Origin of the sequence: Alcanivorax sp. DG881, assembly GCF_000155615.1 — a bacterium.
GTDB lineage: Bacteria > Pseudomonadota > Gammaproteobacteria > Pseudomonadales > Alcanivoracaceae > Alcanivorax.
The window spans coordinates 838688-885494 of the sequence record NZ_DS989915.1 but is presented as its reverse complement, the minus strand read 5'-3'; the positions used below and the strand labels follow the sequence as shown (position 1 = coordinate 885494).

Here is a 46807-nt window from a genome sequence, read left to right as displayed (position 1 = left end):
CGCGCCACCAGGTCACCGAGCACTGTCATGCCCATGGACAAACCCAGCTTGCCCAAGATCACCCGCCGGCCGCAGCACACGCCGGACTGGCCCGATGTGCCGCCCATGCTGGCGCGGATTCTGGCCGGGCGGGGGGTGACCGATCCGGCACTGCTGGACCTGGGCCTGAAACGTCTGCCGCATCCTGAGCAGTTCATTGGTTTGCGTGGGGCTGTGGCGTTGCTTTTACAAGGGCGAACTGACCATTGGCGCATCTGCATTGTGGGTGACTACGACGCGGACGGTGCCACGGCCACCACGCTGATGGTGCGGGGCCTGGAGCGGCTGGGCTACCCGCGCCCGGATTTCCTGGTGCCGGACCGGTTTGAATACGGCTATGGCCTGTCGCCGGCCATCGTCGATCTGGCCAAAGAACTGTATGACCCAGACCTGATCATCACCGTGGATAATGGTATCGCCAGTGTGGATGGGGTGGCCGCTGCGCGAGCGCAAGGCATGCGAGTGCTGATTACCGACCATCACCTGCCCGGCGATACCCTGCCGGAAGCGGATGCGCTGGTGAACCCGCGCCTGCCCGGTTGTGAGGATTTCCCCGCCACCAACCTGGCCGGGGTCGGGGTGGCGTTTTATTTGTTGATGGACCTGCAGCGGGCGTTGCGCGAGCAGGGCGTTGCTGCCAGCGCGCCGATTACCGATCTGCTGGACCTGGTGGCGCTGGGCACGGTGGCCGATGTGGTGGTGCTGGACGATGCCAACCGGGTGCTGGTGGAGCAGGGCCTGCGGCGGATTCGTGCCGGCAAGGGCTGCCCGGGGATTCGTGCGCTGCTGCAAGTGGCAGGCCGGGACCCGAACCGGGTATTGGCAGCGGACATGGGCTTTGCTGTGGGCCCAAGGCTGAATGCGGCGGGGCGGCTCACTGACATGACCCAGGGCATCGCTTGTTTGTTGGCGGAAACCGATGCCGAAGCCACCGAGATGGCCCAGGACCTGGACACCATCAACCGGGAGCGTCGCTCCATCGAGCACGGCATGCGCGATGCGGCCATGGAGGAGGTGGCCCGGCTGGATGCGGACAACCTGCCCGCAGGCCTGTGTCTGTATGGGAAGGAATGGCACGAAGGGGTGGTAGGGATTCTTGCCTCGCGAGTAAAGGAAGCGATTCACCGGCCGGTGATTGCCTTTGCCCCGGCCCAGCAGCGTGGCCAATTGAAAGGCTCGGGCCGTTCGATACCCGGTTTGCACCTGCGTGATGCGCTGGATGCGGTGGCCACGGCCAACCCCGGGCTGCTGAGTAAATTCGGTGGCCACGCCATGGCGGCGGGGCTGTCGCTGGAGCTGGAAAAGCTGGACGCCTTCAAGGCGGCCTTTGAAAAAGCGGTGGGTGAGCTGCTGTCTCCGAAAGCGCTGGAGCGCATTGTGGAAACGGACGGCGAGTTGGAAGACCACGAGCTGTCGCTGACGAATGCCGAATTACTCAGCCACCGTTTTCCCTGGGGGCAGGGGTTCCCGGCGCCCAGTTTCGATGGCGAATTCGAGGTGCTCAAGCATCGTATCGTCGGCGAACGCCACCTGAAGCTGACGCTGGGCCTGCCGGGCGTCAGCGGGGTGATTGATGCCATTCATTTCAATGTGGCGGTGGACGCGCTGCCCAGCCGTATCAACAAGGTGCGCGGGGTGTATCGCCTGGAGGTCAACGAATTCCGTGGCCAGCGCAATCCCCAGCTGCTGTTCGAGCATTTGATTCCGCTTTAGTGGGTTGGATCCGGTGGGGTGTCGGATTACGGCTACGCCTAATTCGACCTACATAACCCGCCAGCCCCCGTGACTATGTAGGTTGAATTAGCCTGAAAGGCGTAATCCAACATTGGGCCTCGAATCGAAACCGCTTTATGTTCCCCCCCCATCGACTCCTGCAAAATTGTCGACAATGCTGTCGGCGGCCCCGGTTTTTGCTAGCATTGCGCCTCGCGCTCACCATCGGGCGCCTGTTTTACCAGGGTACGGCCCAAAAGGCCGTGCCGGCATTGACTGCGCGGGGTGGCTATCGTCCACCGCCGTGTTGTGTCCTTAACGGAGGGGACTCAAATGAAGACCATACACAAGCACCGCCTGAAGGTGGTCAACGAAGTGCAGGAGCTACGCCTGCCCGAAGAAGGCAAGGTACTGCGGGTGGATTACATCCCCCAGGAAGCGGTGATTTTCATGTGGGTGGAAGTGGACGCGGATACCGTGATCGACACTCCGAAAGAAGTGCGCACCTTCAAGGTGTTCACCACTGGCTCGGGCATTCCCAACAATGCCAGCTATATCGGCACCACCATTGATAACATGAAGGGCGAGGCTCACCACGTTTACGAGTTGAGAGACTGACGTAGGTGTGTCCGGGGCCTCGACAAAGCCGCTGTAGAAACGAAGCGTAGCGGAGTAACGCAGGTATTTCCGTGCGGCCCGAAGGGTGAGCGAAGCGAATAACTCCTCTTGAGGGACGAATCCGAGCCTTGGCGAGGAAACAGGCGATGCGGGTGTCACCTGATCATTCTGGAGATCCCGGTTGCTCTGCTGCTCCGAACCGAATCCGGGGCAGACTCTGCGGACGATTTCCACGCTGACGCGTGGTTCGTCCCTCAAGAGGAACTCCTACAAGCGGCTTCGTTATAAACGTGCGGGTCGATGCCCCTAGGGCCCGGGGATGGTCTGACCCTCGTCAGCTAACCCGCAAACCGTTAGACTGCGCTGTTTTCCGCGTATCAATTCTGCCAAGCACTTATTCTAGAGAGACGTAATGGAAGTCAATCCGCTGCGAACCCACCTTTCCGACCTGTCTGAGCGTGTCGAAGCGCTTAGGGGGTATCTTTGACTACGATCAGAAGAGTGAACGTCTGACCGAAGTCGAGCGCGAGCTTGAAAACCCGGATGTCTGGAACGATCCGGACTATGCCCGGGCCCTGGGCAAGGAACGCGCCCAGCTGGAAATGGTCGTGAACACCATCAACGATGCCTCCCAGGGAGTGGAAGACACCTCCGCCCTGTTGGATCTGGTGGTGGAAGAGGGGGACGAAGACACCCTCACGGAAGTGGAAAGCGACCTGCGGGATCTGGAAAAAATGGTGGCGGATCTGGAATTCCGGCGCATGTTCTCCGGGCAGATGGATGCCTGCAGTGCCTATCTGGATATCCAGGCCGGTTCCGGTGGCACCGAGGCCCAGGACTGGGGCGAGATGATGCTGCGCATGTACCTGCGCTGGGGCGAGGCCCATGGTTTCAAGACCGAGCTGGTGGAAGCCTCCGCCGGCGATGTGGCCGGCATCAAGTCTGCCACCATCCGTTTCGAAGGCGAGTACGCCTACGGTTGGCTGCGTACCGAAACCGGTGTGCACCGGTTGGTGCGCAAGAGCCCGTTCGATTCCGGCGGCCGCCGCCATACCTCGTTCAGTTCGGTGTTCGTGTCCCCGGAAGTGGATGACGATATCGATGTGGATATCGACGTGGGCAGCATGCGGGTGGATACCTACCGGGCCTCTGGTGCCGGTGGTCAGCACGTTAACCGGACTGATTCGGCGGTGCGCCTGACCTATGAATACACTGATGAGGGTGGCGAAAAGCACACCCTGGTGACCCAGTGTCAGAGCGGGCGTAGCCAGCACCAGAACAAGGATCAGGCCTTGAAGATGATGCAGGCCAAGGTCTACGAAGTGGAAATGCAGCGCCGCAACGCGGAAAAACAGGTCCAGGAAAGCAACAAATCGGATATTGGCTGGGGCAGCCAGATCCGCTCCTATGTACTGGATGATGGCCGCATCAAGGATCTGCGCACCGGCGTAGAGAGCCACAATACCCAGCAGGTATTGGACGGCGCGCTGGATCAGTTTATCGAAGCCTCCCTGAAAGCGGGATTGTGATGATGCTGGATGCCAGATTGCTGGCATCGGGCGCTTTACCGGAAGCCTAACGCTATGAGCCAAGACGAAACCACACCGAATGCCGACGCCTCTCAACAGGCTGCTGCCGAAAACCGTCTGATCGCAGAACGTCGCGCCAAGCTGGCCGAGCTGCGCGAGGGTGGCAATCCGTTCCCCAATCATTTCCGCCGGGATTCCCTGGCCGCCGACTTGCAGGCGCAGTATGGCGAGTTCACCAAGGAAGAGCTGGAAGAGAAGAATATTCAGGTGGCAGTGGCCGGCCGCATGATGCTGGACCGCAAAGCCTTCAAAGTGCTGCAGGACATGTCTGGGCGCATCCAAATTTTTGCGCCCAAGGATGAAACCCGCGATGTGCGCAAAGAGACCAAGAGCTGGGATCTGGGCGATATCATCGGGGTGCGCGGCACGCTGTGTAAATCCGGCAAAGGCGATTTGTATGTGATGATGGATGAGTACCTGCTGCTCACCAAGTCACTGCGTCCGTTGCCCGAGAAGCACAAGGGCCTGACCGACACCGAGGCCAAATACCGCCAGCGTTATGTGGACCTGATCGTCAATGAAGATACGCGCAAGGCGTTCCAGATTCGCGCCAAGATCGTGGCCGGTATCCGTAACTTCCTGGTGCAGAAAGACTTTGTGGAAGCCGAAACCCCGATGCTGCAGGTGATCCCCGGCGGCGCCACCGCGCGCCCCTTCATCACCCATCACAACAGCCTGGACCTGGACATGTACCTGCGCATTGCGCCGGAACTGTACCTGAAGCGGCTGGTGGTAGGCGGCTTCGAGAAGGTGTTCGAGATCAACCGTAACTTCCGTAATGAAGGCCTCTCCACCCGGCATAATCCGGAATTCACCATGCTGGAGTTCTATCAGGCATACGGTGATTACCATGACCTGATGAACCTGACCGAGGACATGCTGCGTACCCTGGCCGAGACGGTACTGGGCACCACGGATGTGGCCTATCAGGGAGATGTGTACGATTTTGGTAAACCGTTTACCCGGATGACGGTATTCGATTCCATTTTGCATTTTAATCCGGATATGGATGCCGCCAAGCTGGCGGACCCGGACGGCGCCCGTGAAATCGCCACCGGGCTGGGTATTCCGCTCAAGGATGGTTACGGGTTGGGCAAGGTGCAGATCGAGATCTTCGAGAAGACGGTGGAACACCGCCTGAAAGATCCCACCTTCATTACCGAATACCCCACCGAGGTGTCGCCGTTGGCGCGCCGCATGGACGATAACCCCTTCGTGACAGAGCGGTTTGAGTTCTTTGTGGGTGGCCGTGAAATCGCCAACGGTTTCTCCGAGCTGAACGACGCTGAAGATCAGGCCGAGCGTTTCCGCCAGCAGGTGGAAGAGAAAGCCGCGGGTGACGACGAAGCCATGTTCTACGACGAAGATTACGTGGTCGCGTTGGAGCACGGGCTGCCGCCGACGGCCGGAGAGGGCATCGGCATCGATCGTCTGGTAATGTTGTTCACGGATGCTCCGTCGATTCGTGACGTGATTCTATTCCCGCATATGCGCCCCCAGGGGCGGTAATGGCGGTTTTTTCGGGCGCGTGTTGCGCCCGCCGTTTGCGGGTTTGAGGTCGGGAGAGCGACACACAAATTCAGGGCTGACAACAAAGGCTGGCTGTGTCCATGACAAGTGCAATTCAGTACCAGGGAAGAAAAGCGCGCCGCACCGGTAGCGAGCAGCGCCGACAGGCAATTCTTGAGGCCTCACTGAGCATTATCGTGCGCGAGGGTATTCGTGCCGTTCGACACCGTGCGGTAGCCCGTGAAGCGGAAGTGCCGCTGTCGGCGACCACCTATTATTTCAAGGATATCTCCGACCTGATCGCAGACACCTTCACGCTGTTCGCTGAGCGGGCCATGAAGGAAGTGATCGAACCGTTCAAGGAACAGGCGTTCGGGCTGATGTCACAGTTTTCCCGCGATAGCCTGGACAACCCGCAAGAGCGGGATCGACTGGTGAAGATGCTGGCGCAAATGATGGCCGCCTTCATCGTGGATGAACTGCAGAATCGTCGTGACCATGTGGTGGCCGAACAGGCGTTTATTCAGGAAGCGATTCTGGATGCCCGGCTGCGTGAACTGGCGGACATGTACCTGCGCCAGCATGTGGAGACGCTGACCATGGCCTGCGAACTCTTCGGCTGCAAGGAGCCAAAGCTGGACGCAGAGCTGATATTTGCGACCTTCCTGACTATCGAGCAGCGCTTGCTGGTGCACCCGGAAAAAATCTCCCAGGAGTTTGTCGAGAAGCGCATGTACAACATGTTGGATAAAGTCGTTCCTCTCCATGGTTGATGTGGATGCCGCGAACACGTCTGGCAGCAAGATCGTGCCGTTAGAGCCGGGCTGGAAACGGCATCTGGCGGGCGAATTCGAGCAGGATTACATGGCGCAACTGCGTGCCTTCCTGGCGGAGCAGAAGCGAGCGGGGAAAACGGTTTTTCCGCCGGGGCCGGATATTTTCAACGCCTTTAACCTGACGCCCTTTGAGCAGGTAAAGGTCGTGATTCTGGGGCAGGACCCTTATCACGGGCCGAACCAGGCCCATGGCCTGTGCTTTTCCGTTCAGCACGGCGTAAAAACACCGCCGTCACTGGTGAATATCTACAAGGAAATTCACCGGGATCTGGGTTTCGAGATCCCTTCCCATGGCAACCTGACCCATTGGGCTGAGCAGGGCGTGCTGTTGCTCAATGCGGTGCTTACTGTCGAGGCTGGGCAAGCCGCTTCGCACCAGAAACAGGGGTGGGAGAGGTTTACCGATGAAGCCATCGAACACTTGAATCGTGAGCGTGAAGGGTTAGTGTTTCTGCTTTGGGGCAGCCATGCTCAGAAGAAGGGACGTCTGATCGACCGCGACAAGCATTGTGTGCTCTCTGCTCCGCATCCTTCGCCGTTATCCGCCTATCGGGGCTTCCTTGGCTGCGGCCATTTCTCCCGTGCCAACCAATATTTGCTGCAGCAGGGCAAAACGGCCATCGATTGGTCGGTGCCTGAAAATTAACGATTAATAATGAATAGTTAATAGCTGCGCGGTTGGTCGCCTCGGTCTCTTCAAGCCCAGGGGCCGCGCCTATAGCATGAACGCGGCTTCAGACGTTGCTGAATAGATGGGGTGGCCCGCGCAAATGATTAACTGTTAATTATTAACTATTCACTGCTTTATGGAGTTGTCGTGTCTGACTGCGTGTTGTTTTCCGAAATCGAAACCCGCTGCGGGCGTGTGATCGCCCGTGCCACCCTGAATGCCCCCAAATCCCTGAACGCGCTAAGCCTGGAGATGATCCAGTTGCTGAGCGAGAAGCTGGATGCCTGGGAGCAACGTTCTGATGTGGTGGCGATCTGGCTGGATGGCGCGGGCGGCAAGGCGCTCTGCGCGGGCGGCGATATCGTGCAGATGCACAAGTCCATGGTGAAACACGCGGGCGAAGGGCGTAATCCGTTTACCGAAGAATATTTCGCAGCGGAATATGTGCTGGATTACCGGCTGCATACCAGCGCTATTCCGGTGATCGTCTTTGGCGACGGTATTGTCATGGGCGGCGGTATGGGCCTGTTGCAGGGTGCCGACTTCCGCCTGGTGACGCCGCGCTCGCGCATGGCCATGCCGGAAATCACCATCGGCCTGTTCCCGGATGTGGGTGGCAGCTGGTTCCTGAATCGTCTGCCCGGCCGGGTGGGGTTGTTCCTCGGCCTCACCGGGGTGCACATCAACGGTCGCGAAGCCGTAGAAATTGGCATGGCGGACCGCATGGTGGACGCCGATGCCGACAGCCTGCTGGATGCACTGGCCGAGCAGGATTTCGCGGATGATGAAGCCGAAAACCGCGCGGTGATCTACCGCTTGTTCAAGCAGCAGGCGGCGGACATGAGTGATCTGCCTCATCCGTTGATCGACCATCTGCCGTTGATCAACCGTTTGTGTGATGGCGAAAGCATCGCGGTGGTTACCGAGCAGCTGCTGAACGTCAAAGAGCGCGACCGCTGGCTGGACAAGGCACTGGGCAACCTGGAGCGCGGTTGCCCGCAAACCGCCCACCTGGTGTGGGAGCAGCTGGACCGCTCTACCTATTACGATTTGGCTGAAGTGTTCCGCATGGAGTGGTGCCTGGCTGTGCAATGTTCCCTGCACGGTGACTTCCGCGAAGGGGTGCGGGCCTTGCTGATCGACAAGGACGGCAAGCCCGGTTTCCGTCACCGTGATGTGGCGTCGGTGCCGAAAGACTACATCGAAGGGTTCTTCCGCTGCCCGGCGCCGAAGCATCCGCTGGCGGCCATTGATAGTTGATAATGGATAATTGAGAACGACGCGAGCCGGATTTCATGGTTCGTAAAGCAAAGAGGCCGCGCCTAAACATTGGCGCGGCCTCTTGCGTTTATTGCCACGACCAACCCGCGCGCTATTCACGATCACCTGAATTCCCGATCCCTCATTGGTATGAATTTCCCTTAAAAGCCTTGTTTATTGTGTGGAGCTGGTGAGAATGGCTCGCCAAAATATGCAATAAATCACATTTATGGGGTAAAGGGGATGACACAGAGTCCATGGACGGTCAGTGGGGTGCTGGCGGGCCTGTTGCTGCTGGGGGGGTGTGGCGGCGAGGGTAATGACAAACCGCGTATGCAACCAACGCTGAATGAAAGGGTGGCAACGTTGGCACAGCAGCAGGGTATTAGCGGTGATCCCAGTACGGGGCGGAGTATTCCGGATATTGCGTCGCCCAAGGCGCAGCTGGGCATGCAGCTTTTCTTCAGCAAGGGGCTGGGCGGTGATCTGGATTCCGCCTGTGTTTCTTGCCACCACCCGATGCTGGGTGGTGGTGATGATCTTTCCCTGTCTATTGGTGTGGAAGCGGTTCAGCCGGATCTTCTGGGGCCGGGTCGTCTGCATCTGAACACTGGCCACCACTACGATGGTGGCCCGACGGTGCCTCGCAATGCTCCTTCTACCTTCAATATCGTGTTCTACGATGATGTGTTGTTTCACGATGGCCGGGTGGAAAGCCTGGACAAGACCCCGGGCCTGAACGGTGCCGGTGGCGGTATCCGTACCCCGGACTCTCCTTTCGGTGTGGCTGACCCGGATGCCGGTGCCAACCTGTCCGTGGCCCAGGCTCGTTTCCCGGTGACCTCTCCGGAGGAAATGCGCGGCTTTGTTTTTGAGGCGGGCAACAGCAATGCGGACCTGCGCAGCCATCTTGAGCAGCGACTGCGCGGTACTGATGCGGCACTGACGCTGGTGACCAACAATTGGTTGGATGAGTTCCGTGAGGGATTCGAGCAACCGACGGCGAATGCGGACACCCTTATCACCTACAGTAATATTGCCGAGGCGCTTGCTGCTTACCAGAATTCCCAAGTGCTGATCAGCACACCCTGGAAAGCCTATCTGGAAGGGGATCGGCTGGCGATTAGTGACCGGGCCAAGCGCGGGGCCCTGCTGTTCTATAAGTCCGTCGAGAAAGGCGGAGCCGGTTGTGCGGGCTGCCACAGTGGCGACTTCCTCACCGATGAGCAGTTTCATGTAGTGGCCATGCCCCAGGTGGGTCGTGGCAAGGGAGATGGTCCGGATGGCAGTGAAGATTTTGGCCGTTTCCGGGAAACCGGTGATGCTGACGACAAATATGCTTTCCGCACGCCGCACCTGATCAACGTGACCGAAACCGGTCCCTGGGGGCATGCTGGTGGTTATACCTCGCTGGAAGCCGTTATACGCCATCACCTGAATCCGCAGCAGGCCATCGACAACTTTGACTTCAGTCAGCTTGATCCGGCCGTGCAGGTGAGCAATATGACAGCCAATACCCAGAAGGCGCTGGACCAGTTGGCCAGCCTGCGACTGGCAGGTAAGTCACAACTGCCGGACACAGTGTTGAGTGATGAGCAGGTGGATCAGTTGCTGGCGTTCCTGGGGACGCTCACCGACCCTTGTCTGAAAGATCGTAACTGCATGGCAAAATGGATCCCGGATAACACCATCGCCGACCCGGACGGATTGCGGCTGCAAGCCCAGTCGTCACTCTAGGGCTGAGTGTCGCGTGTGGTGCGATGTGTTGTGGCGAATGCTGCCATCATCGCGCCGCCAGCGCTCTCCTTATGGATTGCCGGTCTCTGTTTTCGCAGAGTTCACCGCTTTATAACGCAAGAGGCCGCGCTTAATGCCAGAGCGCGGCCTCTTGCGTTGGACGATAATAACGATGCGGGTTAACTATTGCTTATTAATAGTTAACCGAACTTTTAATCTTTCCAGGGCAATGCATAGGGCAGGGTGCCGAGCTGGCTGTCTAGCGGTTGCTCGTCCTTGAACAGTACGCCGTCGGTGTCGCGGCGCAGTACCACCAGTGCGCTGTGCCCGGCATGATTGCGGGCGCTGCTGACTACTTCACCGGCAGCCTTGCCGTCGCTGTTGCGAAGAGTCTCGCCGGGTGCCAGGTCCACCTCGGCGGCGTAGTCAATGCGCTGCATGCGCTGCTTGAGTTTGCCCTTGAAGTGCATGCGCGCGACGACTTCCTGGCCGGTGTAGCAGCCTTTCTTGAAATTCACTCCGGCGGTGACGTCGTAATTAAGCACCTGGGGCAGAAACAGGTCTTCTGCGCCGGGATAGACCATGCCTTCGCCCGCGTCGATGTCGGCTTGACGCCAGCCGTTGGCATTGGTGGCGGCACGATCCAGGGCAAGCACGGTCCAGACGGATTCGGCCTGTTCGGTGTCAGTGATCAGCAGGGCGTGATCCGTATTGGGGTAGCGCAACCAGAGGCCCTGTCCGTTACGTCCGCTCTGGCCGGGTTCGGGTGAGGTGGCAGGCAAGGCGCCGCTCAGTCCCATTAGCACCGCTTGCTCGTCGACCTGAAATTCCACCTTGGCGCGCAGACGGTACTTCATCAGTGACTTGATCACCGCCTCGCTTTGCCCGGCGGGGCAGAGCATCAGGTAGTCATCACCGTCTTGCACGATGCGTACGCTCACCAGCCCACGGCCTTTCAGACTCAGGTGCATGCCGGTGAGGTGGCCTCCGTTGTCCACTTCATGGAGGTCACAGGAAAGCTGCCCTTGCAGGTAATGGCCCGCTTCCTCGCCGTAGGCGCGGATGACGGCCAGGTGATCGCAATGGCTTAATGCCGGTGCGGTGCTTGCCTCGGCATGGTCAGCGAGGGGTTGGGCGGCGATAAACTGGGACCAGCTCATGGTGCTCCTGTCGTTTGGGCATGTGTGTCTTGGCGTGTGACGCCGAAGAGTCGAGAAATCATCAGGCATGATAGATAATGCGCGCACAGCCTGAAAGCCATGGTTGGTAATTGGCGCAAGACGCCGGAGTTTCTGATCAGGATAGTGCAGAAATGAGTAATGAAGACCTGAAACGCAAATATCGCTGGCAGTGTCGCCGGGGCGCCTCCGAAGTGGAGGTAGTGCTGTACGGCTATCTGGATGACCATTTTGACGCGGAGCCGGCCGAGCGCCAGGCCCAGTTCGCCACCTTGCTTGCCTGTGAAGACGCCGACATGTTCGAGTGGTTTACCTATCGCAGTGAGCCTGCGGACCCGTTGTTAAACGAGTATGTGCGTCATGTCCTCGGCCTGGTCTCCACGAAGAAAGGTTAAGCTCGGCGCTTCCCGCTATCCGGCGCGCCTGCGCTGGCTGGCGATGTTGGTGGTGTGGCCGGCCATTATGCTGTCGTCCTTGCCTGGCTGGGCCATGCTGGTGTTGCTTGGTGTATTGCCGGTGATGCTGTTGGGCTGGCGCCTGCCACAGCCGGAGGCGCTGGAATTGCACGCGCAGACGTTGACGGTAATGGGGGAGCATACCCAAGTGATGGAGCAGCCCCTGAGGGTCATTCGCCATGGCCCCTGGCTGGCCATGCAAACGCCAAAGGGCTGGCTGCATGTGTTTGCGGATCAGGCGTCGGTGGCAGAGTTGCAGCCGTTTTATCAGTGGCTGTGGACCAACAGGAAGAGCAATTAATAGTTAATAATGACTAATTAATAGTTGCGCGAGCAGCGTATGTAGATTTCAACGCATAGAGACCGCGCCCAGCTCCTGGGCGCGGTCTCTTGCCTTTCAGAACAGAAAGGGGCAGTTCGCGACGTTTTTAACTATTAACTATTCATTGTGTCCGGTGTCAGGATCGTGTCCCTGGTTTCTTCATTCACACCGGGAAAATCACGCATGAAATGCAGGCCGCGGCTTTCCTTGCGTTGCATGGCGGAGCGGATGATCAGTTCGGCGATGACGACCAGGTTACGTAGCTCTAGCAGGTCGTTGCTGATGTGGTAGTTGCTGTAATACTCGGCGATTTCGCTCTTCAGCAGTTCGGCCCGGTGCAAGGCTCGCTCCAGGCGTTTTTCTGTTCTCACAATGCCCACGTAATCCCACATGAAGCGGCGCAGCTCGTCCCAGTTGTGGCTGATCACCACGTCTTCGTCGGAGTCGGTGACCTGGGAATCGTCCCATTCATTGTCGTCCCGGGGCGTGGGAAGGTTATGCAGGTGTGCGCCGATATGGTCGGCGGCGGCTTTGCCATAGACGAAGCACTCCAGCAGGGAGTTACTGGCCATGCGGTTGGCGCCGTGTAGGCCGGTGAAGCTGGTTTCGCCGATGGCGTAGAGGCCGGGCACATCGGTTTGTCCGTGTTCGTTGATCATTACGCCGCCACAGGTGTAGTGGGCGGCAGGCACCACGGGGATCGGGTCGCGGGTGATATCCAGTCCCAGCTGCAGGCACTTGGCGTACACGGTGGGGAAGTGCTCGATGATGAAATCTGCTGGCTTGTGGCTGATGTCCAGGTACAAACAGTCCGCCCCCAGCCGCTTCATTTCATGGTCAATGGCGCGTGCTACCACATCCCGGGGCGCCAGCTCGCCGCGTTCATCAAAGCGGTTCATGAAGCGTTCGCCATTGGGTAGCAGCAGGTGCCCGCCTTCGCCGCGAATGGCTTCGGTGATCAGGAAGCTTTTCGCCTTGGGGTGGTAGAGGCAGGTGGGGTGGAACTGCATGAATTCCATGTTCGCCACCCGGCAACCGGCTCGCCAGGCCATGGCGATGCCATCGCCGGTGGCCACATCTGGGTTGGAGGTATACAGGTACACCTTGGAGGCGCCGCCGGTGGCCAGTACCACGGAGCGGGCCAGGATAACGTCGGTTTCCCCGGTTTGAATGTTGTGTACGTAGGCGCCGCAACAGCGTTTTTCTTTGCCCTGTTCCCCGTTGGGGGCGTCGTGTTCCTGCACGATCAGGTCCACTGCCACCCGGTGTTCAAAACGGGTCACGTTGTGCTTCTGGCAGACCTGTTCAATCAATGTGCCGGAAATGGCTTTGCCGGTGGCGTCGGCGGCATGAATGATGCGCCGGTGGCTGTGGCCGCCTTCGCGGGTCAGGTGGTAGGGCAGCTTGCTGCCGTCACCGCTGTCGAAGCGGGTGAAGTCCACTCCCAGATCAATCAGCCAGCGGATGGCGTCGGGACCGTTTTCCACGGTGAAGCGCACGGCATCATCGTGACACAGGCCGGCGCCGGCCACATGGGTATCGGCCACGTGGCTTTCCAGTGAATCTTCCTGATCCAGCACCGCTGCCACGCCACCCTGGGCGTAGTAGGTGCTGGCACTGGTGAGCTCTCCTTTGGAGAGCAGGGCAACCTGACACTCATCCGGCAGGCGCAATGCGGCGGTGAGGCCTGCAGCGCCGGAGCCGATAATGAGTACATCGTGTCGGTAGGTAGCCATGGAGAATCCTGTTGTGAAGAGCCCGGTTGGGTGGGATATGCGGTGGCCAGTATAGCGGTGAATTCGGCTCTGGCTAAATGACCAATGCTGATCTATCCCCCAAATGGGGTATGCGGTTTTGTGACAGAGTTGTTATTTTCCTGTGACTTGGGACAGCGCTGCTTTCATTGGGGGGAGTGGCGTACGGAAAATCAGTATCGGGGAACACTATGAGAAGGGTACTAAAAGGGCTGGCAGCCAGCGCGATAGCGGTGAGCTTGTTGAGTGGCTGTATGTCCGCAAATTACTACACCGAGCAGGGCACGCCGATTACGCAGGACACTATTGATCTTTTCAACACCAATCCGAATAACCCGATTATTCCCTACGCCAAGGGAAAAGCGACTTATGATGCCTATCCGTGGGCCAGTGAAAAGTTCCAAAAAAGCCTGAATGAGAAGCCCAGAAGTAGTGCCAATGATGAATTGGCCCTGGCAGCGGATTACTGGTTGCATGAGGGGGATATGCCGCCGCTGGATATCACTGTAACGCGCCAGCGTCCGAAAAATAGCATTGCTACGATTGCTACTGTGGTGGTGACTACGGTGGGCTGTTCATTCAGCCTTTGTCTGGTACCCATGGTGGCACCGCAGCAATTCGATACGACCATTGAAATGCGTTCGGAAGGAGAGCTGGTGTACAGCGCCAACGCTCACTATCGCGGCACGATTTTCATGAGTTGGTTTCCGCTAGGGAAATTGCGAGGTACCCAGAAAGTCACCGATGCGGCCTGGTATGCCTCTTTCTTTTCCCATGAAGAAAAGCTGACGCGAAGTATTGTTGCTGAAGAGCCTCTGTATGACTCGCTCAAGAAATCAAAGGATGTGGACAAGCTGGCCGCCGCGCTGGATAACCCGCAACTGAAATTCTATCGCCCGCTGGTGTCCACCCATTTGGCTGAGGTGTTGGCGGGGCGCAAACGTAACGAACGCCTCAAGGCCTATGCGGCGATCGTCGAAAAACACCCCGAATTTGCGGATGACATCCAAGGCAATGAGCGCCTGCTGTTTGTGGGGCCGGCGGATTTGCGGGTGATGGATGTGCTCAAGGAGACCTACCGCAAGCGCTCGGCCCCGGCCATGGCGGCGAGTATCAAGGCTGCGGGCCAGCCCTATGGCCTGTTTACCCCTGAAGAATCCAGCTGGTTGACCAGGGAGGGGCTGCCTGCTGACGTGGTGGCGGCCATGATCGAGGTCAGTGAACCGAAGGCGGCACCGGGGGCCGGACCTGCTGGCTTGATGGCGGCCGCCGCCCCGGGCGGGCAGGCCGGGGCTCAACCGGTGGCCGGCACCACCCTGGAAGCCACGGCCACGGAATGTTCCAAGGCGTATGCGGCCAAGAAGGTCTGCGAAACCCTGCCCGGCGATCCGTTCGGTTTGCTGATGCGTGGCTGTATGGCCCAAGTGAAAAAGAAATTCGGCGGTAGTGGTTGCTCCATTTTCTAGTCTTGATGTCCCCCCCCCTCGCCAGATTCGTCCTGCCTTGCGAGGGGGGCTCGGTTTACCTGATCTTGAGAATGCGTCTGATTTTCAGCTTTATTGGAACCATCAGCGTTTCTGCCTGTCCGATTCTGTCCTATAAACACGCCACCGCATTGGCAAAGAAATGTTCAAGCAATGTGAAAAGGTGGCGAAATCGCGCTCATGGTGTAGCCGCCACGCCGGCAACTGCTACAATGGCGCGTTTTAGCGGGTCGTCATAATACGGCCATGGTTACTTCACGCGTTTCGCGATAGATCCGGGGGATCGGTGTCAGACGAAGAGTTGGTCAAGAAAGCCAAAACCGGCGATCAACGTGCCTTTGAGGTGCTGGTGCACAAGTACCAGCAGCGTCTTTTTGCGTTGATTAGCCGCTATGTGCGTGACCAGGACGAGGTCCAGGATGTTGCCCAGGAAGCCTTTATCAAAGCCTGGCGCGCGCTGCCCCGATTCCGTGGAGACAGCGCCTTTTATACCTGGCTTTACCGTATCGCGGTCAATACTGCCAAGAATCATCTGGTGTCTGCCAGCCGGCGGCCGCCGGGCTCTGACCTGGATGCAGCCGAAGCCGAGCAGTACGCCGGTGCAGAAATGCTGCACGAAATTGGAACCCCGGAGTCCCTCGTGTTGTCAGAGGAACTGGAGGCGGTGATCCATGCAGCGATCAACGAGCTGCCTCAGGAGTTGAAGACTGCGGTGACCCTGCGTGAATTCGAGGGCCTCAGCTACGAGGACATTGCGGTCGTCATGGAATGCCCGGTGGGCACAGTTCGGTCCCGGATCTTCCGGGCCAGGGAAGCAATTGACACAGCTGTCCGCCCGCTATTGGGCTCACAGCGCGGCGATAAAGGGTGAGAGTATGAACAGGGATTTGGAAACGTTGTCCGCGTTCCTCGACGGTGAAACCAGCGAGCTGGAAACCCGCCGGGTGATGCGTGATATCGATGATAGCGAGCTGGATACGCTGGCGCGCTGGCAGCTGGCCAGCGACGTAATGCATGGTCAGGCTTCCATGGCAGTGCCGGCGGGTTTTAATGCCAGCCTGTCTGCTGCGTTGGCAGACGAAGCGGTGCCGGCGCGTCGTCCGGCATGGCTGGGTGGCATGGCGCGACTGGCTGTGGCGGCTTCTGTGGCGGCGGCCACCGTGGTTGGCTGGCAGACCTGGGAAGGCAGCCAGGCGGTGAATGGTTCTGCAGCACCGGCTCTGGCCGCTGCGGCGCCGGATAACCGCATCAGCCGTCCGTTTGGTGAAACCTCCCTGGTTTCCCAGGCGTTCAAGACCAGCAATGTGACGGCGACCCCCGCTACTGCAGTGCCGGTCTCCCAGCCCCGTGTAAACAACATGCTGCTGCGTCATAGCGATTTCGCAGCGCGCCATAGCGGCCAGGGCATGATGCCCTTTGCGCGCCTGGTCAGCATGGATGCCCGTCACGGGGCCCGCTAACGGATGATGCTTCGAGCTCTTGCCTTCTCTCTGACCCTCTGCTCGCCAATGGTGGCGCTGTCTGAAGTGGCGCTGGCGAACCCCTCGCCGGCGCAGGATCAGCTCCAGTCCATGGCACAGGCCAATCGCTCCCTCGATTACACCGGCCGTTTCCTTTATCAATTTGGTGCCGAAGTCAGCACCATGGAAGTGAGTCATGCGGTGATAGGTGGCCGTGAGTTCCAGCGGCTGACCCATCTGGATGGCCGCCTGGTGGAGGTGCTGCGCCGGGGCGACGAGGTGGTGTGTCTGCACCCGAACGGCACCCTGACTCGCATTAACCGTGAGAAGGGTGGCCCCTTGGCCCTGGGCGACCGGATCGCCAATGATGTGCCGGAGCAGTACAACATTCTGGTGGATGGTGATGGCCGCGTTGCCGGCCGTGCGGCCACGCGTATGCGTGTGGCGCCCCTGGATAACCACCGTTACGGTTACCGCCTGTGGCTGGATAACGACAGTAATCTGCTGCTGAAATCGGAAGTGGTTGATGGCAGTGGCGTGGCGCTGGAGCGAGTGGAGTTTGTCACTCTGACGCTGGCGCCGCCGCTCACCGAGCAGGATTTCGCCATCCCGGAAACCGTGAAAGAAAGCGATCTGAAACAACTGGCGGATTCTCACCCGTCTCACCAGTTGTCGGTGGATGCGAAATGGATGCCGGCGGGGTTTACCTCCGTGGATAAAGACTGGCGCCAGGGCGGCTCCGACCGCGAGCCGGTGGCAGCACAAGGTTACAGTGACGGTCTGGCGGCCTTTACCGTGTTTGTGGAAGCGGTGGGTGACAGCACCGTGGAAGAAGGCGTGAGCCGCGTAGGCCCTACGGTCGCCGTTAGCCGCAGGCTCACGGCCCCCAGTGGAGCCTACCTGGTGACGTTGGTGGGCGAGGTGCCGCAAAACACCGCAGAGCGGGTGATTGAAGGCATCAGCGTGCGAGACAGCCAGCCCTGATGTTGCAGGAGCAGGGAGTCGTCGTGGCGGTAGAGCCCGGGGCTATCTGGGTAGAAACCGTGCGTGCGTCCACCTGTGGTGCCTGCAAGGCGAAAGCCGGTTGCGGGCATCACCTTATCAATGAACAGCAGTCCGGGCAGCGCGCCCGCCTGCGGGTTCCTTCTCAAGATTCTCACCAGGTTGGCGATACCGTTAATGTGGCCTTACCCGAAGGCGCGCTGATGCGTGGTGCCCTGTGGGTATATGGGTTGCCCCTGGTGTTGCTGTTTACCGGTGCCTTGCTTGGCTCGGCGCTTCCCGTCGAAACCGTCGATACGTCTGCCTTGCTGGGTATGGCGGGGCTGTTTCTCGGTTTTGCGGTCAACCGTGTCATGAGCCGCCGTGCGGGGCATACTCTGGCTTATCAACCACGCTTGGTGCCATCCGGGGACGATAGTTGCCAGGCTGTGGTGATTAAGCCTGCATCGCAATAACAGGCCGCGGACAAGGCCTGACAAAAGGAGACTTCAATGCGACGAGAATTTCGTTTCGCAGCAGTGTGGCTTGTAATCCTGAGTGCCGTACTGGCGGCATGCTCCGACCCTGCTTCTGAACCTTCCAGCGAACGCGGTGAACCCCTGGTGACCGGCCTGCCTGATTTTACCCGCCTGGTTGAAAAGGAAGGGCCAGCGGTGGTGAATATCAGCACCGTGACGCACCGGGATGAGTCTTCTGCCGCGGATCAGCTCAAGCAGCTGCCGGAGTTTTTTCAGCACTTTTTTGAACAGTTCGGTGGCGAGGGTGACATGCCGTCGTTGCCGGAGCAGGACGATACCCGTTCGTTAGGGTCCGGGTTCATCATTTCCGCTGATGGTTACGTGCTGACCAACAACCATGTGGTGGCGGAAGCGGATGAAATCATGGTGCGCCTGCAGGACCGCCGTGAGTTGCCCGCCGAGTTGGTGGGAGCGGATGAGCAGAGCGACCTGGCTTTGCTGAAGGTGGATGCCGGTGATCTGCCGGTGGTGGACATCGGCTCCTCTGCGGATTTGAAAGTCGGCGAATGGGTATTGGCCATTGGCGCCCCGTTTGGCTTCGACAGCAGTGTGACGGCCGGTATCGTTAGCGCCAAAGGGCGCAGCCTGCCCAGCGACAGCTATGTACCCTTTATCCAGACCGATGTGGCGATCAATCCAGGTAATAGCGGTGGGCCGTTGTTCAATCTGAGCGGTGAAGTGGTCGGGATCAACTCACAGATTTTCAGTCGTTCCGGCGGCTATATGGGCGTGAGCTTTGCCATTCCCATGGACATGGCCATGGATGTGGTCAGTCAGCTCAAGGATGGCGGTAAAGTCAGCCGAGGATGGCTGGGCGTGCTGATTCAGGAGGTTGATCGGGATCTGGCCGAGTCCTTTGGCCTGGATTCGCCCCGCGGTGCGCTGGTTTCCCAGGTGCTGGTGGGCTCCCCAGCCGAGGCGGCCGGGGTGGAGCCGGGCGACGTGATTACCCGGTTCAACGATGAAACCATCTACCGCTCATCGGAGCTGCCGCGTTGGGTTGGCCTGGTGAAGCCCGAATCGGATGTGGACATGGTGGTGATCCGCGATGGCGAGAAAAAGACCTTGTCGGTGACCATCGGCCTGCTACCGGATAACCCGGAAATGGCTCTCAAGGGCGGTGCTGAATCTGATAAGGCGTCACCCGCGGTGAAGCTGGGTCTGGCCGTGCGGGAAGCATCAGCGTCGGAATTGAGCCGTCTGGACCTCAAAGCCGGTGTGGTGGTGACCCAGGTGAGCGAGGGCCCGGCCCGCCAGGCGGGTATTCAGGCGGGGGATATTCTGGTGACCCTGCACAATACCCCGATCAACAGCGCGGCGGATCTGGCCGATGCGGCGGCGGCCTTGCCGGAAGACGGCACGGTGGCGGCACTGGTTAACCGTGATGGCACTCCCCGTTTTCTGGCACTGAAGCTGCCATAACCCCTTTTTCAGGGCCTGATACAGGGTTTTTCGGCGCACCGGACGGTGCGCCGTGCAACTCCCCCCCGATATCCGCTAGAATCGCGGCCCATTGTTTGTCGTTTTGAGTATCACGGTGTGTTGTCCGGCGCAGGGTTGGGCAGCAGGACGGTTCTTTCTGATCCTTGGGGTGTGACCACGGGGCGGGGAGTGCCGGTGCGGCAACGACTTTTTGTTCAACAGGCCTTATGACTGACATCAAGAATATCCGCAACTTTTCCATCATTGCCCATATCGACCATGGCAAATCCACGTTGGCAGACCGCTTTATCCAGGTTTGCGGCGGCCTTAGTGACCGTGAGCTGAAGTCTCAGGTGCTGGATTCCATGGAGCTGGAGCGGGAAAGAGGCATTACCATCAAGGCCCAGAGTGTGACCTTGTACTACAAGGCCCGTGATGGCGAAACCTACCAGTTGAATTTTATTGATACGCCGGGCCACGTGGATTTTTCCTACGAGGTCTCCCGCTCCCTGTCGGCCTGTGAAGGGGCGCTGCTGGTGGTGGACGCTGCCCAGGGTGTGGAAGCCCAGTCCGTGGCCAACTGCTACACCGCCATTGAACAGGACCTGGAAGTGCTGCCGGTTCTGAACAAGATCGACCTGCCCCAGGCCGAGCCGGAAATGGTGATCAACGAGATCGAGGAAATTATCGGCCTGGATGCCCATGATGCTTGTCGGGTGTCGGCCAAGACCGGCGTGGGTGTGGATGATCTGCTGGAGCAATTGGTCGAGCGTATTCCCTCCCCGGAAGGCAAACGCGAATCGGACCTGCAGGCTCTGATTATCGATTCCTGGTTCGATAATTACATGGGCGTGATCTCGCTGGTGCGGGTGAAAGAAGGCTGCCTGAAAAAAGGTGACAAGATTCTGGTGAAATCCACCGGGCAGACCCATGTGGTCGACAGCTTGGGGATCTTCACTCCCAAACGCACCGAGACCAAATTGCTGGAAGCCGGCGAAGTGGGCTGGGTGAGCGGCAGCATCAAGGATATTCACGGTGCCCCAGTGGGGGACACCCTGACCCTGGCGAAAACCCCCAATGTACCGGCCTTGCCGGGCTTCAAGAACGTCAAGCCGCAGGTCTACGCGGGTATGTTCCCTGTGAGCGCGGATGACTATGAAGATTTCCGTGATGCGCTGGCCAAGCTGACCCTGAATGATGCCTCCCTGTTCTATGAGCCGGAGACGTCCGACGCGTTGGGCTTTGGTTTCCGGGTAGGCTTCCTTGGCATGCTGCACATGGAAATCATCCAGGAACGGCTGGAGCGCGAATACGACCTGGATTTGATTACCACGGCGCCCACCGTGGTGTACGAACTGGCGCTGGTCTCCGGCGACATCCTGCACGTGGATAACCCGTCCAAACTGCCTGAAGGCGGCAAGATCGAGGAGTTCCGCGAGCCTATTGCGCGGGTCAATATCCTGGTGCCACAGGAGTTTGTGGGTAATGTGATCACTCTTTGCGTGGAGCGCCGTGGTTCACAGATCAATATGCAGTATCTGGGTAAACAGGTTGCCCTGACCTACGATATTCCCATGGCGGAAGTGGTGCTGGATTTCTTCGATCGCATCAAGTCCGTGAGCCGGGGCTTTGCCTCCATGGATTATGCCTTCGAGCGATTCGAAGCCACCAAGCTGGTGCGGGTCGATGTGTTGATCAATGGCGATAAAGTGGATGCGCTGGCGATGATCTGTCACCTGGATCAGTCTGCCTACCGGGGCCGTGCCCTGTGTGAAAAAATGAAAGAGCTGGTGCCGCGCCAGATGTTTGATGTGGCCATTCAGGCGGCCATTGGCAGCAAGATTATTGCCCGCCAGACCGTAAAGGCTCTGCGCAAGAACGTGACCGCGAAATGTTATGGCGGTGACGTATCGCGTAAGAAGAAGCTGCTGCAGAAGCAGAAAGAAGGCAAGAAGCGCATGAAGCAGGTGGGGAATGTGGAAATCCCCCAGGAGGCCTTCCTGGCCGTGCTGAAGGTGGATGATTAATTAATAAGCGCAAGATGCCTGATGCCGAACGCTTGATGCAAAACCTCAACGCGTTTGGTGTCCGGCTTCTGGCATTGGGCGTTATGTCGGAGATTTCTGTTGGATATTGATATCGGTTTCTGGTTGACCCTGGCGTTGGCGATTACGGTTGTCGTCTGGCTGATCGACAAGGCTCTGAAATTGAAGAGCAAGGGCGGCCCGGTGGCCAGTGTAGTGGAAACCTCCAACTCGCTGATTTCAGTGTTCTTCGTGGTGCTGGTGATCCGTTCATTTATTGTTGAACCGTTTACCATTCCCTCCGGCTCCATGCTGCCAACCCTGAAGGTGAATGACTTTATTCTGGTTAACAAGTTTGCCTATGGCCTGCGTTTACCCGTAACCAATACTAAAATCATTGCAACCGGTGAGCCTGAACGCGGTGATGTGATGGTGTTCAAGTTCCCGGAAAACCGGAAGCAGAACTTCATCAAACGTGTGGTGGGGTTGCCCGGTGACACGGTTCAGGTGAAGGATAACGTTCTGACGGTGAACGGGGAGATCGTTGATCGGGATCTGGTGAATGAATGGGCTGGCCCGGGTGTGTGGCGCAAGCAATACGTTGAGCAGTTGGGTGACGCGACTCACCTGATTTGGCAGGAAGGCAAAACCAACCCCTATACCGGACGTCAGCTGCCGCAGGCACGTACCCAGGGAGAATGGACGGTGCCGGAAGATGCCTACTTTGTGATGGGCGACAACCGTGATAACAGTAACGACAGCCGATTCTGGGGTATAGTCCCTGAGGGGCTGGTCGTGGGGGAAGCGTTCATGATCTGGATGCACTGGAAACCGGTTTTCTCTCTGCCCAGTTTTTCTCGTAATGGCGCTATTGATAAGGTGGAGGCAAACTAAAATGATGACAACAACGCCCTCACGGCAACGTGGGATGTCGATGATCAGTTGGGCAGTCGTGCTGATTGTTGTGGCTATCCTGGGGACAGCAGCATTCCGTATGGTTCCGGCCTATATGGAGCACAACACGATTTCGACAACCATCCGCTCAGTGCTGCAGGACAGCAAAACAGCACTGATGTCCCCGAGTGAAATACGCGCAGGGATCGACAAGCGGTTTACTATTAACCAGGTCGATGTAATTCGTGTCGATGACCTGGCTATCGCCAAGGAAGGTGGTGTGCTGACCGTGTCCACAGACTATGAAGTGCGCGAACCGATGTTCTACAACGTGAGCATCGTGATGACCTTCAAAGACGAGTTCAAGAAAGACGTTCGCCAGTGAACGGTGACCTTAACCGGCTGATGGCCCGTCTGGGCTATCAGTTCCAGGATATTTCCCTCCTCGAGTTGGCGCTGACACACCGTAGTGTCAGCCGTCACCGTAACTACGAACGGCTGGAGTTTCTCGGTGATGCCCAGCTCGGGCAGATTATCTCCGTTGCCCTGTTTGAACAGTTTCCTGAAGCTGCTGAAGGTCAGCTGACCCGTATGCGTGCGTCTTTGGTGCGTGGCCAAACGCTGGCGTTGGTGGCACGGGAACTGGGCTTGGGGGAATACCTGGTGCTGGGTGGCGGTGAGTTGAAAAGCGGCGGCTTTCGTCGTGATTCCATTCTTGCGGATGCGTTGGAGTCGATTATTGGTGCCATGTTGCTGGATGGTGGCGAGTCCCGTTGCCGTGAGGTTGTGCTTTGCTGGTTTGCGCCACGCCTTGACGCCATTTCCCCGCAAAGTGCCCAGAAAGATGCCAAAACCCGTTTGCAGGAATGGCTGCAGGCGCGCAAATTTGAATTGCCGACCTATGAAGTGACCCAAGTGGAAGGGCTGGCACCGAAACAGACCTTTGATGTGCAGTGCTCACTGGATCAGGTGCAGCAGATATTTATCGCCCAGGGCGCGAGCCGCCGCAAGGCTGAGCAGGAGGCCGCAAGCCTGGCGCTTGAATGGCTGGAGCAGCAGTATGACTGATACCCCAACGTCCCAACCCGATGACTCCCAAGCGACCCGTTGCGGCATGGTGTCCATCGTCGGGCGTCCCAACGTGGGGAAATCCACGTTGATGAACCACTTGATCGGCCAGAAAGTCAGCATTACTTCACGTAAGCCGCAGACCACCCGTCACCGTATCCACGGAATTCTCAGCCGGGACAACTATCAGATTATCTTTGCCGATACGCCGGGTATTCACACGGGACAGGAAAAGGCGCTTAACCGCGCCATGAATGAAGCCGCAGTGTCCACCCTGTTCGGTGTGGACGTGATCTGCATGATGGTGGATGCCATGAAGTGGACGCCGGCGGACGAGCACGTGCTGTCCCTGTTGCCGGAAAAAGATCAGGTGCCGGTGCTGCTGATCATTAACAAGGTCGATAACGTGGATGACAAGGCCGCCTTGTTGCCGCATATCCAGACCTTGAGTGAACGTTACCCCTTCGATGCGGTGATTCCTGTCTCCGCATTGCGCGAACAAAACCTGGTGGAGCTGGAAAAGGCACTGGTTCAGCGCTTGCCGGAAGGGGAGTTCTGGTACGAGGAGGATCAGCTTACCGACCGCAGCCTGCGTTTTATGGTGGCGGAAATTATTCGTGAAAAAGTGGTCCGCCAGCTCGGGCAGGAAGTGCCCCACCAGGTGAGTGTGGAAGTGGAGATGTGGGAAGATGGCCCCCGCGTCACCGAAATTTCCGCCGCCATTCTGGTGGAGCGCCGCGGCCAGAAGAAAATTCTTATTGGTGACAAGGGCGAGCGCATCAAGCAGATTGGCATTCAGGCCCGTGAAGATATTGAACGCCTGATCGAGCGCAAGGTGATGCTCAACCTGTGGGTGAAGATCAAGGCGGGCTGGTCCGATGATGCCCGCGCGCTGCGCTCGCTCGGCTACGATGAGCCGCGCTGAGACGTCACTGCAAGCCGCCTGGTTGATTCACCGGCGGCCTTTTCGTAATACCAGCCTGACGGTAGACCTGTTTCTTCCCGCGCTAGGCCGCATTGGTGCGGTGGTGCGCGGTGGCCGCAAAGACCCGTTGCTGGCGCCGTTTACGCCCCTGTGGGTAGCGCTGAAGCCCTCCGGTGAGATGTATTCCCTGCGGGCGTGCGAGCCACGGGGGAATCGACTTATGCTGACCGGCAAGGCGTTGTACTGCGGGTTTTACCTGAACGAGCTACTGACGCGACTGCTGCACCGGGACGACCCCAATCCATCGGTTTGGCCGTTATACGAGCAGGCTCTGTCCGACTTGCAGACGCAGACTCCGTTCGACATTACGCTGCGGCAATTCGAATTGGCGGTGTTGGAGCAAATCGGTTACGGCATTGCTCTGGATCAGGATGTTCACGGGCACGGGCTGGATCCCGAGGCGTTATACCAGTTAAATCCTGAGCAGGGTTTGGCGAAGACAGAAACCGGGGGCGGTTATGCTGGCGCAGACTTGCTGGCCATTGCCCAAGGTGATTGGCATCCCGCTTCGCGCAGGGCAGCATTGAGTCTGTGTCGACATTTACTGGCGCCGCATCTGGGCAACCGGCCACTGAAAAGCCGGGAGCTGTTTCGGGAGAAATGAAAGCTAGAATCAAAATACGAGTTACGAGCTAGAAGCTAGAAGCTAGAAGCTAGAAGCTAGAATTCTGGCTCGCCCTCTACAGGTCGGCCAGAAAAGAATGCGTTTAAGGTGAGTCTTATGTCCAGAGTACTTCTCGGCGTCAACATCGATCATATCGCCACTCTTCGCCAAGCCCGTGGCACCCGCTACCCTGAGCCGGTACAGGCTGCGCTGGTCGCGGAGCAGGCCGGTGCGGATGGCATTACCGTGCACCTGCGTGAAGACCGCCGGCATATCAATGACCGGGATGTGGAACTGCTGGCGCAGACGCTGCAGACCCGCATGAATCTGGAAATGGCGGCCACTGAAGAAATGGTGGGCATTGCCTGCCGCATTCAACCGCCGCATTGCTGCCTGGTACCGGAAAAACGTGAGGAGCTGACCACCGAAGGTGGGCTGGATGTGGCGGGCAACAAGGCCTGGATTGCCCAGTGTTGTCAGCGGCTGGGGCAAGCGGGTATTGAAGTGTCGTTGTTTATTGATGCGGATAAAGCGCAAATTGCTGCTGCCCGCGAATGCGGCGCCCCGGCAATCGAGATTCATACCGGTGGATACGCCGATGCAGAAACGGTGGACGCACAGCAGCAGGAGCTGGCGCGCATCCGTGAAGGCGTGGCGTTTGCGCTGGAGCAGGGGTTGGTGGTCAACGCTGGCCACGGTCTGCATTACCACAACACCTTGCCGATTGCAGAAATTCCGGGCATCAACGAGCTGAATATTGGCCACAGCATTATTGCCCGGGCGGCAATCACCGGGCTGGATGAAGCCGTGCGCAGCATGCGGGCCTTGCTCGACAAGGTTTAGGCACTGCATCCAGCGAAACATCGGAGTCTAGCCCAGAGTCATGACGTCGCCCTGGTCCTGCCAGAGCTGTTCCAGTGCACAGATTTCGTCGCACAGGGCAGAGACCCGCGGCCCCAGGCTGGCGCGGTCGCTGCCGGTCTTCAGGGCTTCTTCCAGCTGCCGAGCGCTCTGCTCCAGGCGGGGCGTGCCGCAGTAGCGGGTGGCGCCGTGGAGCTTGTGCACGCGTTCCAGCAAGTCATCGTTATCGTTCCGGTCGAAGGCGGCTGAGATAGCGGGCCGATCTGTTTCCAGACTATCGAGCAGCATTTTCAGCATTTCGTCGGCAAGATGATCCCGCCCCCCGGCACGACGACGGGCCAATTCAGGATCGAAGACCTGATCGCTGTTGGCGTTACTGTCAGGGGCTTGCGGCAGATCATCCGCGGTGCTATGCAGACGCTGGCGCGTGGCGGGTTTTCCCTGAACCTGGCAGTGCGGATAATCCTCCAGCCAGTGGGAAACACTTTCCGGGTTATTGCACAGCACCAGAATCGGGGTGCCAAGGGCAGCGAGGTCATCCAGAAGTTGCTGCAGGTCGATGCCCGGTGCCTGGCTGGGCAGGCCGACTACCAGAAAATCACTGTGGGACAGCGCACCCTGATCCAGCGTCGCCATGAGATCGTTGAGGTTGTGCTGTTCATGGATGCGAAGCTGCAAGTGGCTGAGCATGTGGTACAGGCCCAGCCGGCCGTATTCATCACTTTCGATCAAGGTGGCGGTGCAGCCTACCAGTGCATGGGGCGGCTGCTGGGGGGGCTGCTTTGGATCCCGCTCGGTGCGCAGGGTGAACCAGAAGGTGGAGCCACGGCCCTCGCGGCTGTCGATACCAATCTCGCCGCCCATGCCCTCCACCAGGCGCTTGCTGATGGCGAGCCCCAGCCCGGTTCCACCTTCCTGCCGGCGGGCGCTCTGGTCGGCCTGGGTAAAGGCGCTGAACAGGTCTTTCTGGGCTTCCGGATTCAAGCCGGGGCCGGTATCGGTGACGGTAATCTTGATGATTGCTTCTGCCCCCCGGTCTTCCTCCAGCATGGCACGCACTACCACGGAGCCCTGGTCGGTAAACTTGATGGCATTGCTGACCAGATTGGTCAGGACCTGGCGGATGCGCAGCGGATCGCCCAGCAAGGCGACCGGGACGTCTGAGTAGATAATGGCCGCCTGCTCCAGGCCCCGCTCCTGCGCCATGGGGGCGAGCAAGGTCTGCACGTCCTCGATCAGGTCATGGAGGTTGAGAGGGGTGTGATCGAGGGACAGTTTACCGGCCTCGATTTTGGAAAAATCGAGCACGTCGTTGATGATCGCCAACAGGGATTCCGCACTCTTGTGAATGGTAGAGAGGTAATCCTCCTGGCGCGGGGTCATGGGAGAGCGGTCCAACAGTTTGGTGAAGCCGAGAATGCCATTGAGCGGGGTGCGAATCTCGTGGCTCATGTTGGCCAGGAACTCGGATTTGATATGGCTGGCTTTCAGGGCTTCCTTGCGTGCCATGTCCAGTTCGATGTTCTGGATCTCGATGGTTTCCAGGGTTTCGCGCAGATCCTGGGTGGCCTGGTCCACATTCTGCTGCAACTCGGTCTGGGCGTCGGCCAGTGCCGCGACCATCTGTCGCAGGGCGGTTTCCAGTTCCGATAACTCACCTTTGGCCTGGGTGTGAATGGCCATACTGAGATCGCCATCGCGGATACGTTGCACCGCACTGACCATGTCGCTGATGGGCTGAGTCAGCTGGCGGGAAAAGCGCAGGGCGGGAACCATGGCGATCATGATCAGTGCCAGCATCACCAGAAACAGGGTGAGCAGATTTTCCAGCGTGGACAGATATTGCCCCTGCTGGGAAAACTCCACGGTGAGCTGGGCGGGCAGCACCCCGCTGAGATCCCGATCCAGCTGCCAGCTGGTATCGGTGGTGACCCGCCCCTGTGCATCGGGTGCCGCGCCGTCAGGGGCGGGGCGTAGCCGAGGCCCGGCGTGCAGGGTGGGCCGGCCATCGTTGAATACCAGGGTGGCGGCCCGGACGTCCTGTTCCTCAAGCAACTGGCGTAACAGGTTCTGCTGTTTGCGCTGGCTGTTATGGGGCAGGGTTTCCAGCTGGGCGGCGTAGCTATCGGTGACCAGTTGCTGACGTTGCGCATTGGTCTCGCGGACATCCACGATCCGGTTGACCATGGAATAGCCACCAATGACCAGCGCCGCCAGCAGGGCGGGCAGGGCGGCCATGAACATCAGGCGTGAGCGAAGGCTTTGGTTGACCATGAATCCCCGATTGCTGTTGTTTTCCCCATTATGCCTGAAGAGCAGCAACATGCAGCACGCTCCGCGCCACCGTGTTGTTGCGTGAGGCGTGCAGCATAAAGCGGCTTTTTAGGTACAATACGCGCCATGAATCATAAAACCATTGAACAGACCGTGGGTAATACGCCCCTTGTGCGTCTGCAGCGCATGCCCGGCAAGACCAGCAATACCATTCTGGTCAAGCTGGAGGGCAATAACCCGGCCGGCTCGGTAAAAGATCGCCCGGCATTGAACATGATCCTCAAGGCGGAGCAGCGCGGACAGATACAGCCCGGTGATACTCTGATTGAAGCCACCAGTGGCAACACGGGCATTGCCCTGGCCATGGCCGCTGCCATGCGCGGTTACCGCATGAAGTTGATCATGCCCGCCAACCAGAGTCAGGAGCGCCGTGATGCCATGGCCGCTTATGGCGCCGAGCTGATTTCGGTGAGCAAGGAAGAGGGCATGGAAGGTGCCCGCGACCTGGCCCAGGCCATGCAGGCCCGTGGCGAGGGTACGGTGCTGGATCAGTTCGCCAACCCGGATAACCCGCTGGCCCATTATGAAAGTACCGGCCCGGAAATCTGGCGCGATACGGATGGCGGTATTACCCATTTCGTTAGTTCCATGGGCACCACCGGCACGATCATGGGGTGCAGCATGTATCTGAAGGAGCAGAACCCGGCTATCCAGATTGTCGGCCTGCAGCCTACCGATGGTGCGTCCATTCCCGGCATTCGCCGCTGGCCGAAGGAATACCTGCCCTCCATCTATGATGATTCCCGCGTGGACCGTGTTGTGGATATGGATCAGGACCTGGCCGAGCGCACCATGCGCAGGTTGGCCCGCGAAGAAGGCATCAGCTGCGGTGTATCATCCGGCGGCGCCGTGGCCGGTGCGCTACGGTTGAGTGAAGAGCTGGAAAACGCCGTGATCGTGGCCATTATTTGCGACCGGGGCGACCGTTATCTGTCTACCGGGGTTTTTAATGCCGTTGACAGTTGATAGTGGACAATTGACAGCGAAAACAGGGAGAGCATGTGAACGTATTGGTCTTTGATATCGAAACCATCCCCGATCTGGATGGCGGGCGCCGCATCTACGACCTGGATGGGCTTAGCGACAAGGACACTGCCAGCGCCTTGCTCAACCTGCGCCGTCAGGAGAATGGCACCGAGTTTCTGCGCCTGCACCTGCACCGTATTGTCGCCATTTCCGTGGTGCTGCGTTCTGCGCAAGGGGTGAAAGTGTGGTCCCTGGGCGATGAGAACAGCACGGAGAAAGAGCTGATCGAGCGCTTCTATGACGGTATCGATCGCTTCACCCCGAACCTGGTGAGCTGGAATGGCGGTGGTTTCGATCTGCCGGTGTTGCACTATCGCGCGCTCAAGCATGGTGTTGCCGCTCACCGTTACTGGGAAACCGGCAACGAAGACACCAGTTTCAAATGGAACAACTACCTGAGCCGTTACCATCAACGCCACCTGGACCTGATGGACGTGCTGGCCATGTATAACGGGCGCGCCAATGCGCCGCTGGACCAGATCGCCACGTTGCTGGGCTTCCCGGGCAAGATGGGCATGAGTGGTGGCAAAGTCTTCGAGGCCTTCCAGGACGGTGACCTCAAGGGGATTCGTGATTATTGCGAAACCGACGTACTCAACACCTGGCTGGTGTATCTGCGTTTTCAGTTGATGCGCGGTGAGCTGGACGCTACCGGTTACGATCAGGAGCTGGCGTTGCTGCAGGACTACCTGAAGGAAGAAGGGCATCCGCACTTCCTGGCGTTCCTGGAGACCTGGCAGAAGGCATCGGCGAGCTGAGCTGATGCCGCTGGCGTCACAAATCTGACGCCAGCGGCCTGAAACGCTACAATCCGCACCACATTGGCAGCCTGCGTTGCATGGCTGCCCACTCCCGGATTTACCCCCAGAGTATTGAGATCTTCCATGGCACGACGTCGCAAGCAGTTACCGGAAACCCCGGAGCCCGCCAGCATTGAAACCCTGAGTCACGATGGCCGGGGCATCGCCCGCCGCGATGGCAAGACCACCTTCATTGATAATGCGCTGCCCGGTGAAGAGGTGATGTTCAAATTCACCTACATGCGCCGCAAGTTTGATGAAGGCAAAGCCGTGGAAATCGTCACCGCGTCCCCGGACCGGGTAACCCCGCCTTGCGAGCACAGCACCCTGTGCGGTGGCTGCAGCCTGCAGCATATGAGTCCGGCAGTGCAGGTGGCGCGCAAGGAAGCGGTGTTGCGTGAACAGCTGCAGCATTTTGGTGGCCTGGAGCCGGAAGAGTGGCTGCCGCCGCTGACCGGCCCGGTGACGGGGTACCGCAGCAAGGCCCGTCTGGGTGTGAAGTACGTGGAAGCCAAAGGGGAAACGCTGGTGGGCTTCCGGGAAAAGCGCAACAGCTTCATTGCCCAGCTCCGCACCTGTGAAGTGCTGATCCCGGACGTGGGGCACCGCCTCTCTGAACTGCGTACCCTGATGCACAGCCTGGAAAGCCGCAGCCGCATTCCGCAGATTGAGCTGGCCGCCGGGGATGACGATGTGGCCCTCATTATCCGCCATCTGGACCCATTGCCTGAGGCAGATCAACAGGCCCTGGTGGGCTTCTGCCAGAATCTGGGCTGGCACTGTTATCTGCAACCGGGCAACGAAAGTACCGTGCACCGGGTCTGGCCGGAAGACGGTGAGCAGCGTCTGTATTACTCACACCCGTCTGCCGGGGTGGAGTTGGCCTTTCATCCCACCGATTTCACCCAGGTGAATGCAGAGATTAATCGCAAGATGGTGCCTTTGGCACTGGACTTGCTGGACATCTCACCAGAACACACGGTGCTGGACCTGTTCTGCGGCCTGGGGAATTTCACCATTCCCGCCGCCAAGCGGGCCGGCAAGGTGGTGGGTGTAGAGGTCAGCCAGGCCATGGTGGAGCGTGGTTACGAGAATGCTCGCCGCAACGGCCTGGAAAACCTGGAGTTTCACGCCTGGGACCTGAGCCAGGACGTTAGCGGCCAAGCCTGGGCCAGACAGGCGTATGATCGTATTCTGATCGACCCGCCACGCACCGGCGCACTGGAAATGGTGAAGTTGATGCCCCGCCTTGGTGCATCAAGGATTGTTTATGTGTCATGCAACCCCGCCACACTGGCCCGTGATGCCGGGGAACTGATGGCGCTGGGCTACCGTCTTAAAGCGGCAGGTGTGATGGATATGTTCCCTCACACCACCCACGTCGAGTCCATCGCTGTATTCGAAAAAGCGAAGAAGAAGTAGCAGGTTCTGCCATGGTAACGGTAAGGCGACAGCCCTCAGAAGGTTCCATAGTTCACTGGCGCGACTGGATCACGCAGTTGGAAGATCGCGCCCCGGTCCGTGACCGTGCCTTGCTGGAACAGGCCTGTGAGCGCGCCGAACAATGCCAGCTGGCCGGTGAGGCCGCGGGCCGGGTGTGGCCCTATGGCAAAGGCTGTCTGGATATCGGCCTGGAAATGGGCGAAGTGTTGGTGGATCTGGGAGCCGACAGTGACATTCTTCCCGCCGCTATCCTTTACCGGGCCGTGCGCGAAGGGCAGATCACGCTGCTGGAAGTGGAAAAGGAATTCGGGCCGGATGTGGCCAACCTGATCGAAGGCGTGCTGCGCATGGCGGCGATCAGTACTTCGCTCAACCCCACCCGCAAGGCCGTGCTGGGCCAGCAGGATGGGCAGCTGGATAACATGCGCAAGATGCTGGTGGCCATGGTCGACGACGTGCGCGTCGCCCTGGTCAAGCTTGCGGAACGAACGGTGATCATCCGTGCGGTCAAGGAGTCGGAGCCGGAGCGCCAGCGCAAGGTGGCCCAGGAAATCTTCGATATCTACGCGCCGCTGGCCCACCGGCTGGGCGTTGGCCAGTTGAAATGGGAGCTGGAGGATCTGTCCTTCCGTTACCTGCAGCCGGGCGCCTACAAGAAAATTGCCAAGCTGCTGGATGAGAAGCGTCTGGTACGTGAAGAGTACATTGATAACGTGCTGGAGCACTTACGCGGCTATCTGGAAAAGAACGGCATCAGTGGCGCCGAGGTCAACGGGCGCGCCAAGCACATTTACAGCATCTGGCGGAAAATGCAGAAAAAGCACCTGGACTTCGGTGAAGTCTATGACGTGCGTGCGGTGCGTATTCTGGTACCGCAAGTACGCGACTGCTATGCGGCGCTGGGTGTTGTGCATTCCCTGTGGCAACACGTGCCCAAGGAATTCGACGATTACATCGCCAGCCCCAAAGGCAATGGTTACCAGAGCCTGCATACGGCGGTGGTCGGCCCGGAACGCAAGATGCTGGAGGTGCAGATTCGTACCTTCGATATGCATGAAGAGGCGGAGCTGGGTGTCTGTGCCCATTGGCGCTACAAGGAAGGCGCCAAGAAAGGCAAAAGTGGAGTTACCGATTACGAGCAACGGATTACCTGGCTGCGTCAGGTGCTCGAATGGCACGAAGAGCTGGGTGACGACAGCCCTGATGCCATGGTGGACGAGCTGCGCCACGGGCTGGTCAGCGACCGGGTGTATGTTTTCACCCCGGAAGGCCATGTGGTGGACCTGGAAGCGGGGGCCACGCCGGTGGATTTCGCCTATCACATCCATACCGAAGTAGGGCATCGCTGCCGGGGCGCCAAGGTGAACGGTCAAATCGTGCCGTTGAACTACAGCCTGAATACCGGTGAGCAGGTCACTATCCTCACCACCAAAGAAGGCGGCCCCAGCCGTGACTGGCTGACCCCGTCACTGGGCTATGTGGCGACGTCATCTGCCCGGGCGAGAATCCAGCAATGGTTCAAGCGTCAGGACCGTGATGTGCATATCGTTCAGGGTCGCACCATCCTGGAAAAGGAAATGTCGCGGCTGGCGCTGGAAAAAGTGGATCTGGATACCCTGGCGCCGCACCTCAATCTGAAAACCGGTGACGACGTATTGGCGTCGCTGGGTGCGGGCGATCTGCGCCCGGGGCATGTGGTCAATCAGGTGCAGGCCCTGCAGCCGGACCATAACCAGCAGGAAATGGAGTTTGTTCCGGCCAAGCCGAAAGCGTCCACCAGTGGTGATATCACCATTCATGGGGTGGGGAATCTGCTTACCCATATGGCCGGCTGCTGCCAGCCGGTGCCTGGTGATCAGGTCATGGGCTTTATTACCCAGGGGCGGGGCGTTACCGTTCACCGCGCCGACTGTGAGAAGTTGCTGGCCATGCAGGGTGATGACCCTAACCGGGTAATCGAAGTGACCTGGGGCGAAGCCGACCGAATTACCTACCCGGTGGATGTGTTTCTGCGCGCCTGGGATCGTCAGGGCCTGCTCAAGGACGTGATTGCCGTGCTGGCCAATGAAAAGGTCAACGTGACGGCCGTGCATACCCAGTCCCATCAGGATGACAACACCGCCACCATGCTGCTCACCCTGGAAATCGCCACCCTGGGGAACCTGGGCAAGGTGCTTGCCAAGATGGATCAGCTTAAAGGCGTGCTGGAAGTTCGGCGCTACAAGAAATAGCAATTAATAATTGATAATGAATAGTTAATAACGAAAACCGAAGGGCATGCCCGCGCCAAGGGTTTTGCCTTTCGTTATTAATTATTCATTCCGGTTCTGCATGATTCGCAAGCCATGCCACTATCAGCAGGGGAAAGCATGTCTACTACTCCCATCGACTCCCTCCTCTCCATCATGTCCCGCCTGCGCGACCCGGAAACCGGCTGCCCGTGGGATATCAAGCAGGACTTCGATTCCATTGCGCCTTATACCATTGAAGAAGCCTTCGAAGTGGCCGAGGCGATTGCCCAGCGGGACTATCCGGAATTGAAGGAAGAGTTGGGCGACCTGTTGCTGCAAGTGGTTTTCCATTCGCAAATGGCGCGAGAGCAGGGGCTGTTCGATTTCAATGAAGTGGTTCAGGTGCTGTGTGACAAGATGGTACGGCGCCACCCTCATGTCTTTGCGGATACCGAAGCGGGGGATGAGCAGGCGGTAAAGGCTAACTGGGAACAGATCAAGGAACAGGAACGCGCCGGCAAGGGGCGCGAACACGCCAGCGCCATTGATGGTGTGCCGGAAGGCCTGCCTGCACTGCAACGGGCCGGCAAGATTCAGAAGAAAGCCGCCAAGGTTGGCTTTGACTGGCACGCACCGGAACCCGTACGTGAACAGGTTGACCGGGAGCTGGCGGAGCTGGACGAAGCCCTTTCAAACGGTCACAAAGAGGCCATAGAAGATGAGTTCGGCGATGTGCTTTTTACCCTTGTAAACCTGTCACGCCATCTGAAAATCGACCCGGAGCAGGCACTTCGCCGGGCAACCAACAAGTTTGAACGGCGCTTTCGCACCATGGAGTGCGAACAATCTAACCCTTTGAAATCATTAGATGAAAATGCGTTGGAAGCCGCCTGGAAACAGGCGAAAAAATCTGCAGATTGACCCCTCCGATCCCCTTCTTGTTCCTGTGAAATAAAAACTTCACATAAGAGAAACTTTTCAGTCATCCACTCTCCCCATACTGCGCCACCAAGCAGTAAACGTTACCTCGCTTGGTTGGGGTTTCAGTCACGCTGTTACTTTGCATACAAAATATTGCCTGATTGAAGGAGTGTTGGAATGAAGAAGAATTTGCTTGCGATCGCTGTGGGGGCTGCCGTAGCTATGCCTAGCCTGGCCCTGGCCGATGGCCCGACTGTTTACGGTAAAGTTAACGTTTCCCTGGAAAACGCAGAGTTTGATGATGGCGTAAACCCCAGCGAAGATGCTTGGGAGCTGAACAGCAACGCTTCACGCCTGGGTGTTAAAGGTGATTTCGATCTGGACGTGGCTGGCCTGAAAGCTATCTACCAGGCTGAGTTCGAAATCAGCGTTGACGATGGTGATAAAAGCGGCCAGACCTTCACCCAGCGTAACATCTACGGTGGTTTGAAAGGTGGCTTCGGTACCCTGAAGGCGGGTAAATTCGATACCCCCACCAAGAAAGCCCAGGGCAAAATCGACCAGTTCAACGATATCGGCGGTGATATCAAGAACGTCCTGTCCGGCGAAAACCGGGTTTCCAACATCATCCAGTACAGCACGCCTGCTCTGGGTGACCTCGTAACCCTGAACGCTGCATTCATTCCTGCAGAAAACAACGACATCGACGGCGACGGCGATCCGGAAACCGGCCTGGCTGACACCATCTCTGTGTCTCTGGTTGCTGAAAAAGACATGTTCTACGGTGCCATCTCTCACGATGCGGACATGACCGACGAGCTGATCACCGATGAAACCGGTACCAGCCCAGCCATCGACATCACTCGTGTGGCTCTTGGCCTGAAGCCGGGTAACTTTGAAGTTGGCGCGCTGTTCCAGACTGCTGAAGAAACTGAAGCGGACGGTGAAGAAACCTCTTACATCCTGAGCGGTGCTTTCAAGATTGATCGTGTGAAGCTGAAAGCCCAGTACGGTATGACCGAAGGTGATGTGTCCGACGAAGAAGCGACTCAGGTAAGCCTGGGTGCAGACTACAAACTGGCCAAAGCCAGCAAAGTCTACGCTTACGGTACACAGCTTGAGTTCGATCTGGCTGACACTGAAGAAACCATCTTCGGTATCGGTATGGAACACAAGTTCTAAATAAAAAAAGCTCAGGCAGCTCCGACTGCCTGAGCAGACTTTCCTCGACGCAAGTAACAGTTGCCCGCCTTTTGGCGGGCTTTTTTTGGAGTTATTCAGCGGTCCCCTGGCCTTTTAACAGGCTTACTATGAACCTCCCGCACTTTGCATGACGCTCAATGCCGAATGCCAGACGCGAAACCACACAAACAGAAAACGAAACCCTGCTACCGCGGCGCTGTAGGAACGTAGTTCCGTGCTGCCCAAAGGGGGAGCGAAGCGAATAATTCCTCTTGAGGGACGAACCTCGGCAAGCGAGGGAATTCCCGTAGGCTGGCTTGTTCCGCAGATAAAGTCGGACGCCTGCCTGATAACCGCTGCCTGACGATTAAAACAACGGGGAAAGTGTCCTCATTGGTCACGGTTAAAGGGGGTTTCGGTTATTCCAACAGTCATCGGGTTTCAGGCGCCAGCAACTTCACGCTGGAATGATGCTTTCTGGAAAGTTTGCAATTAGATAGTGCACTATTTAATATGGCGCTATGAGTAAAGACGCTGAATCTGACACTACATTGCTCGACCTGGATATGCAGGTCTGCTTTGCCCTGTATTCCGCCCAGCTGGCGATGAACAAGGTCTACCGCAAGCTGCTGAAGACGCTTGGGCTCACGTACCCCCAATACCTGGTGATGATGGTGTTGTGGGAGAAAGATGGTCAGTCCGTGTCGGAAATCGGTGAGCGGCTGTATCTGGATTCCGCCACGTTGACACCCCTGTTGAAGCGTTTGGAGACCGCCGAGCTGGTGCAGCGCGCTCGCTCCCGGGCGGATGAAAGGCAGGTAGAAATTCGGCTGACCGGGCAAGGAAAAAAACTGCGGAAATCTGCAGAAGCGGTTCCCGAAGCCATACTTTGTTCAACCCGGTGTGAGCCGGACCAGTTATTGCAGCTTCGCAATGATCTGCATTCGCTGCGTCGCCGGCTGGCGAGCAACGACCTGGCTAACTGAGACGGCAAAGACCATTGAGCAATGACTTTTGTCCTTTTTTACGGATAAATAAATAGCGCGCTATTAAGTAGCGTGATGAAACTGCAAGGAGAATGATGATGAGCCTGGAAAAAGTACTGTACGAAGCGAAGGCAACGGCCACCGGTGGTCGAGATGGCAAGGCGACCAGCGATGATGGCCAGCTGAATGTAAAGCTGGCCACGCCGAAAGCGTTGGGCGGTTCGGGTGGCGAAGGCACGAACCCGGAGCAGCTGTTTGCGGCAGGGTATTCCGCCTGTTTTCTTGGTGCCTTGAAACTGGTTGCCGGGAAAGCCAAGGTGGCACTGCCAGATGAGACGTCGATTACCGGGCAGGTCGGCATTGGCCCGCTGGGTGGAGGCTTCGGGATTCAGGCCACACTGAATGTCCATATTCCAGGCCTGGAGAAAAGCGAAGCGCAAACGCTGGTGGAAAATGCACATCAGGTTTGCCCGTACTCCAATGCCACTCGTGGCAATATCGACGTGGAACTGGTGGTGACGGTCTAGGAAGCCTCTGAAAACGCCCCCTTGCGGAGGTGTTTTCAATAAAGCGTAAAAGAAGCAGCCTGAGGGCTGCTTTTTTGTGCTCGCTTCGTTTTACTGGTGTGAAAAGCGGTGGAACCGGGCTTCTGCCGTTGAGTCTGATGATAAAGCCCAACTTGAGGATACGCCCATGATGACCAGAACCCATGCCCTCCTTTCTTCACTATTGCTGGGGGCTGCTTTGGCCCTTGCCGGTTGTGATCAGCCAGAACCTGATGCGCAAGGTTTGCCGGATGATCGGGCGAAACAGGAAAACGCCCAGCAACGCGTGCTCGCGGGGAAAGTCATGTATCGCGAGCGCATGGCGATGCCGCCGGAAGCAACCGTAACGGTAACGCTGGCCGATGTATCCCGGATGGATGTCCCGGCCAGAATGATCGCTGAACAACATATTGATAACCCTGGAAATGTGCCGGTGCCTTTCGCGTTACGCTATGACAAGTCTTTCGCCGATAACGACCATCCGATGGCATATGCAGTGCGTGCGGAGATTCGTGATGGTGATGGGCGTTTGCTTTGGACGACGACTCAGCGGCACACGGTGGAACTGGGCGACAAGGAAGCGAACCAGAACATGACAGTCATGCTGGAGCGCGTCGATGCAGAAGCCCAGGCCCAGCCCGCTAGCAGTAAAGCGCAGGCCAAAGCGGATGGGGCCAGTTTCTGGGCGGCCGGTAACGAACCGGGGTGGCACCTGGCTGTTTACCCGGAGAAACGGCTGGTCTTTGTGTGGGACTACGGCAATAGCAGCATGACGACGCCGAATCCGGGGGCCAAAACCGAAGGGACGGAAACCATTTACATGGCGAGTACGGAGACCGGCGCCTTGAAAGTGGAAATCAGCGAGCAGCCGTGTGAAGACGTGATGAGTGGAGAGGCCTTCCCTTATCAGGTGAAAGTCACGCGCAATGGCACGCTGTACAGTGGCTGCGGGCAGGATCTTTAATCCGGTACCGCGCCGGTTTCTGCTAGCATTGATACTGGCGGCCGGAAGGGGTCGCGGTTAATAACGAAAAAGGACGGCCGGAATGTTGAGTTACGTGGCCCTTGGCCTGCTGGTTTTTGTGGGGCTGGTGCTGTTTTACGGCATCATCGCTATTCACGATATCCCATACGATATTGCCAAAAGCCGTAATCATCCGCATCAGGACGCGATTCATGTGGCGGGCTGGGTGAGCTTGTTTACGCTGCATGTGCTGTGGCCGTTCCTGTGGATCTGGGCCACCCTGTATCGGCCTGAGCGTGGCTGGGGCTTTCAACAGGTTCAGGCGCAGCAGCGAACCGACGAGACGCTAATCACTGCGCTCCAGGAAAAACTGGATGCGCAGTCCGAACGGTTGACCTTGCTGGAGCAGGCATTGGCAGAGAAGAAAGAGCATAACGACGGGGGCACTCTCTAATGGAAACCCTGTTACTTCTGACGTATGCCGCTATCTGTATTTTTATCTTCAAAGTATTCAAAGTGCCGCTGAATAAATGGACCGTCCCCACTGCGGTACTGGGTGGCATTGTGCTGGTGGGCGGGCTGGTACTGCTGATGAATTACAACCACCCGTTCACCAACAAGGTCCGCCAGGTGTATGTGGTGACGCCGCTTGTATCGGAAGTGCGGGCACGGGTGCTTGAGGTGCCGGTGAAGGCCAACACCCGGGTGAAGCAGGGTGAGCCACTGGTGGTGCTGGACAGTACGCGCTTTGAGGCAAGAGTGGCGCAGCTGGAAGCGCAACTGGCTGACATGGGCCAGCTGGCCCAGGGTAATGTGGCCGCAGTGGCGCAGGCTCGGGCCAAAGTTAGCCAGGCCACGGCTGAACGGGATCAGGCGCTACATAAATTACGTCGTTACGAAGGCGCGCCCACCGCCTTCAGCAAGCAGCAAATTGATACGCAGTTTGAACGCACCGTGGCGACCAGCGCGGACTTGGACGCGGCGAAAGCTGCTTTAGCAAAAGCAGAGACCGAGTTGAATGGTTCTGTGGATGGTGATGACCCTTCCGTGGCCGCGGTTAAAGCGCAACTCGAAGAAGCCCGGTTCAACCTGGAAAACACCGTCATCAGGGCACCGACCGATGGTTTTGTCACGCAATTGGCGGTGTTGCCGGGGATGATGGCGGTGCCTCTGCCCCTGAAGCCACTGGCCAACTTCGTCAGTGATCAGGAGCGCCGTTTTGTTGCGGCGTTTCGACAGCAATCCCTGTTGCGGCTGCAGCCGGGGTATGAGGCTGAACTAACGTTTACTTCCCTGCCTGGGCAGGTCTTTAGTGCCAAGCTGATCGAAGTGCTGCCTACTATTGCCGAATCTCAACTGGCAGCGGGACAAGCGCTGGTTGGTGGGGAAGCCTTTCAGCGCATGGATAATGAAACACTGACGGTGATTGAAATCGAGAAAAGCGATGCGGTGGATTCACTTCCATTGGGTGTCAGTGCCCAGGCTGCGGTTTATTCAGATCATGTTCATCATGTGGCGGTTATGCGTCAGATTCTGCTGAGAATGATGAGCTGGCAGCATTATCTCTATCTGGATCACTGACGCTGGTCGTCACAGTCCCCTGATGTTTCAGCGCGGGCGGCCTTTGGGTCGCCCGTTTTTGTTGCGGGGGCGAGTAAATGGTAGATAAACCGGCCCACGCCTAACCAGAGCAGCAAACTGAGTGACAGAAAGAACACGCTGCCATCGTTGTAGAGCGCGCCGGCGAGTGGCCCGAACACAACGCCGCTGACTAGCAGGGCCATGAAAATGGCCAATTGTCGACGGCGGCGCAGGCTGTCAGGTCGGCTGTCTGATTGATTGTGTGGGGGAGTGGACATGGTAATGAACGGTTCGGTCACAGAAGGAATTACCTTACCATAACGGCCTGTGTTCTATCTGTCCCGGAGGCCACCCATCGACGGTTACCCTGTCCCCGCATCGCCGATTGACCGCGAAATCATCATCAATAAAAGCCGTTTCATTACCTGGCTGAGACCGGTTTCTCAGCGCGAAGAGGCCATGGCGTTTGTCGATGAGGCCCGGCAACGCTACCCGGATGCGTCCCACCATTGTTATGCCTATTTGCTGGGAAATCCTGCCTCTGCTCAAGCCGCCATGAACGATGATGGCGAACCATCCGGCACCGCAGGCAAGCCCATCTTCAATGTTATCCAGCACAAGGGCATGAGTGATGTGCTGGTGGTGGTGATCCGTTATTTCGGTGGGGTAAAGCTGGGGGCAGGGGGATTGGTTCGTGCTTATGCTGCCGCGGCGGAATCGGTGCTGTCGGCAGTGGAACGTGTAGAACACACACCGCAGACGTCCTTGCGGCTTGATGTACCCTTTGCGCTGGAGCAGCGCGTTCGGCTCTGGGCGGAGCAACATGCTGCGCAAATAGGGGAGGTGTCCTATGGGCAACACGTCAGCATGGAGGTGCTGTGTCAGACCGCAGATTGTGACGACCTGCTAGAACTGTGTGCGGCAGAGCAGATAACGGTGGTCCGCCCCGGATTATGACCGCTTTGTACGCGGCCATGTCGTAATCCGCCCTTTTCCCGGGCAGGCTGAGTCGGCAGGGTAACAAGAAAAGGAGCGTTATTATGAGTGATAAGCCTGTGATTGATCCTAACCCCAAAAAACTACCGGACATTCTGGCCTCTCTCCCAGCCGGGACGCCCATTGTGATGCTTAATTTGCTGCGTTTTAAGGAAAAGGCCATCTACAAGGATGGCGAGGCGGACTACAGTGGCCGCGAGGCGTACCAGAAATATTCCGACGTGGCGTTCGGCAAGGTCCGTGGTGTGGGCGGTGAAATGGTGTGGAAGGGCAAGTCCCTGGCCGGGGTGATTGCACCGGAGAATGAACAGTGGGATGAGGTTCTGCTGGTTCGCTACCCTTCCAAAGAGGCTTTTGCGAGCATGCTGGCAGACCCGGAATACCGTGAAGCGACCAGGCATCGTACTGCAGCGCTGCACGAAGCACGGTTGGTGGCGATGGAGGAAAACTGAAAGACCCGGAGGGCGAGGCCTGAAGCGCCCATCTGCTGCGCCTTGCCTCTAGGAAAGGGAACCACCCTGTCCGTCGAGACAAGACACAACAGCTGCACGCTTCAGGTCTCGCTGAGCACGCAAGGAGTTTTTCAGAGGTTCCTTAATAACGAAACTGGAGTGGCCTCGATGGACAGGGTTAATAATCACGCTTGATAGTAGCCTTATGGTTTCGTTATTGATTATTCACTATTAATTATTCATTGGCGTTCCCATGACAAACCAACCTGTAGGCATTCCCATCCCCGGCGGCCACACCATGCGTGCCCGCTGGCTACGCCCTGACACCCCTCATCCGCACAAGGCGGCGGTGATCGCCATTCACGATATTTTTGGTTATACCGACGATATTGAGCGCATCGCCCAGCGGCTGGCGGATAACGGCTACCCGGTGTTGGTGCCGGATCTCTATGATTTGCCCGGCAGCAAGGCGTTATGTGTGGTGAAGACCCTGAAAGCCCATGAAACCGGCAAAGGCCCGGCGTTTGCCCAGTTGGAAGCCTGTCGTGAATGGTTGCTGGCACAAAGCGAAGAGCCGGTGACCCAGGTGGGGGTGATGGGTTTTTGTATGGGTGGGCGATTTGCTGTGCTGTATGCCAGCCAGGCCCCGGTGCAGGTGGTTGCGCCTTTTTATGGCGGGATTCCCAAAAAGGCCGAGACCTTGCGCGGCATTTGTCCTGCCGTAGGAGGCTGGGGCAAGCAGGATATGCTCTACGGTGACCATGGCGAGCGTTTGGCGAGCCATCTGGAAACCCTCGGGGTGCCCCACGATATCCGCAGTTATGACGATGTGGGCCATTCCTTCATGAATGACCACCAGACCTTCACGTTCAAGAAGCTGGGCCCCTTGCCGCCGCTACGATCAAAATTCGACGCAGGCGCCTCAGAGGACAGCTGGCAACGTGTGCTGGCGTTCTTCGAGAAAGTCTTCAGCGGTGAGCTGACTGCTACGCCTGCGGCATGATGCCTACGCCAAAAGCCCCTCAAGTTGCCCGGCCGGTTTTGTTTGGTCGGGCGTCAGGCATTCGGCACCAGGCGACTTCGTCTCCCTGCCCCTCAATACCGCGATGAGCCCTTACTTATCGCAGGCACCGAGCCATTTGGCTTCGCTGTGGGTGGTCATGGACTGTTTGTTGCCGGTGACCGTGGTACTGGTGGTGTAGTGTTTGGGATTGTGCAGCACCATTTCGCCGCGAATTTTGGTGGGGGTGTTGCTCCCGGGCATCTTGCAGCTGGCGCTCCAGTGCAGGGTATTACCGCTGCGATTCACTTCGCCAGCCCCGCAGCCTCCCTGTTTCCAGCTATCGCGCATGGCGATTTCCGGGTTCGCGGCCTGGGCCTGGGTCAGGCATTCCTTGCGAACCTGGTTGCGCATGGCATCGGGGACTGCAGGTGAATTCAGTTTGGCGGTGATCTCCCAGAGCCCGGGGGTGAGTTCATTGGCCTGGGTTGCCAGCGAGGCAAGGCTCAGGGGAAGGGCAGTCAGCAAGCACAGGCCAAATCGGGTAGCAGTATTCATAACGATTCCCTTCGCGAGTACAGGTTAAGGCTGATCCCCGAGCTCGCGCCAGCGTCGGTTCAGGCGGGGCGCTGGCTGAGGGGGAATTCGCATAGATCCGCGATCAGGCAATCACCGCATTTGGGCTTGCGGGCGATGCAGACATAGCGGCCATGCAGAATCAGCCAGTGATGAGCATCGCGCAGAAATTCCTCCGGCACCAGTCGTACCAGCCGTTTTTCGACCTCCAGCACGTTTTTGCCCGGGGCAATACGGGTGCGGTTGGATACCCGAAAGATGTGGGTATCCACCGCCATGGTGGGGTAGCCATAGGCGGTATTCAGCACCACATTGGCGGTTTTCCGCCCCACGCCGGGTAGCGCTTCCAGCTCCTCACGGGTGCGCGGGACCTGGCTGTCGTGCTGTTCGATCAAAATACGGCACAACTGGATGATGTTTTCGGCCTTGGAGTTAAACAGGCCGATGGTCTTGATGTACTCTTTAAGCCCGTCGACGCCCAGCGCAAAAATGGCTTCCGGCGTATTGGCGACCGGATACAGGCGTGCGGTGGCTTTATTCACCCCCACATCCGTGGCTTGGGCCGAGAGCACTACGGCAACCAGCAGCTCAAAGTCCGACTGGTATTCCAGTTCAGTGGTCGGGTGCGGGTTCTGGGCGCGCAGACGGGAAAAAATTTCGGTACGTTTCTCGCGGTTCATAGCATCATCCTGTGTTCGCGGGGCAGTATAGCGGATGAAGCGGCGGCTGTGAGGGGGAGGATTCTTCATCGCAGTGGCCTGTCGGGCCTGCAAGAGCGGGTCGAAGAAGGAGAGTTAGATGCAGTTTTCCGCCATGGAAACCCTGATGATTGCCCTGTTAGTACTGGGCACAGGTCAGTGGCTGGTACACCGGATTTCCATTCTGTCACGGCTGAATATGCCGGAGCCGGTGGTGGGGGGCTTGTTGGCTACCATCATCGTGACGGGCCTCCAGATCGGTGGTGTTTCCCTGACATTCGATGAAAGCATGAAAGTGCCCTCCATGCTGTTTTTCTTCGGGGCCGTCGGCTTGGCTGCCGATTTCCGCCTGCTCAAGCAGGGTGGCTGGGCCATGTTGCTGTTTGCGGTGCTGGTGATTGTGCTGGTCGCCTTGCAGGACCTGGCCGGGGTTGGCATGGCCAAGTTAATGGGGCTTGAACCCTACTATGGGCTGATTGGCGGCTCGGTCACCATGACCGGGGGCCATGGAACCGGGGCGGCCTGGGCCAGTGTATTCGAGAAGGATTTTGGGCTCACCGGTGTGTCCGAACTGGCAGCGGCATCCGCCACGTTTGGTCTGGTGTTTGGTGCTCTGCTGGGTGGCCCGTTGGCCATGTTCCTGATTCGCCGCTACCGCATTGCCGCACCGGCCCACGGGGCCGCAGACGATGATGCGGCTTACGACAAGGCTGAACGGCCACACCCGATTTCGGCGGGCAGCGTGATCCGCATTCTGATGCTGCTTTCCGTGGGCGTTGTGGTGGGCAAGGTGGCGGCCGAGGAGTTTGCTTCCGTGTTCCGCCTGCCGACTTTTGTGTGGGTGTTGTTCGTGTGCATTTTGCTGGGCAATACCGCACGCCGCTTGTGGCGCGTTAACGACGCCACCATCGATGTGGTGGGGAATACGGCGCTGGGGATCTTTCTGGCGATTACGCTGATGAGCCTGCAACTACTGCAGTTGGTGGACCTGGCGTTGCCCATGTTGGCCATGCTGGTCGGTCAGGTGCTGCTGGCGCTGGCGTTTATTACCTTTGTGACTTTCCGTTTGATGGGGCGCAACTATGATTCGGCGGTGCTGTGTGCCGGCCATTGTGGCTTTGCCATGGGCGCGACCCCAACCGCGGTCGCCAACATCCAGGCGGTAACGCAGCACCATGGGCCGTCGCCGTTGGCGTTCATTATCGTCCCGGTGGTGGGGGGCTTTATCGTGGATATTGCCAATGCCACGATTATCCAGACATTCGTGTCTGTGCTCTCGGGGTAATCGCCAGTTGGCGGGTTTTCTACAGCGCACCGGCAAGACACAAAAAAGCCCGCATTGGCGGGCTTTTTTGTGTCGAGTGGGAGACTTACTGAATCACCACGTCACCGTCTTCAATGCGCAGGCGTTCGCCGGGTTTCTTGTCCATGCGAATCGTCTCTTCATTGTCATTGAAGGTGTAGGTCACGTCATAGCCTTCGGTGCGGCTTTTGTCTTCCATCACCGTGTTACAACGCTGTTCCGTGGTGGTGTAGGTGTTTTTTTCCTGCATCCCTTTCTGGATCTGGTTACCGGCGACACCACCGGCAATCGCACCGCCGGCTGTTGCGGCGTCCTTACCGCTACCACCACCAAACTGATGACCAACCACGCCACCGATCACCGCACCGACCACACTACCGGTGACCCGGTGTTGGTCTTTCACGGGTTTTTTGCGCTCAACATTAACCTGCTGACACACCTCACGCGGTTCCTGCCAGGTCTTCACAATGGGGTCCACATTGACCACTTTGGCATAGCCTGATTTTTGCGGGGTTACTGCCTGATAAGCACCATAACCCACGCCTGCGACGGCCACGGCACCCACAATACTCAGGGTGGCAATTGCTGCGCTTTTCATGGCTCACTCCTTATTCCGTTATTTCCCTGTTAGAGCCAGTCTGGCACAGAGAGTTCGCCGTGAAAGGGGGCTCAATTGCAAAAGAGTGTGAAGGTAAAAGGCAGGTAAAAAATCACCGCAGCGTTATGCTATTGTCCGCCTGTGCAGCGGTTTGCAGTGCCAGGATCGGGAACAATTCTGGCGCACGGGTCAGTGCTCTCATTGGGTTATTTTACCGCCACGATTCATGACTATTCACCGTCACAAAGATGCATACAAGGGGATGTATGGAACAGAGTGTGGAGACAAAAGCCGCTGCTGCTGCGCAACTGGATGGGCAGTTGCAGGCAGAATATTTCCACCTCACCAGCTTGATTGATTCGTTTGATCAGAAGTCGCTGACCATCAAGGCCTGGAGTGTGACGCTGGCTGGAATTCTGGCGGGGTCAGGGGCGTTTTTTGACCGCCCGGCGCTGCTGTGGGTCGGGGTAGTGGGAAGCTTGCTGTTCTGGTTGGTGGAAGGGCACTGGAAGGCCTTTCAGTCCGCGCATTATGCGCGTATCGAAAAAATCGAAGCGCATTTTCGTGGCGAAGTGGACGAAATCGCCCCCTTCCAGAGCGCCGATAGCTGGGAACGCAGCCGCCGCGCCGGCGGCATGAAAGAACTGCTGCGCATCCTGCGTTGGCGGCACGTGTTTCTGCCACACGGGTTGGTGGCGGTGGCGCTATTGGTGGCAGCGTTGGTGCTGTAGGAGCGGCGCTCGAGCCGCGAAAACGGTTGCCGTAGGAGTGTCGCTGGCGGCGCGATAACAACAGCGGCGGGTTGCGAGAAGCGAGTTTCGAAAAGCAGAATCTCAAAGAGCAGACGTTTCAGGCTTTCGCGACCCGGAACGACTTTATCGCGCCGCCAGCGACGCTCCTACGCAGGTGCAGTGGTCCGGTTAACTGACTTTCCCGGTGGTGCGTACCCGGCGGCTGACTTTGGGTTCGTCGCTGGCGTTGCGCTTCTGGGCTTCCTTGAGATGTTTGTCGATGACGTTCTTGCCGGCGATGATCAGGCCCATGCCCAGGAAGGCGCCGGGAGGCAGGACGGGCAACAGGAAGCCGCCATAGTTGTCGATGACAGTGAGTTCCCAGTTGGCCGCCATGGGGCCGAACAGCAGCTGCTTGTTGGTGAACAGGGTGCCCTG

46 protein-coding genes and 1 pseudogene are annotated in these 46807 nt (G+C 58.2%); 39 read left to right on the top strand and 8 right to left on the bottom strand.

Going from position 1 to position 46807, the window contains the following annotated elements; translation table 11 throughout:
• The first annotated feature begins 33 nt into the window (after window positions 1-33).
• The 8 genes from recJ (at window position 34) to ADG881_RS03915 (ending at window position 9971) form a co-directional block, all read left to right on the top strand.
• Window positions 34-1752 (top strand): single-stranded-DNA-specific exonuclease RecJ, encoded by a 1719-nt coding sequence (recJ, locus tag ADG881_RS03950; protein WP_007149534.1) that lies wholly within the window; start codon window positions 34-36, stop codon window positions 1750-1752.
• A gap of 333 nt (window positions 1753-2085) precedes the next feature.
• Window positions 2086-2370: a hypothetical protein gene (locus ADG881_RS03945; RefSeq protein WP_007148998.1), complete on the top strand. Its 285-nt coding sequence runs from the start codon at window positions 2086-2088 to the stop codon at window positions 2368-2370.
• A 412-nt stretch (window positions 2371-2782) separates the two neighbouring features.
• Window positions 2783-3899, top strand: a protein-coding gene (prfB, locus tag ADG881_RS03940; protein ID WP_155135802.1) for a peptide chain release factor 2 whose coding sequence is annotated in 2 segments (ribosomal slippage) — window positions 2783-2854 and window positions 2856-3899 — 1116 coding nt in all. Because the reading frame shifts where the segments join, the coding sequence is not laid out codon by codon here.
• Window positions 3900-3953: 54 nt separating this feature from the next.
• Entirely contained in the window at window positions 3954-5468 is a 1515-nt protein-coding gene (lysS, locus tag ADG881_RS03935; RefSeq protein ID WP_007148769.1) for a lysine--tRNA ligase, read from the top strand.
• 101 nt (window positions 5469-5569) lie between these two features.
• Window positions 5570-6241: a TetR/AcrR family transcriptional regulator gene (locus ADG881_RS03930; RefSeq protein ID WP_039926092.1), complete on the top strand. Its 672-nt coding sequence runs from the start codon at window positions 5570-5572 to the stop codon at window positions 6239-6241.
• Window positions 6234-6950: a uracil-DNA glycosylase gene (gene ung, locus ADG881_RS03925; protein ID WP_007148651.1), complete on the top strand. Its 717-nt coding sequence runs from the start codon at window positions 6234-6236 to the stop codon at window positions 6948-6950. The genes ADG881_RS03930 and ung overlap by 8 nt, the downstream gene beginning before the upstream one ends.
• Before the next feature lie 171 nt (window positions 6951-7121).
• Complete coding sequence (locus ADG881_RS03920) at window positions 7122-8234, top strand: enoyl-CoA hydratase/isomerase family protein (protein WP_232211683.1); 1113 nt, start codon at window positions 7122-7124, stop codon at window positions 8232-8234.
• 243 nt (window positions 8235-8477) lie between these two features.
• Entirely contained in the window at window positions 8478-9971 is a 1494-nt protein-coding gene (locus ADG881_RS03915; protein WP_039926090.1) for a cytochrome-c peroxidase, read from the top strand.
• A gap of 212 nt (window positions 9972-10183) precedes the next feature.
• Here the strand turns inward: ADG881_RS03915 and ADG881_RS03910 are convergent, their stop codons facing one another.
• Window positions 10184-11131 (bottom strand): folate-binding protein YgfZ, encoded by a 948-nt coding sequence (locus tag ADG881_RS03910; protein WP_007151593.1) that lies wholly within the window; start codon window positions 11129-11131, stop codon window positions 10184-10186.
• Window positions 11132-11283: 152 nt separating this feature from the next.
• On the opposite strand from ADG881_RS03910, the gene ADG881_RS03905 reads away from it, so the two are divergent.
• Together ADG881_RS03905 and ADG881_RS03900 are read left to right on the top strand one after the other, a co-directional pair.
• Window positions 11284-11544 (top strand): succinate dehydrogenase assembly factor 2, encoded by a 261-nt coding sequence (locus tag ADG881_RS03905; RefSeq protein ID WP_007148457.1) that lies wholly within the window; start codon window positions 11284-11286, stop codon window positions 11542-11544.
• On the top strand, window positions 11510-11905 hold the full coding sequence (locus tag ADG881_RS03900; RefSeq protein WP_232211682.1) for a hypothetical protein: 396 nt from the start codon (window positions 11510-11512) through the stop codon (window positions 11903-11905). Before ADG881_RS03905 ends, ADG881_RS03900 begins: the two co-directional genes overlap by 35 nt.
• 134 nt (window positions 11906-12039) lie before the next feature.
• On the opposite strand, the gene nadB is transcribed toward ADG881_RS03900, so the two are convergent.
• Window positions 12040-13662: an L-aspartate oxidase gene (gene nadB, locus ADG881_RS03895; protein WP_007150586.1), complete on the bottom strand. Its 1623-nt coding sequence runs from the start codon at window positions 13660-13662 to the stop codon at window positions 12040-12042.
• Window positions 13663-13934: 272 nt separating this feature from the next.
• Between nadB and ADG881_RS03890 the strand changes: the two genes are divergently transcribed.
• The 13 genes from ADG881_RS03890 (at window position 13935) to pdxJ (ending at window position 25984) form a co-directional block, all read left to right on the top strand.
• Window positions 13935-15146, top strand: coding sequence for a hypothetical protein (locus tag ADG881_RS03890; protein WP_007148757.1), 1212 nt, complete (start codon window positions 13935-13937; stop codon window positions 15144-15146).
• A gap of 304 nt (window positions 15147-15450) precedes the next feature.
• Window positions 15451-16035 carry an RNA polymerase sigma factor RpoE gene (gene rpoE / locus ADG881_RS03885; protein WP_007150383.1) on the top strand — a complete coding sequence of 195 codons (585 nt, stop codon included), beginning with the start codon at window positions 15451-15453 and terminating at the stop codon, window positions 16033-16035.
• Between the two features lie 4 nt (window positions 16036-16039).
• Window positions 16040-16624 carry a sigma-E factor negative regulatory protein gene (locus ADG881_RS03880; RefSeq protein ID WP_007150750.1) on the top strand — a complete coding sequence of 195 codons (585 nt, stop codon included), beginning with the start codon at window positions 16040-16042 and terminating at the stop codon, window positions 16622-16624.
• A gap of 3 nt (window positions 16625-16627) precedes the next feature.
• Complete coding sequence (locus tag ADG881_RS03875) at window positions 16628-17608, top strand: MucB/RseB C-terminal domain-containing protein (RefSeq protein WP_155135781.1); 981 nt, start codon at window positions 16628-16630, stop codon at window positions 17606-17608.
• A gap of 23 nt (window positions 17609-17631) precedes the next feature.
• A complete protein-coding gene (locus ADG881_RS03870) occupies window positions 17632-18081 on the top strand; it encodes a SoxR reducing system RseC family protein (RefSeq protein WP_232211681.1) in 450 nt (149 codons plus the stop codon).
• A 36-nt stretch (window positions 18082-18117) separates the two neighbouring features.
• The gene (locus ADG881_RS03865; RefSeq protein WP_039926087.1) at window positions 18118-19566 is read left to right on the top strand and encodes a DegQ family serine endoprotease; all 1449 of its coding nucleotides are present in this window, start codon (window positions 18118-18120) and stop codon (window positions 19564-19566) included.
• A 227-nt stretch (window positions 19567-19793) separates the two neighbouring features.
• Entirely contained in the window at window positions 19794-21593 is a 1800-nt protein-coding gene (lepA, locus tag ADG881_RS03860) for a translation elongation factor 4 (protein ID WP_007151197.1), read from the top strand.
• Window positions 21594-21692: 99 nt separating this feature from the next.
• Window positions 21693-22484: a signal peptidase I gene (gene lepB / locus ADG881_RS03855; protein ID WP_007150499.1), complete on the top strand. Its 792-nt coding sequence runs from the start codon at window positions 21693-21695 to the stop codon at window positions 22482-22484.
• 34 nt (window positions 22485-22518) lie between these two features.
• A complete protein-coding gene (locus tag ADG881_RS03850) occupies window positions 22519-22869 on the top strand; it encodes a DUF4845 domain-containing protein (protein WP_232211680.1) in 351 nt (116 codons plus the stop codon).
• Complete coding sequence (gene rnc, locus ADG881_RS03845) at window positions 22866-23552, top strand: ribonuclease III (RefSeq protein ID WP_007150385.1); 687 nt, start codon at window positions 22866-22868, stop codon at window positions 23550-23552. Before ADG881_RS03850 ends, rnc begins: the two co-directional genes overlap by 4 nt.
• A complete protein-coding gene (era, locus tag ADG881_RS03840; RefSeq protein ID WP_039926085.1) occupies window positions 23545-24477 on the top strand; it encodes a GTPase Era in 933 nt (310 codons plus the stop codon). Before rnc ends, era begins: the two co-directional genes overlap by 8 nt.
• A complete protein-coding gene (gene recO / locus ADG881_RS03835) occupies window positions 24464-25141 on the top strand; it encodes a DNA repair protein RecO (protein ID WP_007150748.1) in 678 nt (225 codons plus the stop codon). Before era ends, recO begins: the two co-directional genes overlap by 14 nt.
• A 117-nt stretch (window positions 25142-25258) precedes the next feature.
• Window positions 25259-25984, top strand: a complete 726-nt coding sequence (pdxJ, locus tag ADG881_RS03830; RefSeq protein WP_007151190.1) for a pyridoxine 5'-phosphate synthase — start codon at window positions 25259-25261, stop codon at window positions 25982-25984.
• 27 nt (window positions 25985-26011) lie between these two features.
• Here the strand turns inward: pdxJ and ADG881_RS03825 are convergent, their stop codons facing one another.
• Window positions 26012-28276 carry an ATP-binding protein gene (locus ADG881_RS03825; protein ID WP_232211679.1) on the bottom strand — a complete coding sequence of 755 codons (2265 nt, stop codon included), beginning with the start codon at window positions 28274-28276 and terminating at the stop codon, window positions 26012-26014.
• 126 nt (window positions 28277-28402) lie between these two features.
• Between ADG881_RS03825 and cysM the strand changes: the two genes are divergently transcribed.
• The 11 genes from cysM to ADG881_RS03770 all read left to right on the top strand — a co-directional run bounded on the left by cysM (window position 28403) and on the right by ADG881_RS03770 (window position 40015).
• Entirely contained in the window at window positions 28403-29302 is a 900-nt protein-coding gene (gene cysM, locus ADG881_RS03820; RefSeq protein ID WP_007151060.1) for a cysteine synthase CysM, read from the top strand.
• A 35-nt stretch (window positions 29303-29337) separates the two neighbouring features.
• Entirely contained in the window at window positions 29338-30120 is a 783-nt protein-coding gene (locus ADG881_RS03815; protein ID WP_007148584.1) for a 3'-5' exonuclease, read from the top strand.
• A 126-nt stretch (window positions 30121-30246) separates the two neighbouring features.
• Window positions 30247-31584 (top strand): 23S rRNA (uracil(1939)-C(5))-methyltransferase RlmD, encoded by a 1338-nt coding sequence (rlmD, locus tag ADG881_RS03810; protein WP_007149908.1) that lies wholly within the window; start codon window positions 30247-30249, stop codon window positions 31582-31584.
• A gap of 11 nt (window positions 31585-31595) precedes the next feature.
• Window positions 31596-33836 (top strand): GTP diphosphokinase, encoded by a 2241-nt coding sequence (gene relA, locus ADG881_RS03805; RefSeq protein ID WP_039926082.1) that lies wholly within the window; start codon window positions 31596-31598, stop codon window positions 33834-33836.
• Window positions 33837-33974: 138 nt separating this feature from the next.
• Window positions 33975-34757, top strand: a complete 783-nt coding sequence (gene mazG, locus ADG881_RS03800; RefSeq protein WP_039926081.1) for a nucleoside triphosphate pyrophosphohydrolase — start codon at window positions 33975-33977, stop codon at window positions 34755-34757.
• 177 nt (window positions 34758-34934) lie between these two features.
• Window positions 34935-35939: a porin gene (locus ADG881_RS03795; protein WP_039926079.1), complete on the top strand. Its 1005-nt coding sequence runs from the start codon at window positions 34935-34937 to the stop codon at window positions 35937-35939.
• A gap of 521 nt (window positions 35940-36460) precedes the next feature.
• Entirely contained in the window at window positions 36461-36925 is a 465-nt protein-coding gene (locus ADG881_RS03790; protein ID WP_007150666.1) for a MarR family winged helix-turn-helix transcriptional regulator, read from the top strand.
• Window positions 36926-37023: 98 nt separating this feature from the next.
• Window positions 37024-37452: an organic hydroperoxide resistance protein gene (locus tag ADG881_RS03785; protein ID WP_039926077.1), complete on the top strand. Its 429-nt coding sequence runs from the start codon at window positions 37024-37026 to the stop codon at window positions 37450-37452.
• 166 nt (window positions 37453-37618) lie between these two features.
• Window positions 37619-38434 carry a YbaY family lipoprotein gene (locus tag ADG881_RS17200; protein ID WP_050760115.1) on the top strand — a complete coding sequence of 272 codons (816 nt, stop codon included), beginning with the start codon at window positions 37619-37621 and terminating at the stop codon, window positions 38432-38434.
• Window positions 38435-38516: 82 nt separating this feature from the next.
• The gene (locus ADG881_RS17860; RefSeq protein ID WP_039926075.1) at window positions 38517-38888 is read left to right on the top strand and encodes a DUF3302 domain-containing protein; all 372 of its coding nucleotides are present in this window, start codon (window positions 38517-38519) and stop codon (window positions 38886-38888) included.
• The gene (locus tag ADG881_RS03770; RefSeq protein ID WP_007150153.1) at window positions 38888-40015 is read left to right on the top strand and encodes an HlyD family secretion protein; all 1128 of its coding nucleotides are present in this window, start codon (window positions 38888-38890) and stop codon (window positions 40013-40015) included. The genes ADG881_RS17860 and ADG881_RS03770 overlap by 1 nt, the downstream gene beginning before the upstream one ends.
• Here the strand turns inward: ADG881_RS03770 and ADG881_RS03765 are convergent.
• The gene (locus ADG881_RS03765) at window positions 40009-40314 is read right to left on the bottom strand and encodes a hypothetical protein (protein WP_039926073.1); all 306 of its coding nucleotides are present in this window, start codon (window positions 40312-40314) and stop codon (window positions 40009-40011) included. The two genes, ADG881_RS03770 and ADG881_RS03765, sit on opposite strands and share 7 nt — an antisense overlap.
• A gap of 28 nt (window positions 40315-40342) precedes the next feature.
• On the opposite strand from ADG881_RS03765, the gene ADG881_RS03760 reads away from it, so the two are divergent.
• The 3 genes from ADG881_RS03760 (at window position 40343) to ADG881_RS03750 (ending at window position 42466) form a co-directional block, all read left to right on the top strand.
• Window positions 40343-40972, top strand: a complete 630-nt coding sequence (locus ADG881_RS03760; RefSeq protein ID WP_007148493.1) for a YigZ family protein — start codon at window positions 40343-40345, stop codon at window positions 40970-40972.
• 83 nt (window positions 40973-41055) lie between these two features.
• Window positions 41056-41463, top strand: coding sequence for a DUF1330 domain-containing protein (locus tag ADG881_RS03755; protein WP_039926071.1), 408 nt, complete (start codon window positions 41056-41058; stop codon window positions 41461-41463).
• A 253-nt stretch (window positions 41464-41716) separates the two neighbouring features.
• Entirely contained in the window at window positions 41717-42466 is a 750-nt protein-coding gene (locus ADG881_RS03750; RefSeq protein WP_007150937.1) for a dienelactone hydrolase family protein, read from the top strand.
• Window positions 42467-42577: 111 nt separating this feature from the next.
• Here the strand turns inward: ADG881_RS03750 and ADG881_RS03745 are convergent, their stop codons facing one another.
• Together ADG881_RS03745 and nth are read right to left on the bottom strand one after the other, a co-directional pair.
• Entirely contained in the window at window positions 42578-43021 is a 444-nt protein-coding gene (locus tag ADG881_RS03745; RefSeq protein WP_007149980.1) for a DUF3617 domain-containing protein, read from the bottom strand.
• Window positions 43022-43080: 59 nt separating this feature from the next.
• Entirely contained in the window at window positions 43081-43719 is a 639-nt protein-coding gene (gene nth / locus ADG881_RS03740) for an endonuclease III (RefSeq protein WP_007149505.1), read from the bottom strand.
• 118 nt (window positions 43720-43837) lie between these two features.
• On the opposite strand from nth, the gene gltS reads away from it, so the two are divergent.
• Complete coding sequence (gene gltS / locus ADG881_RS03735) at window positions 43838-45022, top strand: sodium/glutamate symporter (RefSeq protein WP_007151053.1); 1185 nt, start codon at window positions 43838-43840, stop codon at window positions 45020-45022.
• An 85-nt stretch (window positions 45023-45107) separates the two neighbouring features.
• On the opposite strand, the gene ADG881_RS03730 is transcribed toward gltS, so the two are convergent.
• Window positions 45108-45638 carry a glycine zipper 2TM domain-containing protein gene (locus ADG881_RS03730; RefSeq protein WP_007150185.1) on the bottom strand — a complete coding sequence of 177 codons (531 nt, stop codon included), beginning with the start codon at window positions 45636-45638 and terminating at the stop codon, window positions 45108-45110.
• A gap of 266 nt (window positions 45639-45904) precedes the next feature.
• Here ADG881_RS03730 and ADG881_RS03725 point away from each other — a divergent pair, with 266 nt between their 5' ends.
• Window positions 45905-46369, top strand: a complete 465-nt coding sequence (locus ADG881_RS03725) for a hypothetical protein (RefSeq protein ID WP_007149515.1) — start codon at window positions 45905-45907, stop codon at window positions 46367-46369.
• 189 nt (window positions 46370-46558) lie between these two features.
• Here ADG881_RS03725 and ADG881_RS03720 read toward each other — a convergent pair.
• Window positions 46559-46807, bottom strand: a pseudogene (locus ADG881_RS03720) (electron transport complex subunit RsxE); the annotation flags it as partial.

Excerpts from the sequence above, each read along its gene's own strand:
- recJ (WP_007149534.1), top strand. The coding sequence starts at position 34 with ATGGACAAACCCAGCTTGCCCAAGATCACCCGCCGGCCGCAGCACACG.
- ADG881_RS03945 (WP_007148998.1), top strand. The coding sequence starts at position 2,086 with ATGAAGACCATACACAAGCACCGCCTGAAGGTGGTCAACGAAGTGCAG.
- lysS (WP_007148769.1), top strand. The coding sequence starts at position 3,954 with ATGAGCCAAGACGAAACCACACCGAATGCCGACGCCTCTCAACAGGCT.
- ADG881_RS03930 (WP_039926092.1), top strand. The coding sequence starts at position 5,570 with ATGACAAGTGCAATTCAGTACCAGGGAAGAAAAGCGCGCCGCACCGGT.
- ung (WP_007148651.1), top strand. The coding sequence starts at position 6,234 with ATGGTTGATGTGGATGCCGCGAACACGTCTGGCAGCAAGATCGTGCCG.
- ADG881_RS03915 (WP_039926090.1), top strand. The coding sequence starts at position 8,478 with ATGACACAGAGTCCATGGACGGTCAGTGGGGTGCTGGCGGGCCTGTTG.
- ADG881_RS03910 (WP_007151593.1), bottom strand. The coding sequence starts at position 11,131 with ATGAGCTGGTCCCAGTTTATCGCCGCCCAACCCCTCGCTGACCATGCC.
- ADG881_RS03905 (WP_007148457.1), top strand. The coding sequence starts at position 11,284 with ATGAGTAATGAAGACCTGAAACGCAAATATCGCTGGCAGTGTCGCCGG.
- ADG881_RS03900 (WP_232211682.1), top strand. The coding sequence starts at position 11,510 with ATGTCCTCGGCCTGGTCTCCACGAAGAAAGGTTAAGCTCGGCGCTTCC.
- nadB (WP_007150586.1), bottom strand. The coding sequence starts at position 13,662 with ATGGCTACCTACCGACACGATGTACTCATTATCGGCTCCGGCGCTGCA.
- ADG881_RS03890 (WP_007148757.1), top strand. The coding sequence starts at position 13,935 with ATGTCCGCAAATTACTACACCGAGCAGGGCACGCCGATTACGCAGGAC.
- ADG881_RS03880 (WP_007150750.1), top strand. The coding sequence starts at position 16,040 with ATGAACAGGGATTTGGAAACGTTGTCCGCGTTCCTCGACGGTGAAACC.
- ADG881_RS03875 (WP_155135781.1), top strand. The coding sequence starts at position 16,628 with ATGATGCTTCGAGCTCTTGCCTTCTCTCTGACCCTCTGCTCGCCAATG.
- ADG881_RS03865 (WP_039926087.1), top strand. The coding sequence starts at position 18,118 with ATGCGACGAGAATTTCGTTTCGCAGCAGTGTGGCTTGTAATCCTGAGT.
- lepA (WP_007151197.1), top strand. The coding sequence starts at position 19,794 with ATGACTGACATCAAGAATATCCGCAACTTTTCCATCATTGCCCATATC.
- ADG881_RS03850 (WP_232211680.1), top strand. The coding sequence starts at position 22,519 with ATGTCGATGATCAGTTGGGCAGTCGTGCTGATTGTTGTGGCTATCCTG.
- era (WP_039926085.1), top strand. The coding sequence starts at position 23,545 with ATGACTGATACCCCAACGTCCCAACCCGATGACTCCCAAGCGACCCGT.
- recO (WP_007150748.1), top strand. The coding sequence starts at position 24,464 with ATGAGCCGCGCTGAGACGTCACTGCAAGCCGCCTGGTTGATTCACCGG.
- pdxJ (WP_007151190.1), top strand. The coding sequence starts at position 25,259 with ATGTCCAGAGTACTTCTCGGCGTCAACATCGATCATATCGCCACTCTT.
- ADG881_RS03825 (WP_232211679.1), bottom strand. The coding sequence starts at position 28,276 with ATGGTCAACCAAAGCCTTCGCTCACGCCTGATGTTCATGGCCGCCCTG.
- cysM (WP_007151060.1), top strand. The coding sequence starts at position 28,403 with ATGAATCATAAAACCATTGAACAGACCGTGGGTAATACGCCCCTTGTG.
- rlmD (WP_007149908.1), top strand. The coding sequence starts at position 30,247 with ATGGCACGACGTCGCAAGCAGTTACCGGAAACCCCGGAGCCCGCCAGC.
- relA (WP_039926082.1), top strand. The coding sequence starts at position 31,596 with ATGGTAACGGTAAGGCGACAGCCCTCAGAAGGTTCCATAGTTCACTGG.
- mazG (WP_039926081.1), top strand. The coding sequence starts at position 33,975 with ATGTCTACTACTCCCATCGACTCCCTCCTCTCCATCATGTCCCGCCTG.
- ADG881_RS03795 (WP_039926079.1), top strand. The coding sequence starts at position 34,935 with ATGAAGAAGAATTTGCTTGCGATCGCTGTGGGGGCTGCCGTAGCTATG.
- ADG881_RS03790 (WP_007150666.1), top strand. The coding sequence starts at position 36,461 with ATGAGTAAAGACGCTGAATCTGACACTACATTGCTCGACCTGGATATG.
- ADG881_RS03785 (WP_039926077.1), top strand. The coding sequence starts at position 37,024 with ATGAGCCTGGAAAAAGTACTGTACGAAGCGAAGGCAACGGCCACCGGT.
- ADG881_RS17200 (WP_050760115.1), top strand. The coding sequence starts at position 37,619 with ATGATGACCAGAACCCATGCCCTCCTTTCTTCACTATTGCTGGGGGCT.
- ADG881_RS17860 (WP_039926075.1), top strand. The coding sequence starts at position 38,517 with ATGTTGAGTTACGTGGCCCTTGGCCTGCTGGTTTTTGTGGGGCTGGTG.
- ADG881_RS03770 (WP_007150153.1), top strand. The coding sequence starts at position 38,888 with ATGGAAACCCTGTTACTTCTGACGTATGCCGCTATCTGTATTTTTATC.
- ADG881_RS03755 (WP_039926071.1), top strand. The coding sequence starts at position 41,056 with ATGAGTGATAAGCCTGTGATTGATCCTAACCCCAAAAAACTACCGGAC.
- ADG881_RS03750 (WP_007150937.1), top strand. The coding sequence starts at position 41,717 with ATGACAAACCAACCTGTAGGCATTCCCATCCCCGGCGGCCACACCATG.
- ADG881_RS03745 (WP_007149980.1), bottom strand. The coding sequence starts at position 43,021 with ATGAATACTGCTACCCGATTTGGCCTGTGCTTGCTGACTGCCCTTCCC.
- nth (WP_007149505.1), bottom strand. The coding sequence starts at position 43,719 with ATGAACCGCGAGAAACGTACCGAAATTTTTTCCCGTCTGCGCGCCCAG.
- gltS (WP_007151053.1), top strand. The coding sequence starts at position 43,838 with ATGCAGTTTTCCGCCATGGAAACCCTGATGATTGCCCTGTTAGTACTG.
- ADG881_RS03730 (WP_007150185.1), bottom strand. The coding sequence starts at position 45,638 with ATGAAAAGCGCAGCAATTGCCACCCTGAGTATTGTGGGTGCCGTGGCC.
- ADG881_RS03725 (WP_007149515.1), top strand. The coding sequence starts at position 45,905 with ATGGAACAGAGTGTGGAGACAAAAGCCGCTGCTGCTGCGCAACTGGAT.